Genomic DNA, 57,671 nt, shown 5'->3' on the forward strand with positions numbered 1-57,671 from the left:
GCTCGTCAACAATGCCGGCGTCGCGACTCGTGCGAACCTCCTGACCGGCGACCTCGACACGATCCGGCTCGAGCTCGACACGCACGTGTTCGGAACCCTCGGCGTGATCCGCGCGTTCGCGCCGGTTCTCGCGTCGAACGGCGGGGGAGCGATCGTGAATATCCTGTCGGTGCTGTCGTGGTTCGCCTCCGGCGGATCGAGCGCCTATGCCGTGGCCAAGGCCGCCGAGTGGAACATGACCAACGCCCTGCGCATCGAGCTCGCCGGCCAGAAGACCCTGGTGCAGGGTGTGCATCTTGGAGCCGCCGACACCGACATGATGGCCGGTTACGACGTTCCGAAGATCGACCCGGCGGAGGTCGCCCGAGCCGGCCTCGATGGTGTGGAGTCCGGTGCGATCGAGGTGCTGGTCGATGACGCGAGCCGCTACGTGAAGGCTTCGCTCGCGGCAGACCCCGCGCGGTTCTACGCCCAGTTGCCGGCGAATTGACCCGGAACCCGCCACGCCGACGTGACAGGGTCGGTCGCCGACGCGCATCCGACCCCCACCTCGGTGATAGAGAGCTACGAGCCCTGAGCGTCAGCGGTTTTCTGACTGATCCGGCGGGCGGCCTCGACAACTGCTGAGCGGTGCAGGGCCAGTCGCTCTGGCGACCAGGACTGGCCGACCTGTCCGGGATCGACGTCCTCGGCGGCCCAGAACCACGCCTGGGCCATGGCGAGGACCATGGTCAGGAGATCGTCCGGCTGTATCTCCGGGGCGAGATCGCCACGCTGCTGCGCGTCGGCCACTTCCGCGACTTTGCGCCGGAAGGTGTCCGGTTCGAGTCCGGTGGCGGAGGGGCGTTCCAGTAGCCTCCACAGTCGCAGGCGCATCAGGTCCGGCCGGGCGACGAGGTGGTCGAAGATCGCGCCGGCGTATCCGGGCAGGTCCTCGACGTCGAACGGGACCGACTCGGCGCCCTCTGTCATCGCCCGGTGCAGCACCTCGTCGAACAGCTGCTCCTTGTTGCCGAAGTAGACGTAGATCAGCCGCTTGTTCGCACCTGCCGCCTCGGCGATCCGGTCCACTCGGGCGCCTGCGATGCCGTAGGCGGCGAATTCAGCGAAGGCGGCGTCGAGCAGCCTGGCCTTGGTGGCGCTGGAGTTTCGTGGCATGTCCGCCACCGTAGCAAGTAACTATCTAGTTATTGACACCCGCAGGCAGTCGCCCTATCGTATGTATCTATCTAGTTAGATATTTATCGGAGGAACCTCCATGGAACACCGCGCACTGGGCCGCCAGGGGCTGACCGTCAGCGTGCAGGGTCTCGGCTGCATGGGCATGAGCGTCTTCTACGGCGCCACCGACGAGACCGAGTCGCTGGCCACCATCGACCGCGCCCTGGAGCTGGGCATCACCCTGCTGGACACCGCCGAGAGCTACGGCCCCTTCGCCAACGAGCAACTTCTTGGCCAGGCGCTGGCAGGGCGCCGGGATGCCGCCGTCCTTGCTACCAAGACCGGCGTGGAGATCACCGACGACGGCCGGCTACTCGACCTGAACGGCCGGCCCGAGTACGTGCGCCGGGCACTCGAACGTTCGCTGCGGCACTTGGGCACCGACCACGTCGACCTGTACTACCTGCACCGCATCGACCCCAAGGTGCCGATCGAGGAGACCGTCGGCGCGCTGGCCGAGCTGGTTGCCGAGGGCAAGGTACGCCACATCGGCGTGTGCGAGGCGTCCGCCCAGACGATCCGGCGTGCCCACGCCGTGCACCCGCTCACCGCTGTCCAGACCGAGTACTCGCTCTTCGAGCGCGACATCGAACACAACGGCGTGCTCGACACCCTACGGGAACTGCAGATCGGACTGGTCGCCTACTCCCCGCTGGGGCGCGGCTTCCTCTCTGGCGCCATCACCAGCCCTGACGACTTCGCCGAGGACGACTGGCGCCGGACGGACCCCCGCTTCCAGAGCGAGAACTTCGACCGCAACCTCGACGTCGTCCGCGAGGTGCGCCGCATCGCCTCCGCCAAGGACGTCACGCCCTCCCAGCTGGCCCTCGCCTGGGTCCAGCACCAGGGCGCGGTCGCCATCCCGGGCACCAAGCGGCGCCGCTACCTGGAGGAGAACATCGCTGCGACCGAGGTGACCCTCTCCGCCGAGGACCTCGCCGCGATCGAGGCGGTCGCCCCGCACGGCGTGGTCACCGGCGACCGCTACGCACCAGAGTTCATGGGCACGCTCAACGGCTGAGGCCCGACCAGCGGCAGCAGCCGGCGCGGGTGCGGCTGGCCCGGCAGGTCAACACCCAGGAAAGCGCGGTACGCGCCGCGCTGCTGGGCGGCGTCGTCCCGATCGATGTCGCCTTCGACCGCGTTGGCGCCCCACGCCCGGCCCGCCGGACCGCCACAGGAGCCCCTGACCGCGACGCATCGGGTAGCGGTGTTGTCGGGACGGGTGAGTAGGTCGCGGGCGCGGCGGATCTGCTCGGGTGTCATCGCCGAGGGCCGGCCGAGGCGCTGTCCGCGAGTGTGGGCGGCGGCCAGGCCCTCGTTGGTGCCTTCCACGATCGATTAACCGACAAGATCAACAAGATGGGGTCGTATCCAGAGCGGGTAGCCGCTCTCCCACTTACGATGGCCTGCCATCTTGATCACCGACGGATGCCCGAACAGGTCAGCTGAAACGACTGCTCTGCCTGCTGCTCGTAGGTCAATCGTCTGCCGACCGCTTGGTGCCGCCGCGCAGGTTGGCAGAGCCGGCCAAGTACGGGATGAGCGCGGATGCCTCGCAGATCCGCCGCCACCGCGACGGTCGCCGGTTGGCGACGCTGCTGGCCACGGTCGCGTTCCTGGAGGCCAAGTCGGTCGATGACCCCCTGGGACTGCTGGATCTGCTGATGACGACCGAGCTGCTGAACAAGGCGCAGACGGCTGCGGACAAGGAGAAGGTTCGCAAGCACCCGAAACCGGCCAGGGCCTCGGCCCGCCTGGCCGTGGCAGTGGAGGCGTTGTTCGACTCCGACTCCTGGGGCGGCCCGGAGGAGGAGCCGCGGGTCGCGGAGGTCTGGGAGGCGATCGAGGCGGTCGTGTCGCGGGCGGAGCTGCGGGCCGCGCTGGTGTTGGTGAATGAGACCGTCACCCTGGCGGGCGGGCTTCGATCACCCGGTCTGGTTCCTCTGACCAGGCGATGTCTCCAGACAGGGTGTGCCCTTCACAGTGCTCGCGGCGACATCTGTCACCCGGGTTCGGTGCGGCTCCGCCGCCCCGGTGGGCGGAGGGGCCGTGACCTGCTGGGAACCGATCTATCCGAGCACCGGGTAGTTCGCGCGGAACACGTTGTGCGGGTCACGGGCCCGCTTGATCTCCCGCAGCCGCGCGAGTGCGCTGCCGGAGAAGGACTTCGCCGCCGTGTCACCGGGGGACAGCACGGTGTACGGCTTGCGCCCGCTGATGTAGGCCTCCAGGTCGGCCACAACCTCGGCCTGCTTGGCGCGCGTCGCATCGGCCGCGTGCGGCAGGCCGAGACCCAGCAGGCCGAGCAGGTACGGCTCAGCCACCGCGCCGCTCGCACCGGCCCCGCCGCCCGGCTCGGCGAGCGCCCCGCCCAGGTGCCTGATCTGCAGGTTGATGAGCGGTTCGACCGGCTTGGCCAGCAGGAGCTCCACCGCGTCCGCGTCCAGGCCGGTGAGCAGCTCCGCACGAGCGATGGATGGGACCGGATCGGTGGGCTCGGCGGTGATGTCACCCAGGTTGGCAACCGGGACGACGCCGCGGCTGTCGGAGATCGCGCCCTCGATCTTGTCGATGCGCGCCAGCAGGTCCTCCCCCTGAGCCGCCTCACCCAGGTAGGCCAGATCCAGCGTCACCATCGGCGGCGCGCCGGGTGGCTGGAGCCGGTTGATCCAGACACTGAGTTCACGCGGCGCCTCGGCGGTGATCTCCAGGAACGCGTCGTACACCTCCCTGGTCCGGTGCTCCGGCCAGATCACGCGCCCGCCGTACAGGACTGGCGCGGGATACAGCTCGAGTTCGAGGGCGGTCACCACCGCGAAGTCCCCGCCACCGCCGCGCAGCGCCCAGAACAGCTCGGGATCGGACTCGGCGGTCACCCGGCCCGGCTCGCCATCGGCGTCCACGATGTCGATAGCCCGCACGCTGTCGGAGGCGAAGCCGTACTTGCGGCCGAACCAGCCGACCCCACCGCCCAGGGTGTAGCCGGTCACGCTGACCCCCGGCGCGCTGCCGGCCAGGCCGGTCAGACCCAGCGGACCGGCCGCCGCCAGCACCTGCCCCCACTTCACGCCCGCGCCCACCCGGACCACGCGCTCCTGCGCGCGTACCTCCACCTCGTTCAGCAGGCCGGTACGCAACAGGATCAGGCCTTCCACATCACCCGAGGCGCCATGCCCGCTCGGCTGCGCGGTCACCGTCATACCCGCCCGCCGCGCATAACGCACGAGCGCCGCCACGTCATCGGCATCCGCGGCCTCCACCACGGCCGCCACCGGCTGCCTGACGGTCAGATTCCACGCGGTGGCCGCCTGTTCGAAGCCGTCGTCATCGGCCAGGAGCACGCGCCCCTTGAGGACACCGCGCAGATCGTTGATCGTCATCCTCGTCTCCCTTTTTCGAGTTCTCAAAAATGCGAAGGAACACCGTGCTGCACTACGGGAAGGACGGCGCCCTGACCGGCCCCGGGCAAGGATCACGCCGAAACCTCGATGCTGGCCCTGCGCCTGCGGCGGTCCGCGCTGGTGCACGTCGACACGCTGCTGCTTCAGCAGGTTCTCGCCGAGCCGAGGACCGGCGCGGCCTGACCGCGCTGTTCCGGTCCGACGTCGACCGGCTGCTGGATCGCTGGTGCGGCGATGGCGGGACGTGTCGAAGGGCTCCGGCCGCCGGACCACGTGGTTTACGCGATGAGCAGGAGCGCGCCGATCGCCAGCATCACCACGGCGGTGGCGCCGTGGATGCCGTAGGCGGCCGCCTTGGGCCCGTTGCTGCGCAGCACGATCAGCGCGTCGCCGATGGGTATGAAGCCGGCGGCCAGCATGAACCAGCCCAGCAGCTGGGTTGTCCCGCCGACCAGCACGATGAGGATGAAAAGTCCTGAGGCTATGTCGCGCACGCCCTTGACGGACAACCAGGCCTGGAAGCTGCGGTCCTCGGTCGGCGTGTCGGGGATGCCGAAGCCGACCGCGGCCTGCGGCGCCCAGAAGGCGCGGGCGCCCATGACGATGACGCCCGCGCCGATCAGTCCGGCGAGCACAGTGGCGATGGTGCTGAGCATGAGATGTCCCCCTCGATAGCAGCGCCCTCTCTAGCGGCGCTAGATATGGTAGCGACCATATTCCTATCGTAGACATCTTGTCTAGCGTTGCTATGATGCTGCCATGTCCGCCATCACCAAACGCCGCGAACGTGAACGCGCCCAACGCCATCAGCTGATCATCACGGCCGCCCGCGAACTGGCCGAGGCCGAAGGGTGGGAGGCAGTGACAACGCGAAGGCTGGCTGAGCGCGTCGAGTACAGCCAGCCCGTGCTCTACAGCCACTTCAACGGCAAGGACGCCATCCTGCGCGCCGTTGCCATCGAAGGCTTCGCTGAACTCGCCGCCCGCCTGCGCCGTGCCCGGCTGGCCACTCCCGAGCCGCCTCAGGCACTGCACGCCGTCTGCCGCGCCTACCTGGAGTTCGCGACCGAGCAGCCCGCCCTCTACCAGGCCATGTTCGTCCTGCCGACCGATGTGAAGTTCGCGCACGCCGAGACGCCGCCCCCACTGCGCGCTGCTTTCGACGAGTTCGTGAGCTGCTTCCGCTCGGACAACCTGCGACGCGAACTGTTCGCCGAAGTCACCTGGAGCGCGTTGCACGGCATGGCCGCCCTGTCGGACAGCGGCCGCATCCCCCCGAACGGCCAAACGGAGCGGCTCGACTTCCTCGTCACCCAGATCGCCGGCACGCCAAGTGGACCGGCCACGTTGTGAGGGGCAATTGAAAGGCCAAGGATCCGAGCCGAGCCACTAGCTGTTCCGTAAGGGGATCCCTCGGCGGAACACCGCGCAACCGGAACAGCCCCCCAGGTCAGGGTGTTCCGTATAGGTGTTCCGCGAACCGTTCCGGTGAAGGTCCCCTATCCGGAACGCTTCAGAGCGTGAACGGGACCAGGGGCGGTTACGCGCACTGCAGCACCGATGAACAAGACGTCGTGATCCAGACCGAGCAGCTCCTCGCGCTCGGCGCCCCCGAGAACCGCATCTACATCGACCGCGGCTTCTCCGGCACCACCCGCCGCAACCGCGCCGGCCTCGACCAGGCCCTGGCCGCCGTCTGGGACGGCACGGTCTTCACCGTCACCAAGTTCGACCGGTTCGCCCGCAACATGGCTGAGGCCAACGACCTCCTCACCGACCTGTCCGGCCGGGGCGTCCACTTCGGGCTGGGCGCATCCGTCTACGACTGGAACGACCCCTTCGGCCGGCTCTTCCTGCAGACCCTCGCCATGGTCGCCGAGTTCGAGGCCAACCTCGGGAACCTGCGCACCCGCGAGGGCATGGCGCTGGCCAAGAAGAACGGCAAGCTCAAGGGCAAGCAGCCCAAACTGCCCGAACCGGCGCGGCGTTCCATCCGCCGCCGCTACGCCGAGGGCGAGGTCTCCCTGGCCGACCTGGCCGTCGAGTACAGCGTCGGGCGCTCCACCATCCACCACATCATCCACGGAGCCCCAGAAACCGCCAGGTAGAAAGCGGATCATCGCCTGCCCTGCCCCTCGCCGTGGCTATGAGGGCTCCGGGCCACCTGGTCAGGATCAATCGGACGGCCTGTGACCTACGCCCATGAGTGGTCGCATCAGAACGGCCGGTGGCGATAGCCCGAGTCCCAACGGCTCGCTAACGCCACCGGCCGATCGGTTGCTGCTCAAGGCCCGGATCCAACTGGGTCCAGGTGGGTCCGTGTCCGTCAAGCGGTGGCACGGAAGGCGTGCGTATGCGGGCCCGGTCAGCCCGTGAACGGTGTCGGCGTGCCCGTCCCCGGTGCGGGCCCGCTCGTGCACGAGGGACACGGCGGCCTGGCCATTGGCGGTTGTCAGCCCCGTGCGTCGGCGAGTATCCCGCGCTCGGCGTCAACGTGCCGTAACGCCGCCCGCACGCTGCCGGAACCGGGCGGCAGGAGTGGCAGCCGTACCGCGGCGGTCGGGATGCGCCCCTGTGCGTGCAGGACCGCCTTGATGACGGTGGGGTTGGGCTCGGCGAACATCGCGCTCGACATGGCGGCGAGGCGGTGACCGAGTGTTCTGGCCCGAAAGGTGGCGCCGGCGTGCCACGCGTCGACCAGCTCGACGAATCGTGCCGTGGCGAAGTGCGCCGAGGCCAGAATGCCGCCGTGTGCGCCAAGGGCCAGCAGAGGCGAGATGAAGGCGTCGTCGCCGCCCAGCACCGCGAAGCCGGCCGGCGGGTCTGCCAGCAGCTCGATGGCGTCGGCGTCGATTCCGCCGACGGCGTACTTGATGCCGGCCACACCGGCAAGATCGGCCAGCCGCCGGACGGCATCGGCGGACAGGTGCTGCCCAGTCCGGTACGGGACGTGGTAGACGACGAGCGGGACAGGGCTGGCCACGGCCAGAGCCGCGAAGTGCGCGATGATCCCCGCCTCGCCGGGCCGCAGGAACGGCGGCACCACACTGAGTGCGGCGACCACCTCTGAGCGCCCACGCAATGCCTTCACCGCCTCCACCGTGCCGGCGCCGACCACAAGCCGGGCCGAGCGCTCACGGCACACCCGAGCGATCACATCGACGACGCCACGCTGCTCCGCGGCGGTCAACGACGTCGGTTCCGCGGTGGTGCCCAGCGCCACGACGCCTGACGCACCGGCGTCCAGCACCTCGTGCGCCAGGGCCTCCAGCGCGGTGAGGGCCACGGCACCGGTGGCGTCGAACGGGGTGATCAGCGGTACGTACACACCGGTAAGCGTCATGGTCTCAGCATCCGGCAGGTAAACCGGTAAGGTCCAGTTCACATTCCTGAACAGAACCGTAAGCTGGACTGATGCTCGACGTGCGCCGCCTACGCCTGCTGTGCGATCTTTCCCGCCTCGGCACGATCGCCGCCGTCGCGCAAGCGCACACCTACACCCCCTCGGCGGTCTCCCAGCAGTTGTCCGCATTGGAACGAGAGGCGGGCGTACCACTGCTGGAACGCACCGGCCGGCGGGTCACCTTCACCACGGCCGGCCGGATTCTCGTACAGCACGCCGAGACGGTCCTCACCGCGCTGGAACAGACGACGGCCGCGCTGGCCGCGCTGGCCACCGGACCGTCCGGCCCACTGCGCATCGGCGCCTTCCCGACCGCGGTTCGTACGTTCCTCCCGGCGGCGCTGGTCGCACTGGGTCGACGGCACCCCGAGTTAGAGCTGACCGTGACCGAACTGGACCCGGTCACGGTGCCGGACGCCCTGCGCGAGCGGCGACTCGACGTCGGGCTGCTGCACGACTACGACGTCGTGCCGGTCGAGCCGGATCCCGTTTTGGACGCGGTACCGCTGCTGGACGAGACGGTGTTCCTCGCCGTGCCCGGCACCGCACCCGCAGCCGAGGACACCGGCCCGCTACGAGACGTGCGAGACGCCGCCTGGATCATGGCCAGCCCCGGCACCCTCTGCCACACCGTTACGCTGCACGTCTGCCGCAGCGCGGGCTTCACGCCCCGGGCGCGTCACCACGCCGACGACTTCGCCGCCGTGCTCGCACTGGTCGCGGCCGAGCAAGGCGTCTCGCTGGTACCGCAGCTGGCCGCCGCGCAGCCACCCCCCGGCGTCCGCCTCATTCCGCTGTCCATCCGCAGACGGACCCACATCGCCTACCGGCAAGGCGCCGCCACCCACCCGGCCATAGCCGCGTTCGTATCCGCGATCCGCGCCTCCACCAGCGACTTCCTCAACCGCTGAACACACCGAGTCCGTCCTGGCTGTCACATGTCGTTTTCCGTCCCCGGCTCGACGTCGGCAGGCGATGCGGCTGCCCCAGCCTGTCAGCCGACCTTGATCTCAAAGAGAAGCCGACCATCCGGGACGAAGAACATCCGTGCGTCGGAGAGCTTGGGCAGGCGGTATGTGACGACCGGGATGACGCAGCCGTCCGCGTCGGCGCAGTCCTTGGGGCCGACCTCCCGCACGCTGGGCTTCGACCTCAGCCATTGACGTGCGCTCTCGGCCGCCGGGTCGATAGGGCATGAGGTGGAGCACGCGGTGAACGTTTTTCGCACCACCCCGTCTCCGGCGTCGGTTTCGGAGATCTGGGTGAAGCCGGTGGGCGCTCCCAGGTCCCGAGCGGTGCGCAAGTTGGCCTTGTACGTGGCGTCCGCTCCCCCGAGCACCGCATATCCGATCATCGCCGCGGCCACCGCAAGAACGGACACGGCCGCGACGGTCAGCGTGATGAGGGCGGCTCGCCTGCGCGGCGCGGGACGCTTTCCAGGGGGCGGTGGTTGGGCGCGGACGGGAAAAGCCGGTTCCCGGACAGGCGCCTGCCCTTCCGGCGCGAGCCGGGCCAGCAGCGTGTGGAGCTGATCGGCGGTTGGTCGCTCGGCCGGATTCTTGCGAAGCAGGCTACCGAGCACCGATTCGAGAGGACCGGCGTGCACGGCCGGGGCGGGGTCCTCCGTCATGATGGCGACGAGGACTTCCCCGGGACTCGCGTCGCCGAACGGGGGACGGCCTTCCACGGCGGTGTACAGGGTCGCGCCCAACGACCACAGATCGGAGGCGGCGGTGGCCGCAAGCCCCCGCACCTGCTCGGGAGCCATGAAGGCGGGTGTCCCCATCAGCACACCCGAATGGGTCAAGGCCGCCTCGCCGTCGACGGCCGCGATCCCGAAGTCGGTCAGGACGATGCGATCGCCTTCCAACAGTACGTTGGCGGGCTTGATGTCCCGGTGGGTGATGCCCGCCTGATGTGCCGCACGCAGCGCGGACACCATCTGCGATCCGATGTGGACGACCCGGGCGGGCGGCAGCGGCCCCTCGGCCCGCAGCAGGTCGGTCAGGGACCGGCCGTGCACCAGCTCCATGACGATCCAGGGACGCCCGTCCTCGCCGGTGATCCGATCGTGGACGGTAACGACGCCGGGATGCTTCAGCCGGGCGGCGGCGCGTGCCTCCCGATCCAGGCGCGCGATCCAGATCTGCCGCTGGGCGGCGTCCAGGTGCTCGGGCAGCCGGAGCTCTTTGACGGCCACCTCCCGGCCCAGCCGCTCATCGTGGGCACGCCAGACGACCCCCATGCCGCCCTGCCCCAGCAGCCCGGTCAACCGGTACCGGCCGACCAGGATCCGATTGAGATCCTCCACGCCCTGACTCTAAAGGCCGTCTCCCAACGTCGCCCCTGCCGCATCTTGCCGGCCCGGTTTCGCCGCCACCTGTTCGGCGACGTGTGCGCGCCTGCCTGTGAGCTTTGACCTCAACCGCGGTTGAGATTGCAGGATGAGCGACCAGGGACTGTTCGGCATCTGACCATGAGGAGCATGTAGGTGAGCACGGACACCGGCTTTTACTCGATCATCGACTACACCGTCGACGGCTTTGATACCCAACGGGAGTTCGTGGCGGCCTTCGCGGAGATCCAGGAGCGGTGGGTGCGTTTCTATCCCGGATACCGGTCGGCTCGCTTTCACGTGAGCACCGACGGCACCCGTGTGTACAACATCGTGCACTGGGCCAGCGAGGCGGACTACCGCAACTTCGTGGAGACCTCGGACACCGAAGGCCGGATAGCCGCCATCGGCAAGGCCCTGGAGGGTCTGTCCGGCAAGGCCGAAGCGCGCATGAGCGGGATTCCCACCTACACCGTCGCCTGGGAGGTCGATCCCGGGCCGCAGCGCCTCGACTCCTGATCGAGCCGGAGCCCCGCTCAGCGGGCACCTTGACCGGCCTGAGCGCCAGGCCGATGGCAAGGGCGACGCGGCGGCGAGACGAACACCTGTGGCCCAACAGTCACCGATCATCAAAGGACGTCCATGAAGGTAGAGATATACGCCGATGTGCTATGTCCGTGGTGCTACATCGGCAAGAGACGACTGACGGCGGCACTGGACGATATCGCCGACCGCGCCAGGGTGGAGATCATCTGGCGCAGTTACGAGCTCGCCCCGGAGGAAGGCCGGATCCCCGGCACAACGGCCGCCGAGGCCATGGCCGGATGGTGGGGTGACCAGGCGCCGATCCGCGTCGCCCGGATTCAGGCCCTGGGCGCCGCGGAAGGCCTGGAGCTCAACCTGCATCTGGCACGGCCGGTCAATACCTTCGACGCGCACCGGCTGTGCCATCTGGCGGCCGGCCACGGGCTGGCCGACCAGATGATGGAGCGCCTGCTTCGCGCCTATCACACCGAGGGGCTGAACGTGGCCGACTCGCGGGTTCTGCAGCGCCTGGGTGCCGAGGCCTGCCTCGATGCCGACCAGGTGCGCGCCGTCCTTGCCGGTGACGACTACGCCGAGGAGGTGCGGGCCGATCGATGTCGTGCGGCCGAGCACGGCGTCACCGGCGTCCCCTCGCTGGTGATCGACGGCAGGCCACCGATCTCCGGTGTCCAGCCCGCCGCCGAGCTACGTCGGCTGCTGGAGCACGGCTCGCCCCGCCCGCACGGTGTCCCGGCCACGCCTGATCGGACCGGCTGACGCCCACCCGCATCGGCTTCCGCGTACGACTTCTCTGAAGGGAATGGCACCGATGTATAAGCTTCGCTTTTAACCCGGTAGCGGATGGTGCTCGACGCGGGACGACCACCGCGCGATGCTCCGAGTACGACCAAGTGCCCAAAGGTGCGTGGTGGCCGTCGTTTCCAGTTTCCTCCCGCCAGACCTGTCCCGCCACGGGCCAGCCGATTTAGCGGCATTCCGGCAGCAGCTGATGAGCTGCTTCACCCGCCGCCGAGATGCGCTGTTCGAACTCACCGATGCCGTATTGGCCGCCGGGCCGGTGCTCTCGCTGCCGCACCTGTCGCTGGATCCTGGGCACCGGCGCGGGCACGGCAGTGTGTATGCCGCGCTCGCCAAGGGACGAATCAACACCGACGCGCTGCGGGATCTGCCGGCCAGTCGGTTGCGTCAGCGGCCTGCGGTGTTCGCTGTCGACGTCAGCCGCCGGCCGCGCAGCGATGCCGAATGCTCACCCGGCCGCGGGTTCTACTACCATCCCACGCGGCACTCGGCAGGCAAACCGATCATCGCCGGGTGGGCGTTTTCCTGGCCGGCCTGGAGCTGACGACCAACTCCTGGACCGCCCCGCTGGACGTGATGCGCCGCCGCCCGGCACGAACGTCAACGACGCCGCGGCCGCTCAGATCCTCGCCCTGCTGCCGCACCTGCCCAAGTCCGCCGGGTCACCCGGTGGGAATGGCCGACCGGCATCACCGACGAGGAACGCGAGCAGCTGCGCCGCCAGCTCGACGACGAGTTCTGACCGCCACCCGCGCCCGCTGTCGGCACTCTCACTCCGCGTCGAGGCGGACCAGCCGCGTGGCCGTGGTCCGCGCGGCCGCCTTGCTCGCCTCGCTCCCTTGGCCGCGCATCGGCGTGCCGGTGGCGAGCAGGCGGGTGTCGGCGGCCGCGGTGAAGGCCGGTGCGTGCGACGGGCTGGCCGACTCCACTGTCCAGGTGACGGGGCTTGAGGAACATTCGTTCCGGATCGTGCGCTGGCTCGTTACCGCAGATAACGGGGTCGCTTCACGCGGACGACGCTGGGCGGGACCGTAGCCCACCATGACTGCTACCACAGATATCGGGCTGTTGTCCGTGGTAGGCCGTCACGGAGCGTACAAGCGCCAGTTTCCGGTCCGATGCTCCTCGCCCCCCTTTCCGGCCCGCGTTTCAGGGAGCGCGGTCGAAGCCCGCGGGGGCGTCGGCGCCGACCGGAGTGGTGGCGGTGGGGCGGTTGGACTGGCAGCGCTGCTTCTCGGAGCCGGTCATCGGACCGGTGCGCTGGTAGAGGCGGTCGGACAGCTCGGTGGCGGGGTAGTCCAGGACGGTGTGCAGGCGCCACTCGGTGTGGGGGTCGGCGGGAGCCGGGCTGGTGGTGAACCAGCCCTCGGTACGGCGGCGCCCGGCCTGGGTCTCCACCCATGAGGCCTCGGCGGGCTGGACGACCTCGGTGACGTTGTGGGTGATGGAGGTGGCCCAGCTGGGAGCCGTTCCGGACCCGGCGGCGAACTGCTGGGCCATGGAGCTGGCCGCGCCCGCGCTGCCCGGTAGCCCGGCCTTGGCGGGCAGGTCGCCGTAGGAGCGCCCCGCGACGGTGACGGGCCGGTTGCGGGTCAGGGCGTTGCGGGTGCAGTTGATGTAGGTGTCGCCGTTGGTCTTCGCGGGCTCGTAGTAGGTGTAGGAGTAGTCCTCCTGCGGGGTGAAGGAGCAGGTGCCGGACGCGCTCGCGCAGTGGTTGACGGCGTCGGCGACCGGCCTGCGGTCGTTGCCGTAGAAGGCCTGGGAGGCCGGCAGCGCGGTCTTCGGGATGGTCTTGTCCACCGGCGGCGGGATCTGGACCGCCCGCACATTGGCGATCAGGGGACCGCAGTCGCCTCTGGCGTTGTCGGTGGCGGGCACTTGGGAGGTGAAGGTGAGCAGTGGCTCGTGCTCGCCGGCGGTGAAGGTGTAGGTCTGGCCGGTGCGCCAAACACCGGTGCCGAGGGTCCTGGGTTTCTTGTTCGGGTCCGGGGCGGTGGTCTGGGTGCTGGCCTGGCCGCCGTCGCCCTCGACGGTGTAGGTCTGGCCTTGGGCGAGGGCCTCTGGGGTGCAGACGGCGGCCACGCTGGGGCTGTCGTCGAAGGTGACGGTGACCTGGGCGCCCGCGCGCACACCGCGCAGCCGCTGCTTGAAGGAGTGGGTGGCGGCGTTCGGCAGGCGAAGCATGACGGCCGTCTTGCCGTCGGGATGGCCCGAGACGGTGTCGGCATAGCGGGCGACGCCGGAGGATGTGCCGGATCCGTTGGTCGAGCCGACGGACCAGCCCTGGACAGCCGCCCAGTTCGGGCCGGTGCCGGTGAAGGCGGGCAGGGCGAAGTCGCCGTTGATGACGGCGACCGGCTTGGTATCGGGCCCTGCGGTCTGCGCGGATGCTGTGGCAGGGGCAGGCTGGGTGGCGTGTGCGGGCTGTGCCGCCAGGCCCAGGCCCAGCAGTAGTGCGCCGGCGACGGCGGCCCTGGCGGGAGTGTGCGGTGACGTCATGATGATCTCCACGAAAAAAAGGGGTGCTCGGGCGGGGCGGTCAGGAACGCTCGGCGGTGAGCACGGTGCGTTGCCTCAGCCGCGCGCCTTCCGGCAGCGCGGGAAGGATCGTCGAGCGATCAGCCCTGCGGAATCCGCGGTTGACGGTGTCTTCCACGGCGGTCTTGCTCGCGGGCCGCAACCGGTCGCAGGTGTCGCCCGGCACGGTGAAGGTGTCGGCGACGAAGGTGCTGGTGTTCACGGTCGAGGGGCCGTCGACCGTGACGTTGCGCACCTGCAGGGCGCCGATGGTGATCTTTCCCGCGACCCGTTGCATGGCGGAGCTGGCCCCAAAAACCAGGGCGTCGCCTGAGCGGACGGTGGTGGTGTAGGAGGTTGTCTCGGTGTTCTCGGTGGTCCAGCTGCGCTGGTAGTGGAGCTTGAAGGCGCCCTGGAAGGCGCCCTTGGCGCCGAGCGAGCCCGCCAGTTTGCCGCTGCCGTTCGCCCCTCCTTTGGCATTGAACGCGGCGTATGGCCCCTGCTGGGTGTTGGGGGTGGTGAAGGTTCCGCTGCCTTCTCCCGACACCCCTGCGGAGGCCTCGCCGGAGGCGTTGACCTGCCCCTCGATCGAGATGTTGCCGGTTATCTCACCGCCGAGGTTGTCGGTGCTGCCGGTACGCAAGGTGACCTGGCGTGCCACGCTGATCGGGTCCTTGGTGCAGTTGATGACCGCGTTGCCCAGGGACTTGACGGCGCTGTAGTACTCGCGGGAGGCCTGCGGGTCGATGCGGAAGCGGCAGGCGCCGGGGTTTTCCGCGCACCGCCTGACCGCCTCGTCCACTGATGGCAGCGGCTTGTCGCCGTCGAAGGCCCGGGCGACAGGAACGTCGGGCACGTCGGGCACGCCGGGCATGGGGGTGGCCAAGGCGGTCGCCGGAACGAGCGCGACCAGGACGGCGGCGAAAACCAGCGGTGTCCAACGAAGAGGAGAGTTCACGGCGGTCATGGGTTCATCAGCTCGCAGACACCGGTCAGCTGGGAGAAGTCAGGGGAGTTACGCAGTGCGGCGGGCAGGCCCGCGGCGAACTCGTCACACGTTTCGGCGATGGCGGATGCGGCGTTGTCTGAGGGTGCGGGCCGGAAGTTGGCCAGGGCCTGCCGGGTGTCGTCGAGGTCCTTGCGCTGCTGGCCACCGTCGCCGATGAGGTTTTCCATGCACTGCTTCGAGGTCGGAGGGCATTCCTCCACCTTCTTTTTGGCCTCGGCGATGTCCTCCTTGGCCTTGGCCGTGTCCTTCTTGGTCTCTTCTCGGTCGGCGTCGACGCCGCCGCGTTCCTCCTGGGCGCCGCACGGTTTCGGCTGCCCGTTGGGGCAGGTTTCCTCCTCGGGAGGGTCAGCGTGGAGTGTGGTGTGGGAGGTGGCGGCCATGGCCGCGGGGAAAGGAGCGCAGGCGATCGCCAATGCCGAGGTGAGCATGACGAGGAAGCCAGAAATGCGGATGGGATGCATGGTCCTCTTTCGACGGGACGAGTGAGTCAGGTTTCGCTCATCAACGAGATGCATGCATAAAGTAGCGACTCAAACACACAAAGTAAGATCACTGTGTCTGGCGTGTCTCTGATTCAAGGGGGTCGCGCACCGTGCTGGGCTCCGTGCGCGACGTCGACCGCTGGGGCCACAACGTCGCTTCTTCCTCTACCCGTTCGCCGACGTCTACGGACCCGGCCGCGCGGGCGACCGCGAGGCGATGGGCCTGATCCCCGAGCCCAGCACCGCGGAGAACGGCGAGGACCCCAGTGCTCGCGGCAGGACCTACCCCGAGCTGTACCACCCCGACCACGCCGACGACCGGGCCTGCCGGGCCGCCGCCAGGTCCTTGTCGTCCAAGCCGCGTATCCCGTCGAAGTGCTCCAGCACCCACGCCGCCCCCGGACCGAGCACCTACGTCAGCCCCGCGACCAGGACCACGCCCAGCACCGCGAGCACGAACGGGAAAAACCTGGCCACCACCCCATACCTCCAGGCTGATCGGTCCGCGCGGCCTGCAGGGCGTACTGGCCGTCAGCGATGGCCAATCGTGACCGGGCGCTCGGGTGCCCCTCGACCGGCCGTGTCAGGTGCGGGGCGGGTCGCCGAGCTGAGCGTGGGCGACGGCGGGCGAACCCGCGTGCGCGCGGTTGTTCACTGCTCGCCGTGGTCGGCGCTGACAGTGGCGCGGCGGATCTTCATCACACCCAGTGGGTGACCTTCATTACCCACTGAGACCCGCTACCAGCTCAGTGGATAACGACGTCCCTGAGTGCCCGGAATCCGGAACGGAACTCGGCAGATAAGAAGCGCGCTCCGCTTGGCGACGTTGCCGCGCGGAGGAGCGCCGCTCTGGTGGCCGCTTTGGCCGAGCGCCTCGAAGCGCCGGGCGCGGGCGGCCAGGGCCGAGTGCGGCGCCGACAGATCGCCTGCTCTGGTCGGCCTAAGCCCCACGCGGCCACGTTCGCACCCGCACATTGGCCAGCGGTGAGGTGCTCGCCGCGCATCCTGACGTGGGCTTACCAACTGGTCCCCCTCGCTCCGTGTAGAGGTGTGCTGGTCGGCCCACTGGTGCAGGGCGGGCAGCGCCCTGGAGGTTTCATCCTGATGGTGCCCTCGCGGCGAGGCCGTCGCCGCGGTGGCTTCGTGCTGCCATGGCGCATCACCTCGAACCAGACGCGCAGTTCTGCCAGCGTCGTGCCGGTCATGCTCGACCTGCCTGACGACGAGGCTGATGAGCCGCTGGTGAGCTACGCCCTATACCTCGGCACGGTCGCCTCCCCCGGCGGGCCGCTGCCCACCCTCCTGCTGGTCCCCGAGACCCCCGGTGCCGGAGTCGACCTCAATCCGCTGCAGGGCCCGGTCTGCCGCTGTGCCGGCTCCTCCAGCAACGCCCCCACCGCCTCCCATCGGAGAAATCAGCAACCCGATCAACCACCCCAGACCACAAACCTCCAGCTCATGCAGTCACTACGGAAGAACTACACCCAGCTGGGGGTGACAGTTGCACAGGCCGACCCAACCTACGTCCGCCATCTGTCGTTCACAGTCGCCAACTACAGATCACAGGCACACTTCAAGAAGGCCCAGTGCGTCTGCTCAGCGGCTACTGCCAGGTCATGACCAGTTGGGTGTGCCGCTTGCGGAAGATCCGGCCGACCGCCGGGGCAGGCGGGAGAGTATCGGCGGGGTAGAGGGTGAACGTCGGGGCGGGGTGGGTTCGCCAGTCGCGGTCCCACGTCCGAATGTGATCATGGAGGTGGCGGGCGAGTTCGGCGCCGGCGGGCCCGTATCCGCAGACGCCGAACTCCCATCGGTGCTCCGCCGTCTCCTCTGCCCGGGGCAGTTCGCGGATCGTGAGGTAGGCGAAACTGTCGGCGGTGATGAGCACGGGGCAATACCAGCGCGTCGCCACCTTGACCATGCCGCAGTCGCGGTCTGGGTCCTGCCAGATCATGCCGAACCGATCATCTGTGGTCGCGATCCACAGGTGCATCGAGTCGAACGGCTCACCCCGGCCAGCCGTGACGCCGGTCCACAGCTCGGTGCGGGCGCCGGTCAGGGCTTGGTCGAGCGCGGTGACGTCGAGGGCGGGGCCCTCTTCGAGCGTCAGCCTCACCGCACCGTCGGCTAGGATCGCCTCTTGATCCGGGAGCGCCCCGGCTCCCTGCGCCGCGACGAATCCGCACACCGTGGGGTTCAAGCCGACGAAATGGTCGCCGTGCCGGATGAGGGTGAAGGACCGGCTGATCGTGGAGAACCGCAGCGGCACCACCATCCGGCCGACCGGGGCAAGCAAAGGCCCCCACGGGATGTCCCAGACCCCGACAGTGACGATGATGGCGTCAAAGCCGCCCTCGGGCGCGTGTTCGGCGGCGGCATGCTCGGCATCGCCCAGCACGACCTGCACGTGCGGGTAGCCGGTCGCAGCGAGGAACCGGGCCGCTCGCCCGGTGACGAACGGGTCGATGTCCACGGTGACCACCAGCCCGTCCGGGCCCACGATCTCGGCGATGAGCGCCGCGTTGTAACCGCCGCTGCTTCTCTGGTCTCTTCGCGACTGTTGCTCGACAGCGGACAGGGCCCTCCACTCGGGTCCGTGTCACCAGCCGCCAAGTAGAGCGTTCGCGCAGGTCGTGAGCGTTTCAGAACCATTTCTCAGAACGTTCCGGCTCTGAGAGGAGTTCTGCGAGTGGCGACCTGGGCGAACGTCTCGCCGAACGAAGGTGCCGCCGACCTCGCACAATCGACCATTTCTGCGAGAGCACGAAGAGTGGCCCCCGTTACTCGAAGCTGTTTGAGGCTGGTCGAGCAGGCCAGGGATTTCCGCGATCGAAAAGTTTTTGCAACGAGGGCGCCGGCCTATGCGTCCCTGGAGAGTGGAGTTCGAGGAGTTCGTCCGTGCCAGAAGCCATGCGCTGCTGCGCTACGGCCTGGTGCTGACCGGCAGCGCCGATGATGCGGCTGATCTGGTCCAGGAGGCGCTGCTCAAGCTGAGCTCCTCGTGGCGGCGTGTGCATAACAAGGACGACCCCGAGGGCTACGTGCGAACGATCATGGCCCGGCAGCATGTGAGCTGGTGGCGCCGGCGACGAAGGGAGCATCTCACCGCTGAGGTTCCCTCGCCGGTCCACGAGGACGAACACGAACTCGGCGAGATCTGGCAGCGTCTGCGGGCCCTGCCGACCAGACAGCGCGCGGTGCTGGTGTTGCGCTACTACGAGGATCTCGCCGACGGGGAGATCGCGGCAAGGCTCGGCATTTCGCAGGCGACCGTTCGCAGCCAGGCCTCGCGCGCGCTGGCCACACTCCGCGTCCGCGCGGACGCACTCACCGGGAGGTGGAGATGACAACCGAGGAGAAGCTGGCCCAGGCGCTGCGCACGATCGCCGATCGGGCTGAGAACCTCGATGTGCTGACCGGCGTGATGGCCAAGCGGCGTCGCCGGATGCGCAGGAGGGCGAGAGGGACGCTCGCGGCAGTCTGCGCGGCGATTCTGGGATGGGGTGTGCTGGTCGCCTGGCCTGCACCACGTGTTGTGGTAGAACCGGCCGGGCCGAAGGCGAACTCGGTTGAGCGGGTATGGCCGCAGGCCGTGTTCACCATGCCGAAGGGCTTCAGGCCGCTGGCGGCGATCAGCGCCACGCAGGTGCTGGTCTGGACCGAACGGGGAACGATCGAGGTCTACGACGCCGCCGCCCAACGGTCGCGAGTGGTCGCCGCCCTTTCCCTTGCTCCCCAGTACACGGCCGTCGACGGCGATCGGGTGCTCTGGCTGACCGACGGCTACGCCTGGGTCGCCCCCTTGAGAACCAGCGGGAAGGCGAGGAAGGTCGGGCCGATCACCGGGGAGAACGTCGATCGGATCGCGCTCGCCGGGCAGTACGTCGTCTGGTCGGCACCGCTGGATGGCGTGTGGCGGATGCGCATCGACAGGGGGCCAGCCGAGCGGGTGCCCAAGTCCAAGGGCCTACAGCTCGTGGAGTGGCCGTGGGCCACTGACGAGCCGCTCGACGTGCGTACGAACCCGACGAAGCTGGTCAACCTGCAGATGGGGCGAGCCCTCAAGATCCGTCCCGCGCCGGGGGTGGAGGGGCTTCGCTGTGGGCCAACGTGGTGCACCGGGACGCGGGGGGAGGATGCCATCGTGCAGCGCAGCGACGGCAGCTGGAACCGGGTTCACCAGGGGCTGCACGGCTACCCGTTTCAGGATCGGTTCTTCACGGGCTTCGGAGAAATCTACGACGCCCGCACCGATACGACCGTGACCTTCGAGGGTGCCAAATTCGAGGTGACGGGCAGGCAGTGGTCGACAGGCAGCGGCGTCATCTTCTGGACACAGGGCGACGCAGTACGCGTGGTGAACCTGGCAGCCGTTCCTCAGCGGTAGAAGGTGTAGGCCGAATCGTTCAGCGACATCACACAGAGTTACTTTGCGGCTTGTGACGCGGACCCGAGTGGGGGGCCGACAGATGAGCACCCGAGCGCAGGGGATGGACGGTCAGCGTCTCAAGGGGATGATGCTGGCTTTGCCCTGCTGACAGTGGATGGACAGCTCGTTTATGACCATTGCATAGAGCTTGAGTTGTTGTTCAAGCTCGCGCTTTTCCTCGCGGGTCTTTCGCAGTTCCGCTTGAAGGCGGACGTTCTCCGTTTCCAGAGTTTGAAAGGCCGGTGGGAGTTTGGCGTGTTCCTTCGCGCGTTGCTGGAATTCGGCCATCAGGTCCTGGTGCTTGTGGGTGAGCACCCATCGCTTGACGCCAGCTTCGACGGCGAGCTGGGTGACGTTCAGCGCGCCGGTGGAGCGGACGGGCTCACCAGCGAGTAGCCGCCGGGCGGCAGCCGTGATCGCCTCCCGGTCAGCATCGTTGGTCTCACGTTTGGGCATGGATGCTCTTCCAGAGTGTGGTGGATCGGGACGTCCAGCCTCGGTCGTCCCGTGGTCTGAGTCCGTAGCGGGGCCTATTCGGTTGGGGTGCGCTGTCGGCTTTGCTCGTGGTCGATGACGAGGCGTTCCAGCCGCTTCAGCTCGTGTTGTTCTCGTTGGTGGCGGATGGTGGGTGCGAGTGCATCGGCGACGATCACCCGGAGTTCGGTGATCTTCTGCTTGATCTCGTCGATGTCGCCGTCCGTCCGGGCGATGTTGCCGCAGCGAGGACGGCAGTCGTCAAGATCAGGAGTGAAACGGGCGTTGTCTTCTTCGAACTTCATCTGGCAGAGCGCCTTGTCCGGGTCGGGAACACATGTCATGCCCAAGCCTTGGACGACCTGGATGTCGGGGTTGCCCAGCAGGTCCCGTGCCTCGCGGGACGTGCGCAGCACGCGGCCGCTGAACTTGGTAGCGCCCAGCTGAACCCGCTGTTTGTAGGCGTCCGCGGCCGGGCCGCTGACGTGTTCTCCGGCCTGGAGTCTCCGGTCAGCCTCGACTAGTTGCTCGATGCGGTGGAGCCATTGCTCGAAGGCAAGTTCGTCGGGGAACCCGGAATCGTAGGTGCCGCTGTAGCCGAGGGTCATCTTGACGTGGACGTGCCCATATTGGATCGCGGCGGCGACCAGGCCGCGGGGCTTGCGCGCGATAAACCAGGCCAGGGTGCGGCGGAACCGGCCGATGGTGATGGGACGGTTGTCGCGGTCAGCAGGTATGGCCTCGGGCAGGCCATATTGAGCGCAGTAGTCGTTGACCCAGGCGATCAGCTGGGCGATGTCCATCTTGATCATGGCGCCGTCGCGAGCCAGGCCGGTTCTCTGTCCGAGGACCGTTTCGCCGACGTTGCCTTCGGTGTTGAGAGTCGTAGGGAAGAGGATGTCGTAGTCGTGGAGCTGCTCCAGCACGCCAATGGCGGTGGCGACCGGGTCGATGACGGTCCAGGGATCGGGGCGGATCTCGCCTTCGGCCTTGGTGTTGCCGTCTTGGTCCACCACGCCTTTGCTGTGGTGTCCGGTGATCAACCACAGGTCGTTGCTCGCGTCGAACGTGGCGCATCCGCGGCGCAGGTTCAGCATCTCGCCGGTGCGCATCCCGGATAGGTAGGCGATGACGACGAAGCACGCGGCCGACAGCAGACGCGCCAGAACCGGCGCTTCGTGATAGCTGATCAAGGTGGAACGCCAGGGCCGCCCCTGCAGCGTCCCGGTGACCGGCTGATAGAGGTAGGTCGCCTCGCCGATCGGAAGGCCACTGGCTTCGATGATGCGGTGGTAGCCCTCGACATAGCGCATGTTCGCGGCGGTGTTGAGCAGGCGGCCCAGGTGCGGATAGTTCACGCTGAGGCCTCCGTCGGGCTGACGGCGGCCAGGCAGCGGGAAGCCCTTGGCCTTGAGCTGGGAGAGCAACTCTTCCAACTGCTGCTTCACCAGTTCGTGCTGCTGCTGGGTGCTGCCGTAACGGGCTGGAGAGGTGCCTCGCGCGCGGCGGGCTCTGGGGGTGCGGGCACTCAGCGTGACGAACTCGTGGTAGGCGCGGGTGATGTCGTCGGCGAAGCACTCGACGAACCGCAGTGACCACAACAGCAACGCTTCCATCGTGTCCGGGCTGATGCGGTGCGTCCGGTTGGTCATGTGCAGGGTGCGGCGGCCGACCAGGTCCTGAACCTTCTCACCATGCCAAGGCGGCCACTCGGGAAGGCGCGCCTCGGCCAGGAGCGCATCGCGCCGCGACCAATACCAGCGAACGCCGCTCAGCAGGTCCATCCGCTGATCCAGGTTGAACTCCTCGTTCGCGTTGACGTGCTCCAAGTAGTGGTCCAGGTCCTCCTGCGTGACATCGACGAACCGCTCAACGCCGCGGACCTGCAGCCAGATCGCGAACTCGCGGACGTGGCGGACGATGGACACCACGGTGCGGATCGCAGGCCGATCGACTGACATCCTGAAAGCTCGGCGCTGCGGCCCCCGATCGTTGATCAACAACCAGGCGAAGTGCTTGATGTGCAGGCGAAAGCGCTCCGGAACCTTGTCGAAGGTCACCGCGCTGACTTTGGCGTTCAGGTCATGCAACGCGGGCGTGAGGTTCCAGCGGTCATCAGCGAAGACCGACAGATGGCGTTCCTGAACTTCCGGCCGAAGCGGGCGGTTGACCAGCACCGCAGTGTCTGGGCCAGGCAGGCCGGCAGCGCGCCGACGCGGTTGGGGAGAGGTCATCGAACGTCCAGTTCCCTGTTCAGGAGCCGCTGGGCCAAAGCCCGATGGTCCGGCGTGATCGAGGCGCGGGCCTGCTCGATCATCGCGTCCGGGTAGTGGCGCAGGAGATCATCCAGTTGCGCGAGGGGGCCGGCGAACCTTTCGGCCCAGCGCAGCGGGGTCATCGTCGGCTTGCGCACCAGCATCTCGTCGCGGACCGTGACTTGGATCGGCAGATGGGTGGGCAGGGCGCGGGCGCAGCGGCAGCTCAGACACAGCATGAACGAGGCCTCGCAGGGCCTTCCCGGAGCGGTGAAGGAACTGTTCAGGTTGTCAACGCAGGCGCCGAGCACGGTGTCCAGCTCGCCGGCCAGGACACGCCGCAAAGTCACCAAGTCCATGTCGAAGCGCTTGGCGATCAGCTCGGGATCCTCGACGGCAGCGCGAACATCGCCGGTGCTCAGCAACCTCATCCGCTCCAGCGTCCGGGCTTTGCGGACCTGCTCGCGCAGGGTCTTGGCCACTACCTTCCTGTACTCGACAAGATCGCCTCTGCTGCGGACCAGATACTCGTTGGCCAAGGTGGCCTCGGTATGCGCGACCGGCCGCTGGTGGCGTTCCAGCCAGGTCAACCGCAGCCGGTCGCAGTCGACCGGCAGGCCCAGGCTGCGCCCCCAATCGAACGTGGCGTTCTTCGGCAACCCCGTGCGCCAGCCGCGGCTGCGGCCCTTGCCGCCGCTAGAGGCCCAAGGGACAAACAAGCGATCCGTCCCCGCCTGGCCCCGGCCGAAGTCCATGAGCTCGACCAGCAGCATGTAGAGCCCAAACGGGGTGGTCAGCTCGCCTCGGCGCCGAGCAGGCGTCGTGGTCGGCGGGCCCGCGATCCAGGGAGGCAGGTCACTCCAGGGCGCGGTCATGCTCGACTTGCGTGCTCCGCGCCGGGGCTTGACCAGATCCACCAGCACCGAAGCGGTCCGCCCGGCATACCCGTCCGGCCGGTGAAACACCGCGGGTGCGGTCGCGATGGTCGTCAGGTTCTCCCCCGTCAAGCAGATCAACAGCACGGCCGCCGCGGCGGCCTCATGGACAGTCATGCCAAGCTGGGCCATCACCACCCGAGGACCGCCATGGCGGCCGACCACGGTCTTCGTTCTAGTCCACTGCAGCTTCGCGGTCGGCCCCGGGATGCGGCGTGGAACATCACCGTGCTGGTCGACGTAGTCCAGTAGCCAGCCGCGCTCCCAGGCCAGAACGTCATCTTTGCCGATCTTGCCCTCGCGCCATCGATGGAGAAAGGCGCGGCCCTCGCGCAGCCGCGCCGCCGCGGCGCGAACCTCCGCTCGGGCCGCCTCCTGGATCTTCTTCAACTCCTGCTTGGTGTAGATAACTGTGGGATCGTCACGCTTGCGGGGAGTTCTCATCCCGTCCAGGTGGATCAGGAACTCTGCCGGGGTGCCCTCACCGGCTCGCAGGGCGCTGCGGACACAGCCCAACTCGCGTGACCACCCCTTGGTGTCGCGGCGGCCGAGCGCATAGCCGTCCAGGTGGACCGGCCGCAACCACGCCGATGTCTTGGGCGGGTGCCGTAGCTGGCCCAGGTAGCGGGCGAAACGTCGTATCCCCTGGAAGGTCGCCTCCGCTGAGGCCATGCGCCGCTTGGACCCGCCAGGGCCGGTGGCTTTCAAGAATGCCTCGGCGAACCACAGCCGCAACTGTGGCGCGACGGGGAAGGTAGCGAAGTCGAAGTCTCGGTGCGTGCCGTCGATCTCCGAGAAGAACCGCACCACCATCGCCTCACCGTCTGCGTCGTGAAACAGACGCTGCGGCGGGTGGTAGTCGGCCGGCGGCAGCGAGGCGCTGCGGCCCCGGCCGCTCATCCCTCGCCCCGTCGCGGATCGGTGCGGACATAGGGATGGTGAACGAACATCTCCCCCAGCAGATCCGCCACCGCGCTCCCCCGAGTGTGCTCCAGAAGCAAGATGACATCCAACGCCCGAAATGGCTCCAAATATGTGTTCTTGGTCGTGGTGACGTCGACGTGCCCCAGCATGGTCTGCACCAGATGCCACACGTCGCCGAACTGCTCACGAAAGTCGCGCAGCTCCTCATCACCGAGGTGGGCGTAGCGCAGCTCGTAGGACAGGCGGCCAGCCGAATACCAGCGCAGCGCGAACGAGTGCCGCAGCATATGCGGGGTGGCCACCAATCCTTCCAGTCCTGCGCGTCCCAGCCGATCGTTGGCGCGCTCGAAGGTCTTCTCCCAAGCATCAGCTGGTCGCGCCAGCCCGTCCTCGTTCAACCACACCGCCAACGGCTCCAGGCCACCAGGCGTGCGCCGAAACAACCGCAGACGCGCCCGCGGGTCCAGCTCATCCAGCCGAATCAGATGGTGCTCTCCGCTTGAGGCGTCCACCAGCTCCAGCTCGCCCGCATGGGTCACCCCTTCCAAGACGCGCACCCCAGTCAGCCGCTCGTAGCGGCCGCTGCGCCGGGCTCGCCGTATCGCGGCCGCGCGGGCGCCCTCCATGTAGGACAGCACGTCGACCAGCACCGTCCGGGGCATCCAGTAGAGCCGCCCGCGGTTGCCCTTGGCGCATTTGCTGGCCAGGTAACACGTGGAGTAGCTGCGATCAGCGTCGTCGGTGGGTAGTTCGACGTCCAGTACGCTGGCCCACTCGCTCAGACGCAGGCCGGTCCCGTAAAGGCCGTCGGCGAACGCCGAATCCCGCTGGGTGTTGCGGCCTCGCCACTTCGGGTCCTCCAACCCGTCGATGTCGAACCCGCGCAGTCCCATATCGCGCCAGCGCTGGTAGCCGCTGGGATCCAGCCACTTGACGTCCTTGTCGCGGATGATGTGCGGGCCGGCTTGGATCCGCCGTACCTCGTGGTCGAACTTCCTGCCCCTGACCAGCTCCGTGGACACCGGGTTGTCCACCCCGTATCGGGGCTCGGCCCACGCGTAGAACACGTGCATCGCGATCAGATTGCCGTGAACGGTGCCGCCGGTGACGCGTCGTTCGTTCGCCGGGTCGGTCAAGCGCCAGAACACGAACTCTTCGACGTCGTCCTCGATCGCTTCCCACCAGGGGCGGCCGATCCGATCAAGGAACGTCAGCCACACGCCCAGAGCCGTGATGTACTTCTTGGCCGTCGCGTCGGCCCGGTTTCTTATCTTCGCCGAGCTGAAGAAGGCATTCACACGCGCATCTGGACGGCCGCTTGGATCAAGCAGGAACCATTTCCCATTCCGTGACCTGTTCGCTGCCGCAAGGCTTGAAAGTGACGGGAGCCCTCGTAACACGGGGTCGTCAGCGAAGCGGGACCAGTCCCTCTCGACATCTAACCGATGCGTTGTCCAACGCCCGGTTCCTCGCAGGCGTAGCGAGTCCATCACGGATAGTGATTTTAGCGAGCCAGTTCGTCAGCCGTCCTTGCAACAGCTGAACTGACCAGAGAACGCTGCCCACCTCGAGCACTTTCGCGCCGGGGGTGAGCTGTGCGGTTTCGAGCATCTCGGCTTGGAGCCAGGGCGCGCTGATCGAACTCGTCGCCCTGCCGTTTGGGCCGCGTTTGGTGACGACCACGTCTTGGGCGGAGTAGGCGGCCTCCAGCGACGCCTCGGGCGCGAACCTCTCACGCGGTACCGCGGCGAAGGCCGCTTCGACCTGCGGGGAGCGGATCGAGCCCCGTTCCTTGAGTGTTGCGACCATGTCGGCGCGCAGCAGATCAGGGGTGGCGGAAGGCAGGGTGTCGGTGCTCACCGGCCGACTGTAGTCCCTGCGCGCGACAGTTTCCGCGCGGTGGCGGTCCCATGCCTGCGTGTTCACTTCAGGAAGCGCAGGAGTTACCGGGGTAGCTGCGCCTCTCGGCTGAGTCCGGGCGCGAGGTCGGCCATCTTCTGTTGGAATGTGGTGACGATCGTCGCCCGCGGATAGGTGTGCTCCAACACGGTGCCGAGGGTGGTGCTCCGGTTGATGATAGCTGCGGCGTATCGCGGAGCGGCGATCGCTGTGATGCCGTATGCAACGGCCCGTTCGGGATCGCCCAGCCGGGCGCAGGCGATTCCCAGATCCAGGGCGGTGATCGCCCGTCGGGTCGGGGACAGGTGTGGGGCCTGCTCGTAGATCTCCAGTGCCTGTTCGGCATAGGCGCGGGCCTGATCGTCGTGGCCGAGCCACAAGCTGGAGGTGGCGGCCACCGACCAGGCTCGTACTGCATCGGCGCCAAACAGCCCCGATACGTGCGCCGGCAGCCGCTCGGTATCCTCGCGCAGGGCCGCCAGTGCCTGGTGAGCGGGGGCGGTGTGGCCAAGCCGGGCGTGGATGCGAGCCAGTTGCCCGATCAGGCGTGTGCACGCTGCGGTCGCGGCTGGTGCGATCGCTGCTCCTTGTTCGGCGGCGTGCAGCGCGTCGCGGGGCCGGTCGTCGTACAGCAGGGTCGTGGCTTCGACGTCCCAGGCCCATGCGGTGATCTCGTCGTGGCCGGCTTCCTCGTCGTGATGGCGTGCATCGGCGGCGTAGGCGAGTGAGGTGCGTACCTGGCCGCGGTCTTGAGCGGCCCATGCCAGGATCACCGACAGCCACGCGGCGGCGATGTACAGCTCACGGCGTTGGGCGAGCGTCATGCGCAGGTGCAGGAGTTCGACGACATGGCGGCGATCGGCGAGCACACTGTGCCACAGCTCTTCTGCGCTGTGGCGGGGATAGGCGTGCCCGTAGTCGCTGATGATCTGGTGAAAACGCTCGATGCTGCGGGGCCCGATCTCGGTCCGCTCACTGTGGCGGGTGAGCTCATAAGCTTCACGCTCGGTGTCAGCCAGCGCGCCGGAGACGACGATGGTCGCGTTGAGCCCCAGGAGGAGGGCGTCACGACGCTTCACAGGATCATCCCCCGGCGGGTGTGGTGTGTAGTCGGTGGCGAATCCGAGCTGGACCGGCCCCGTGCTGAACAGTCGGCTGATCCGGTCTTGGTAGTCACTATCAGGGTGGTGCCCGCATCGCCGACAGGAGCACCCCATGACCGCACCCCGTGCCCGGCGCGCTCTGCCGCTGCTGACATCCGCGCAGATCGCGGACCTCAGGCCCGAACTCGCCGACGTCATCGAGTACCGCAAGTCTGGCCTGTCACTCAACCACGTGGTGGGATGCCCGTTGGACTGCGGATACTGCGTACGCCACCTGTTTGCGAACTTCGAGATGAAGACGCCCCACGCGTTGATGAGCGACGAAGCCGCGGTTGAACTGCTGACCGGCCACCGCTACTTCCAGCCGCACACGACACCCGTCCAGGTGTTCAACCGGGCCACCGACCCCATGTTGCCCGTCGTCAAACCCCACACCTTCAACGCGCTGCGACTCCTGGATGAGCACGGCCTGAACAATCACGTCCTGATCATCACCCGCTGGAGAGTCGCCCCCGCGGACTGTGCCGTCCTCAACAGCTTCCGCAACATCAAACTCACGATCCTGGTGACTCACTCGGGCATCGACCATGCCGGTATCGAGCCGGTGGACTCCGCCATCGCCGCAGCCAGCCTGCGCACCCTGTATGAGCACGCCACCCGGTACCGCGCCGTTTTGTACTGGCGCCCGATCGTGCCTGGCCTCAACGACTCCGACGACCACATCCAGAAAGCTCTGGAGCTGTCGAAGCACGCGCACGCCACGGTCTTCACCGGCCTGTTCTTCCGGCAGCAGATCGCCGCCTACTACCGCGACCACGGCCTGCCGGAACCATACGAGGACACCGCCCGCCGCAAGATCATGCCCGAGGAAACCGAACAGCGGATCTTGCGGGCGTTCCACCGCCCCGCCGACCAGCAGCTGCCATGGGGTCCGCTGTTTCGCAAGACGAGCTGCGGCGTCGCCTACGCCCACCACGAGGCCGACTACAACGGCCACTACGGCATCCGCGAGCTCTGCGACATCTGCCCCCTGGCTCAGCTCAACCTGTGCCGAGACGCCTGGAAGACTCCCGACCTCGCTCACGTCACCGGCCAAGCCCACGCCCTCGGCGCGGTCGGCGAGGTGACGATCACCGACCGCGCCATCATGGTTAAGGGCCTTGACGAGCCACCGCGCTACTACCTGCAACACACCCACGGCTACCAAGTCCACGACCACAGCAAGCCCCACCACTACCGCCGGCACGGCCGAGCAGACATCGGCTGGCCGACCACCTAGGAGAGAGCGTGAACTTCGGCACCTGGCCGCGCCTGCTCGTCGTCGATGTGGAAGGCAACGGGGCCAGCCCGCCCGACCTCGTAGAAGTCGCGACCATCCCCATCACCGCAGGCCGGCCAGTGCCTCAATCAGCACGCTCCACCCTGATCCGGCCCCCGCGGCCCATCACCGCGTTCGCCACCCGCATCCACCACATCACCAACCACGACGTCGACAGCGCTCCCTGCTGGGAGTCGATCGCCCGGGCGGTCCAGGCGAACCTCGACGGCGTGTGGATCGCCGCCCACAACGCTCACGTGGACTACACCGTGCTGCGCCGCCACCTGCCGGACTGGCAGCCGGACGGGGTCATCGACACTCTGCGGCTGGCTCGCGCCACCCTGCCCGACGCCCCCGGCCACAGCCTCGATGCGCTCCTGGCCCACACCGCTATCTGCCTGAGTGGCATCAGCGGGCAACGCCACCGCGCCGGGTTCGACGCCCACGCCACCGCGCTGCTCCTGGTCAACCTCGCCGCCCACTACCCCACCTGGGACGTCCTCACCGCAGCGGCCATCCCCCCGGGCATGCCCGGCCACGCCACCCCTGACCACGAGGAACAAACCCTATGGTGAGCACCCCCATCCACCTTGGCATCGCCGGAACCCGCGGCACGAACACCACACCCCTGGCTCGCCGCATCGAGATGGAGTTACGCGGCACGGGCTTGAGCGTGGCACGCATCGGCGGTCTCGCCAAACAAGCCGCTGAGCGTGGATTTCCCAAGATGACCCGACACACCACCGCCTCCACCGAATGGATCATCACCTTCGGAGCTGCGGCCGCCACCCGGCTGTGGTCAGTCAGTCGGCCGCCGCCGGTTCTACGTCCAGGACCACCTTGCCCGCGATGCGCCGGTCCAGCAGCGCTTGGGCGGCCTCGGTGACGCGTTCCCAGGAACCGCGCCAGTCGACCTCCGGGGAAAGCCTCCCGCTCGCCACGAACCCCAGCAGGGTGGCCAGATCCGGGCCGACCTCATGGACGTCGCCGAACGTGCTCATCGTCTTGGACGGGCCGACGGAGAACAGTGAATACGGTGCGAACACCGCCGGCTCGTCTGACGCCCAGCCGATGTTCTGCACACCCCCGCCCGGCGCGAGGAGTTCCCAGGCTGCGGCCAGCTGCGGTCCGCCCACATTGTCGAGGATGAGGTCGACTGGCCGATCGATGCCCTGCAGACCGACCACCACCTCGTGGGCGCCCAGGTCGGTCAAGCCGTCGGCGCGGGCCGCCGATCCCACCGAGGCGATGACATGGGCACCGCCCAAGGCCGCCAATTGGACCGCGTAACGGCCGACGCCGCCGGCCGCTCCGGTGATCAGTACCCGTCGGCCCAGGATGGAACGGGAACGCAACGTGCGTAGCGCCGTGATGCCGGCCATCGGCAGCGCGGCGGCGTCGGCGAGGTCGACCTGGGCGGGGACTTCGGCCACCGCGGTGGTGTCCACGGCCATCCGCTGTGCCCACGCTCCGGCGCCGAACGCCGCGACTCTGGCGCCTACGGCGGGGCCGGTGCCGTCGGCCGCGGCGCGTACGACGACACCGGCGGCATCGTAGCCGTGCACGGTTCCGGCCGGACGCCGGCCGGCGAACGCCACCTCGCCGCGGTTGAGCGAGATGTGCCGGACATCGAGCACCAGTTGGTTGGGCGCGGGCCGGGGTTCTGCGGCCGTCCCCAGACGCAGGGATCCCGGGGCGTCGGGATCAACGACGAGCGCGCGTATGTCCATGGAGTACTCCTTCGTGGACAGGCAACAATCCGGACTAATAGTCCGTTTCGCATACGATAGCATATACGGACCGACAGTCCGCCTCGAGGTGATACCGATGGCCCAACAACGTGCCGAGCGCGTCGACGCGACCCGCAACCGTCGCGCGGTGCTCCACGCGACTGAGCAGCTTCTGGCCGAAGGTGGCGGAGACCACGTGTCGCTCGACCGCGTTGCCGCCCTTGCCGGAGTCGGGAAGGGCACCGTGTTCCGTCGCTTCGGTAACCGCGCCGGACTGCTGCAGGCGCTGCTGGAGGAAAGGTCTCGCGAGCTACGCGACGCGGTCAAGAATGGCCCCCCACCTTTGGGGCCCGGAGCACCCGCCCGGGACCGGATGCTCGCCTTCCTCGACGGACTCGGCGCGATCGCCGAAGGCAACGCCGTCCTGCTGTCCGCGCACGAGCAAGCGTGCGCCGAGGACAAGTACGACGACCCCAGCTACCGGTTCTGGCACCGCCACCTCAGCGCCCTGCTCGCCGACGGACGTCCCGATCTCGACGCCGACTTCCTGGCCCACGCCCTGCTCGCTGTCTTCGACGGCGATCTGGTCCGCCAGATGACATCGGCCGACGATCCCCGCCGCTTCACCCGCTCGGTCCAGCAGATGGCCACGGCACTGCTCGGTCGTGATGATCGCCAAGGTGTCCATCTACGACCGATTCCTGAACAGGATCAGTGACCGGCGATTCGTGTCCTGTCTTGTCGATCATGAGGCATGGCATGCTCCGTACCCGCGGTGCCTCAAGCTGGAGGAGGCCGGATCCGGCCGAGATACGGGGAAAACTGGACATGGGTCGATCTTGAGTGCGGTTTTCGCAGGTAGAACCCGCGATTAGCGGTCGATCGTGATCAGTTTGAGGGTGTCTTCCTTCTCCTTGTCGACGGACTGACGATCAGTGCGTCGCGTTGCGCGGAGCTCAGGCGGTCAGGCCTCGGGGTGATGGCGTACGCGCCGCGCCCTACCTGCTCCACGGTGAGCGGGTCGGAGAGCATGGGACGACGACTGATCGCGCCCAGGGCGTCGGCCGCTCGCTGGATGGGCCAGTCCAGTGCCGTGGCGAGTTCGTCCACGGTGAGTGGCCGAGCGGCGTGCACCAGCGCGGCCAGCACTGTCAGCGCGTCGTGCACGACGGCGTCGGTGAGGCCGCTGTCGTTCATCTGCTCGCTGATCCAGGTGAAGAACTGAGCCATCTGGCCCAGCCGGGTGCCGGTGGGCGTGCCGGCGCCGAAGATCTCGATCCCGTGCCGCGCGGCCGCCGAGACCTCGGCGTGTGCCCCGGTGTCGGCTTTGAACGCCCGGAGCCAGACGTCGTCGTCGATGACGTATCGCTCGCGGCGGCCGGAATCCTGTGTGCGCCCGACCAGTTCGATCGCCTCGAGGTAGCCGATGGCCTTGGACACCGACGCCGGGCTGACCTGTAGCCGGCGTACGAGCTCGGCGGACGTCAGGCCCCCGGAGTCGGAGGTGAGCAGGCAGACGAACACGCGAGCGGGCATCCGGGGAAGGCCGGTCCCGACCAGCAGCGTCGCGAACTGCTCCACGAAACCGCGCACGGACTCGGCCGGCCGCCCGTCGGCTGGTGGCTCCGTGGCCTGAACCGGTCTGCGGCGGCGGGCGCGCTGCCCGGCGGCCTGCTGGGCGCGGTCGGCCAGGTAGCCGATGGGCGCGCTGTTGCGTGCCACTTCGCGGCTGATCGTGGATGTGGGTCTGCCCAGCCGCCTGGCGATCTCGGCGTATCCCAGCCCTTCGGCCAGCCAGATCGCGATCTGCCGGCGATCCTCGTGGCTCAGCCTGCCTCCGGGCATCGGCTCACCCCCTGTCGGTTCGGGTTCACGGGTGCGTTCACCAACAGTACATTGCAACGACTGGTTGCTGCGGATTGCATTTATCGACAATGCTGTTGCAACGATCAGCATGAAAGCCCAGCATTAAAGCACATCATTGGAAGTTCCTCGTTGACGAGACTTGAAATGCAACGTAGCCTTTTCTCGCTTGGAAAGAATCGGACAGGACGAGGACCCCTTTATGGCAAGAGCGTTGGATGTGGCGCGGATGCGAGCTCGCGTCTCCGAGCTGCTCGCCGAGTACCGGATTCCGAGTGCCACGATCGGCGTCCTCGGCGACGGGGAGATCACCGACTTCGCGGTCGGCGTCAAGAACATCTCCACGCGGGAGCCCGCGACGACCGACACCATCTACCAGTGCGGCTCCGTATCCAAGACATGGACCGCCCTCGCCTTCATGCAGCTCGTCGACGAGGGGAAAGTCGCCCTGGACGAGCCGGTGCGGACCTACCTTCCTGATTTCCGGGTCGCCGACCCCGACGTCAGCGCCAAGGTCACACCCCGCCATCTCCTCAACCACACCAACGGCATCGAGGAGAACTACGGAGATCCGGGCGAGGGCGACGACGTGTACAAGCGCATGGTGGAGAACATCGCCGGCGCATGCCAGGTCCACCCCTTGGGCCACACTCACGGCTACAGCGCGGCCCTGGGCTACGCGATCCTCGCCCGCATCATGGAGGTGAGCGACGGCAAGCGGTGGGACGACATCATGAAGGATCGCCTGTTCGACCCCTTGGGACTGACCTCGACGAGCAGCCGGCGTGAGCACGTGGACCGGAACCGGGCCGCGACCGGATACCTGATCCGATCCCTCGAAGAGGGACCCATCCTCTCACCGCTGGGTCACCTGCCGCGCTCCTTCGGCCCCGGAGGCAACGTCAACACGACAGCCCGGGAATTGCTCATGATGGCGTACGTCCTCCTCAACGAAGGAAAGGCGCCGAACGGGACCAGAATCGTCTCACCCGGCATCATCCGCGAGATGACGGAGTCGCGGGTCCCCATACCTGACCCGTACATGTTCGGGCCGGAATGGGCACTCGGCCTCATCGTGTGCGATTGGCACGGCCAAACCGTCTACGCCCACGACGGCAGCGCAGTCAGCCAGAGCGCCCGCCTGCGGATCCTGCCGGAATCGAACATCGCCGTCTCGATGCTGGCGAACGCCGGGCCGCGCGACAGCTTCTACCGGAAGGTGTTCAACGAAATCCTGGCCGACCTCGGCGCGGTCACGATCCCCGACCTGCCGGAGCCCGACCCGGCCCTGGCCATCGACCTGTCCAGGTACGAAGGCTCCTACGAGCGCCCCGGCACCCGCTACGAAGTGGCGGCCGACCACGGAAAACTCCACCTCAAATTCACCCTGAACCCCATGGAGGCGCAACTCCTCAATAAATCAGAACAGCTCGACTACGAGCTGTTTCCGATCAGCGAGACCCACTTCTTGATGCCTTCGGACGATTCACTCGAGGACCCTCAGACCGTCGCGATCTACGACTTCAAGAATGGTGCCGCACAGTATCTTCACATCAATTGCCGAGCGAATCCGAGAGTCAATGGGGATGGTGCCACAGTGCATGTCATGGTTGTTTCCACGATTTCCGACAACGACGGTTTCTGGGATTCCCTGAAGAATGCGTACGGCCGGCTTCCCAAGGGCGCCAAGTGGACGCTGGCGGTGGCGAGCACCGACGGGACCAAGGCGGTGAACGTCATCGTCCATGACTCGATCGACGGCGTCAGGAGCTTCTTCGAGGATCACGCCGGCCCCTTCGCCACGACGGAGTACTTCGAGGCCGACGCGTCCAACGCGGTCGGCCTCCCGACGACGTAGCCGCTCCTTGCACCGCCGTCCACCCAAGCCGCGATGGCGGCGCACCATCCGGATCCATGCGACCGTTGTGCTGCTTAGGGGTACGTGCGGTCCTCGACCACTACGTTCAGGCCACCCGCGACCCGGGCCGTCGGGGACCGACATCGGCGACCGGCTGGGCATCTCCAAGCGTGCCGATCTCGGCGTCGACGCCGCCCTGTTCAGCCACTTCATCCCGTGCGGGGTCTGGGAGGCGGTCTACATCATCGAGGGGCTGCTGAAGAACACCTCCGAGGTCCAGCCCGACACCATCCATGCGGACACCCAAGGCCAGTCGCTGCCGGTCTTCGGCCTGGCCGCGCTCCTGGGAATCGACTTGCTCCCTCGCATCCGCAACTGGCACGACCTGATCTTCTACCGGCCCGCCCTCAACACGCACTACCAGAACATCCATCACACGCGCCCCGCCCCCGGCCCCAAGCCGTACGGCGGGGCATGCCGCGTCCGGACGGGGTTTCGCGCGACAAGGCATTCAGTTTGGCGCGCGTCATCCGAGATCGTCATAGCGCAGGCCGCTACTGCTCTCGCCGCGTCCCGGCCGGGTCCGCCAGCCGGTCCATAGGTGGGCCGCGCCGTCCTCGCCGCGGGCGTGGCGCGCGTGCCGGGTGGTACGACGGCCCTCTCTGGGCAGTTCGAGCGCCTCCAGGACGTGCTCACCCGACGGGCTCTCCAAGGTGCCCGACTGGGTGGGCAGCAGCGGCTGCCAGGCCGGTGGGATCGGCGTGGACAGCCGGTAGCGCAGGACGGAGTCGGGCGGCGGTGATGCGGGCGGTGGCTCGGTGGACGCGCGGTCGACGGCCCAGGCCAGGTTGGCCATCTCATCACGGGTGAACAGGATGTCCGCGGTCGCGGGGCCGTCCAGGACGTCGACTGAGCACGGCGGCAGCACCAACACACCGGGCTCGCCGTCGAACTGGAACATCGCCCATCCCATCCGGCCCTTCTTCTTGTCGTGCACCGCGGCCGGAGGGATTGAGACCACTTCGCCGTATGTGGTGTGCACCTCCAGCTCGGTGATCCGGCAGACGCTGCCCGCACGCAGGGTGAGTGGCACGAAGAAGAAGTCATTGCCGTAGATGAGGCAGAATTCCGCGAGCAGGAGACGGCCGAGATCGTCGGGGGCGGCCTCCAGGCGGCCAAGGTCCACCGTCCCGTGTTCGAACTGCCACCACCGGGCGAACGGCATACCCGGGAACGAGAGCTGGGTGGGCAGTACGGTCAGGCCGCCCTCGACCGGGGGCGGGCCGCCGGCGGCCAGGGTGCCCTCGATCACGTCGAAGGTGTACCAGTCGACCCTGCCGCCCCGGTGGTCGGGTGCGCCCAGCGTCATGTCGCCCGCGCCGACGGTGAACGGGGCCGCCAGCCGACGGGGCTGCCAGGCGCCGACGGCGGTGGGGTGGTGACGGTCCCACCACGTGGCGAACGCCTCCGCCGCCGCGTCGAAGCCGCCGGCGTCGTTGGTGGTGACATCGAGCCTGGCGCGAACCTCCTCCGGGCCGACCAGGGCGAGCTGGGCGCGTACCTCAGCCCCGTCCACTGCTCGGCCGGACAGGACGTCCCCGGAATCCAGCCGGAACTCGCGGCGCAGGGCCGCGCCGTACCGGTCGGACAGGGTGGGGCCGAGCAGGGTGAGCAGGCGGCGGCCGCCGTGGGCGCGGTCTCGCGGGCGGACCGGCTCGGGGACCCGATCGACCAGCGCCTCGATGGGCGTGCCTTCCGGACGGGGCAGGCCGGCGTCGCCGGGCTGGGCGATGTCGGGCCGCCAGTGGGTGATGGGCGCGATCTCGTACCTGAGGTGGACGGCCAGCGGCGACGCGGTGTCGGAGCCGGTCAGCTCGCCCAGCTGGCCCTGGCGGCCGATCATCCAGAGCGGGTCGGCGACACGCGCCGCCAGACCGGGCAGGGTTGCGCTCCTGGTTCGGGGCTCCAGGCGGTTCCAGGTGGTCAGCGATCCCATGGGTCAGCCTCGCAGCGGGGTCGACACCGTGTCGCCGGCCGGATGGCCGCCGACGTTCTGCGCCAGCAGCAGCGCGGGCAGCAGGTGCCCCATGGCGGGCACCAGATCCGGGTCCACCATCCGGACCTCGGCCAGTTCGGCCGTCTCCCTGACCACCTCGGCGAGCGTGTCGTCCTCCCACGGCGCGAGCGGGTCGGGTGACACCGCCAGCAGTAGCGCCTGTGGCGCGCAGGCGTCGGGGGCGTCGAAGTGGAAGGCCACGGCCGTGTTCTCCGTCTTGGCGGGGACGACCTCCACCCAGGCGTCCACCACCAGCATCGCCAGCGGCGCGGTGGAGTCAGGCGCCCCGGCGCACACGATGGACACCGATCCGGCGGTGGCGGGTCCTGGCAGCGCCGCCCAGCGGGGGCTGCTGCCCTGCTGGCCGACGTGCCACGTCACGGGCGCGCCGCCGCAGGTCTCCGACAGCAGGACCAGGTCGGCGAGGCGCCCGACGGGTTCGCGGACCCGCGCCATGTCCGCGATCCAGTCCTCGATCGCGTCCGCCGTGGCCCCCTCGGGGGGGCCGTCCGGCGGTTCGGCGGTGAACAGGGGCAAGGCGCGGAAACCCGGCCCGAAGACGGCCTCGATGGCGCTTAGCGGATCCTCGGCCGCGGCCGCGTCCCGCAGCCGTTCCTCCGCCTCCTCGGCGTCGGCGACGCCGAAACAGGCCAGCGGCCCGTCGTCGCCGGTGTCGCGGAACCGGTTGAGCGCGTCCCGCAGGGCGTCGGCGGCGTCCGCCGCACGGCCGCGCGCCTCCGCGTCGTTCGTGCCCGGAGCGCTCGCACGGCTCAGGTCCTGGGCGGTCGCCGCCCGGCCGGCGCCGATGACCGACCGTACGCTCGCCGCGATCTCCAGCAATTCCGGTACGGACAGCACCTCCGCGGGCCAGTGGTCCGCCCGGTCGAACGTGACCTCGGCCCCGGCCGCGTACCGCCGCAGCCGGGCCACCACTCCGGTCCCCGGGGCCACCACGTCCAGCGGGCAGAGGCCGACCTCGGCGAGCGTCAGTTCGCGCCCATCCGCCCGCCATCTGACCCTGGCGGGGTCGCCGAGCAGCTGAGCCGCCCAGGCGTTCAGCCGGGGTTCGGCGGCGGCGCGGTGGTGCAGCGCGCGCTGCGCCTCGGTGGCGGACCAGGTGGCGGTGGCGGGAGGCGTGACGACGAGCACCCGGTGCGCCACGCCGATCCCGGTACGCGGCGAGCGCACCACCTCCGGTTCCGGGGGCGGCACCTCACCACGTGACAGCGCGTCCAGGCTGCCGCCGGCTCGCATCGGGTTGCGTTGCGACGTCTGATGCACGCTCTCGGCCATGCCGATGTCGGCGATCGCGTCGGCCCTGTCCCGGAGCCGGGCCAGCAGCGCGGTGAGCTCCCTGTGCGGGCCGCTGCCGGGTTGGGGCAGCTCCGTCCCCCAGGGCAGCTCGGTTTCGCGCAGCAGCAGGGCCAGCCCGTCCACCGTAACGAACGCGGCCGCGGCGGTGACCGGGACCTCGTCCGGCATGGGGGTGAGCACGCCCACCTCCAGCGGCGCGAACCGCCGGAACACGGGCAGGTGGGCGGCGAGCCCGGCCTGGTGCAGATCACGCTCGAACCGGGCGCCGAGCACAGCGCCGAGCGGCCGCCCTTCCCGGACCGCGTCGAGCGTCTCCAGGGCGGCCCGCACCCGGGCCGCGGACAGGTCGACGGCGAGCGTGGTGTCCCTGTGGCTGAGGAATCCCGACCGCAGGACCCCGGCGGTGACGGCGTGCGCGGGTGAGGGCGCGTGGATGTAGCCGGTGGAGGCCGTTCCGTCCGACGGCGCGAGGTCCCGGACGAAGCCGTAGCCGCCAACGTGTACCCCGGCCGGGGTGGCGGCCCGCAGCGCGCCGAGCCGGTCGGTGGCGACCGCCGTGATCCAGGCGTCGAGGCGATGGGACGCGGCGTCCAGGACGCCGGCGGCGAGCCGGGCCACCTCCCCGGCGGGCCGGTCGGCCAGCCGGGACAACGCGGCCAGGCAGTCGGCCACGCCGAGCACCTCGGGTGGCGGCTGTTCGCGGTGCGCGGCCCGGTAGATCAGGTCGGTGACCGGTTGACCGCCGAGGGTCGCGGTCGAAAGATGCCGCCACGAGGTCGGCGTTGTCGATTCGATCGGGTCGGGCTGCGTGATGTCCACTAGGTCTACGAGTTCGGGTTCGGGCAGCGGCGGCGGATCCGCGGGTACCGGCACCAGGGCGAGCGCGGCGTCGGCGTACGCCTGAAGGAGGCTGTGCCGCACGAGGGCCGCGAGCAGCGGCGTGTCCGGATCCGACCAGCCCTCGTGTAGTTCGGCGGGGGTGGCGCGGGCCATTTCCCTGAGCCAGGGTAGGGGGTGCTCCGCCCAGCCGGGCGCCGGCTCGACCACGAACGGGCGGTCCACGTTAAGCGCGCCCTCGGCGAAGCCGCCGCGGCCCAGCAGCGGGATCCGCGGCGCGCGGAGCCCCAGCCGTTCGTGCAGCGGCTGGAGCGACTCCCACGCGTCGGCGGCGGTGGACGGCTGTCTGGCTACGGTGTGCAGCACGTTCCGGACCATCGGCCCGATGAACGGCCTGACCTGGTAGGAAGCGGACACGTCGTCGGTGGCCAGCAGGTCGAGCACCGTCCGGCCCGGGTTGCGATCGCCCGGCCGGACCTGGGCGACCCGGGGCAGCGCGGCACGCCACTCGGTGGTCAGCGCACGCAGCAGGTTCACCCATCCGGCGGGGGTGTTCGGCCCGACGGCGTGGGACCGGCTCGGCAGGCGCCGCGCGAAGGCGGTGGCCGCGCCGATGAACACCCCGCCGTCCTCGCCTGCGGAGGCGTTGAACGGCCCGATCCAGCGCGCCGGGACGCCGTCGGCCAGTTCGTGGCCGACGTGGTATTGGCCCGTGCCGGCCGTGAGGCCGTCGAATGTCCAGAACTGACTCACGTGCAGCCGTCCCAGGCCGAACGCCGCCGACGCGGCGGTGAGCCGCGCGTTCTCACCCTCCAGGGAGCCGACGGCGCGCCGCTCCGACCAGGTTCCCCCGATGCCATGGGTGACCCGGTAGTTGAGCGGAACGGGCCGCCCGGAGATCGGATCGACGGACACCGGCCCGCCGGCGGTGAGGACGACGAGGTGGTCGCTGGCCGACTCGGCGCCCAGGATCCGCTCGCCGGGCGCGAAGACCGAGGTGACGTCCACCGGAGGGTCCCAGCCGTTGACGGTTCCGTCCGGCCTGGCCGACCGCCCGACATGGATCCGCACCGCACCGGGCGTCTGCACGACGGCCACCAGATCCTCGCCGTGGAAGGCGAGGCCGAGCCCGGTCGGCGGCGGTGTCGGCGGCGCCGCGAGGGCGCCCACCTGGTCGGCGCCGTCCGCCCGCAGGCGGTAGATCGGCCAGCTCAGCGTGCCCGCGAAACCGACCAGCAGGTTCTCCCCGCGGACCAGGGCGGCCACGCCCGTCGCGTCGGCCGGGGCGGCCAGGTCGTGGGCCAGGGTCTTGCGGTAGGTCCAGCCCGAGCCCTTGTCGAGGTCTCCCAGCACCCGTATGGCCAGCTTCGGCTCGCTCACCGGGTCGGGCCGGTAAAGCTCGACCTCCACCAGGTTGCCCCGGTCCGACAGCGGGCGCCACCGCCTCAGCGAGGTGACCGGGAGCGTCCCGTACGGCTGGTCGCCCACCCGTAGCGCCGGCAGCGGGCCGCAGGGACGGACATGGTCGAGCGCCCAGCGGCGCCAGCGCGGCCCGGCATGGTCGAAATCGTCCAGCCGCAGCAACTGCGTCAGGTAGTACCCCCAGGTGCCGGGCCAGAGCACGGCCGCGAGGTCGGCCTGACCTTCGACGTCGTACCCGCCCAGGGGCAGGCCGTCGAGCGGCAGGCCGAACGCGGCCGCGAGGGCGTCGGCGTCCCTTCCCGGCGCGTCCGGCGTGTGCCCGGCCCGCCTTTCCTCGGTGTTGTTGGTCGGGGTGCCGTGCGGGACCAGGCTCAGGCCGGTGTGGTAGCGGTGCGCGGTCAGCAGCGTGCCGAGCGCCGAGGCGTCCTCGGCCGCCGTCATCGTCCCGCGTACGCCCGTGACCAGAAGCAGGTCCACCCGTTCCCGGTCGGGCAGCGGCAGGAGCAGGCCCATGCCCATCCGTACGGCAGTCTCGAAATCGCGCATCCACTGCATATTGTCCGGGCCGTCCGGGCGGGCGGCGGGGTCGGGGCCCAGGTCGAGCGGTCGGCTGATCAGGTTGCCGCGCGCGGTGGCGATCCTGGTCCCGCCCCGGTAGGCGTGCGCCACCCACCGGTCGGGCAGCAGCACCGCCCGGCGTGGCCGCGTCCACCGGCCGTCCTGGGTCGGCGGGTCGGGGAAGACACCGTTCACGGGGGTCAGCTTGAGTTTCACCCATTCGGCACGGAGTTCACCGACCTGGGTGACGAGCCTGCCCCACGCGGCGTCCGTCGGGTCCCGCCAGTAGGCCAGGCCGGCCTCGACCTCGGCGGGGGCCAACGGATGCTCGTGCTCATCGAAATCCACATCCGGAAATATCCGGATCTTAAGGAGGTTGTCCTGGTAGCGGGTCTCCAGGCGTACCGGCAGCAGGAGCAGCGGCACGCCCGGATCGAGCGCGCCGATCGTGGCGTCCATCGCCTTCTCCAGCTCCGCCTGCGCCCGGTCCGCCGCGGTCTGCGCCTGCCCAACCAGCAGCAACTGCCTGACCAGCGGTACCCCGGTCACTCCCCGCTGCCGCATCGCGAGGTACTGGGCGAACACCCCCGCGGCGGTCCGGCGCGCGGTCTCGGCGGTGGCGCGCAACTCGACCAGGCGTTCATAGGGGGTCACCGCGACACCTCCAGCAGATCGCTGGAGTGCAGGCACACCCGCAGCGGCCGCCGCTCGCACCGTGCGGCGACCTGCGCGGCGCTCTGGCCCCGCTCCGCCCCCAGATCCACATGTCCCGAGGCGGTACGGCCCGACATGGTCGCGGGCGGTCCGAACCGGGACTCACCGGACGGCTGCTGCAGCACGAAGAACCACCCCAGCGGGTCGGCGGGCAGGTCGAACCCCAGGAAAGTCAGGTCGGGCGGGATCCGCCCCGCGAAAACGGGCAGGCGCTCCTCCCCCGGCACCGGCTCGCGCCTGCCGTCGACCAGGCGGACCGGGGCGGCGTAAACGCGGGTGCGTGGGTAACGTCTCAGCAGCTCGCCCCGGATGACCAGGACGATCTGCTCGCCCGCGCCGAACAGATGTTCACCGAGATCGCCGTCCCAGGTGTGATCGATCGCGGGGATGTCGTCGTCCACCGGCCGGTCCCAGAATCTGCGCAGTGAGGTGCCACGCTGGTCGGTCGGATAACCACGCCACAGCAGTTCGCGGACGAACTCGTGGTTGGCCCCCACCATGAGGCTCTCGACGAACCGCTCGTTGACCGGCAGCGCGGTGACCGACTCGGGCGGCAACTCCTCGATGCCCGGCAGCAGCAGCCCGGGAGACAGCGCGATCAGGTCGCGCGAGAGCGGCCGGTCGAGCACCGGCGCGGCCAGGATCGGCGCGAGCGGGTCCGCCGGCGCCCAGCCCTCCGGCGGCGTCAGCCGTACGGCGACGCGGGCGGGAATCGTGTCATCGGGCCGGGTGGCGGCGAGCAGGACCTTCTTGATCCGGGCGAGCGGGATCGCGGGACGGCCGGGCGGCGGCTCCGCGGGGGCGCACGGCGGCATTCCTCTCTGCTGTTCGACGGCGGCGCGCAGCAAGGCGTCCCAGGCACTTTCCGATACGTGCGCGGGACGCTGTTCGCGATGCTCGTCCAGCAGGTCGCCGGTGATCTCGCACCAGCCGGGCAGGGTGACCGTGCCGTCCGGCACCGGCCGTTCCCCCACCGCCGGCAGACCGTCGTCGACCTGCCGCAGCAACTCGGCCGCGGTCAGGCCCGTCCGCCTCGCCAGCGGGCCGCGCGGGCGAAGCGCCCGCCGGAACGCGGGCGAGAGCAGGCCGCGCGGCACCCGGCTCGACTCGATCTCCGCTGCCAGCGTCAGTCGCTCGCCGCGCACCCGTGTGAGCAGCGGTCCGCACATCAGCACGAGTTCGGCGGCCTCCAGCTCGGCCAGCCTGGCATACGGGACCTGGCTCGCCGCGCGGGCGAGCTGGGCCTGGCGCAGCAGCGCGTTGGCTGCCTCCACCTCGCCGATCTGGCGCCAGGCGTCGGCCATCAGCTCCTCCTGGCCTTCCTGGACGAGCCGCGCGCCCAGCGCCGCCGCCGCGCGATAGCGGGGATCGAGGTTGAGCCGCCGCAGCCACGGCTTCGCCGCCCCGGCCAAGGATCCCTCGGCCGCATGCCATCTGCCGTAGCAGGGCGGGCCGAAGGGGCCGTCGACCAGAGCGGTGAGCGCGGCGGCGTGCTCGGGCGGCGGCAACGGATCGTCTGTGGACCCGAGGGCGCCGGGGAAGACCCACGGGCCGAGCTCGGGCACCTCGGCCGTCCGGCCCACGGCGGTCTCCGGGCGCAGCGGGTGGCGGCGCAGCCGCGAGGCGAGCGTGGCGAAGTCACCGCCGGGGCCGGTCGTGAACCGCCACGAGGCGTACACCGGCAGCTCCCGTGGCTCGGCGTGGGAAACCTCCCAGGCGGGATCCGTCGTGGCCGTGTCAGGCACCGGGCGCCGCAGCCCGGCCAGCCGTCCCGACTCGAACGCGGGCACCACCGCCGCGATGTAGGACGTGCCATCCGCCAGCACCCGGGGGCAGAGCAGGCGGGACCGGCCGCCCTGCGCGTGGGCCCAGGCGTGCGACTGTCCCAGATCGGGCAGCTCCGCCTGGACGTCGGGCACCAAGAGCACCGGCAACCGTCGCTCGTCCCCCGGATCCAGCTCGCAGATGTCGGCGGCCACCACAATCAGGACGATCCAGGGCCGCAGCCGGTCGCCGTTCGGCGCGGCCGGAGTGAACATCCACGGCAGGTCGGGGATCGCGAACTCCACGCAGCAGAAGAAGGTGGGCTCGGCCGTGTCGGCCCCGTCCGCGGGGTCGGTGCGGATCATGGTGCCCCCCCGGCCCGGGGCCAGGACGTCGCCCGGCCCCGCCAGCCGCACGTCGAGCGAGCCCGCGCCACCGCCGACCGCGGCGTGAACAGTGAACGCCGCCCGCGACGGCAGCGGCCCCTCCAGCGGGTCCACCGAGGTCACCGCCCCGGCCAGCCCGGCCCGTATCCACGGCACGAATTCGGTCACGGCCGCACCGCCTCGTGCGCGGCCACGACCTGCGCCCCCGGCAGCGTACGCGCCATCGCCGCCGCCTCCACCCAGCTCGGGAACGGCCCGGCCAGCAGGGCGAGGGTGGTCGTGGACGCCACCGCGAAGGACGGCCCCGCGAGTGTGACGGCCGGTCCCCGGGCCGGGGCATGCACGGGTTCCGGCGGTGCAACACCCGGGTCGATCGGGCGCGGCTTCGGGTCGTCCTCGTCGATCACCCAGGTCTCGTACTCCTCCTGGCCGGCCTGGACCGGAGTGCCCGAGCGTGCGGGGGGCGTGCCGATGCCGCTGCTGCCGGAGATGAGCGAATCGAACGCGGGCCAGGACAGCTTCTCGTCGTCGGTGAGCGTGAACAGGTCGCCGGGGGCCCAGGAGTCGCGCACCGGTTCGCCGGGGCTGACCGGTTGGCCGCCGACGGTGTAGGTGAGCGTGTACGCGCGCGGACCGCCCGGCAAGGGGGCGCCCCCGTACCGCTGGATGGTCACGCCGAGCGGGACCACCCGCTGGCGTACCGAGAGGCTGCCCCCAGGGGGGGCGAGCAGCGCGGTGCCGATCGTCTCGCGCAGCACCACGACGGCCTCCCCGCCGGGGGGCAGCGCCGACCATGAATCGGGGTCGGTGATCGCGGTCACCAGGTCGTCGACGGGGTCCTCGGCGAAGATGGCGGTCTGCTCCGGCTCCGCTCCGATGGACACGTCGATCGGGATCCTGTGCCTGCCGAAGAAGTGCACCTCGGCGTAGCCGGTGGCGCGCAGCGGCTGCGGGCCGTACAGGGTGAGCACGAGTTCCGCTCCGATGAAGGGGTCGCCGCCGCGCTTGATGACGATGCCGCCGCCGAAGTCCACGATGAACTGGAACGGGGACAGGGTGATGAGCGCGTCGAACCCCAGGTAGACGTCGGCGCTGAACAGCCCGAGCACTCCGGCCTTCAGTTCGGCGTGCGCGTCCAGCCGGGCCCCGACCTGCAGGGTGTTGGACGTGGTCGCCAGGTAGGTCTCCAGCCGCACCCGTGGGTTGTCACCGGAGGCCAGGGCGATCGTCAGGCGGCGCAGCGCGGGGAAGCCCGGCGGTGGGGTGAAACGCGGGTTGAAGCCGCCAACCGAGATGGCGAAAGCCGGGGTGGCGCCCCAGCCGATGCGCAGCGCCATATCGCCGTAGACGTCGAAGACCGCGACGCGTGAGTCCCGCAAGGTGGCGTCCACCGACAGCTCACCACGGCCGAGATCAAGGATCCCGACCACATCCAGCCGCAGGACGACGATCGCCGCGTCCGGATCAGGCAAGACCACGCCGAGGCGGCCCAGCAACGCTATCTTCAGCGGCAGCGGCAACTCCAGCACGAGGCCGAGATCGCATTCGACGATCTGCGGGCTGCCCCAGCTGAGCCGCGCCATCAGCCCGATGGTGAACCGCCCGGGCGCGGTGGGGAACACCGACTCGACGTCCGCGATCACCTGGGCGGCGCGGGCGACCGGATCGCGGGGGAACAGGATCGAGTCGAGCACGCCGGTCCGGGCGCCATCGCGCAACGTGTCCACGTTCATCGTCCGGTTCAGCCCGAGGATGCCGCCCAGCCCCGACAGCGTGAAACCGAACCCGAGCTGGATCGGCGGGAACTCGGCCGTCAGGATCACCAGCAGGCTGAACCCGTCGTCCCCCGTGGAGATCAGCCCGATCGCGGTGACCGCCACGACGTCGCCGATCGCCAACTCCAGGATCCCCTGGTATCTGCCTTTCTCCGGCTCGTTGCGGACGAATCCCCCACCCGTGACGGCGGCCGCCTTGATGGTGAGCCCCACCCCGCGCGGCGGCAGGAACCTCGGCACGACGTCCAGCGGCCCGAGGTTGCCGCCGCCCTCCGGGAACGTCGCCCGGCCCTGGAATCCGATCTCCTGGACGGTCGCGCTCACCGGTCCGAGCCGCAGCGTCGTGGTCACGCCGACGCGCGTTTCGATGTGGTCGGCGTCCGCGCGCAGGCCGAGGTGGAGCACCTCGACGGTCAGCACGCCGAGCAGGTCGACGTGGAGCGGCAGTTCGGCGGCCAGCCCGGCGGCCCCGGCGAAGAAGACCCCGCGCCGGTTGGACCAGCCGATCCCGAGGTCGAAGTCGAAGGCCAGGCCGTCGGCAGGCAGCACCGAGGCCAGGAACCCGTCGCCCTCGGCGGGCGCCAGGGTGAAGCGGGCCCGCTCCACCGCCGCCTGGACTTCCAGGTCGAGTTGGGCCCCCAGGCGCGCGGTCACGCCCGCCGTGAAGCCCTCGACGGTCAGCCGGGCGCTGTCCGAACCCACCTTGAACGCCTGACCGTCCGTGGTGGCCCGGGTGTAGGTGAGCCGGAGCGTGACGCCGTCCGGGCCGTCCACGACGGGAGCGCCGCCCGCCGGAAAGAAGACCGAGACGATGTCGCCGCTCACCTCAAGGGCCAGCTCTTCCCCGGCGATCCGCAGTTCCCCGTACGGCGTGAGCCGCATCCCGGGACCGTCGCCCACACCGGTGGGCACCAGTTCGACGATCGCCCCCAGCCACCCCATGATGAACGTCGCCCGGCGGCGGGCCGCGTCGTCCTCCGGGGTGGGCGCCTCAGGCTCGACGCCGCCGAGCCCGACGACCCCCCGGCCACCCGCCATGACCACCAGGTTGAGAAGCGGCCGGAACACCTCGTCCAGCACCCGCCGCGCCGCCTCCTCGTCAGCGAGCGGACGCACGCCCAGCCGATTCCGCAGATGCCCGATCGGGTCGCGCAGCAACTCGCCGACCACCTCCGGCGCGAACACGGGCCGGAGCACCGGCAACCGGCTCAGCGGCGCCCCGGGCGCGACGGGCGCGGCGGGCCGCCGCTCGATCAGGCCGATCAGCTCGAACGCGCTGTAGAGCGCGGGCTCCCGGCCGATGTAGAGCACGGTCAGATGGTTCACCAGGTCGGCAGCGAACGCTTCGACGACCTCGGCGGAAACCTGCCCCGCCGCGGCGGCGAACTCGTCGGCGAAGCTCACGAGGGCGCCCACCGTGTCCGCGAGTGAGCCCAGGGTCTTGGCGAGGGCGTCGATCGACCCGAAGTCCAGCCCGGACCGCAGCGCCTCGACCGTGTCGAGCAGCCTGGTGACCGAGTCCTCGACGTCGAGGTCGGGGGCCGACCAGCCCATCTGGTTGAGCAATGTGATCATCGACTGCTCGTCACCGGCCGCCAGCACCAGCGGAGCCACGAAGTCGAGCGCGATGTCCACGATACCGTCGAGTGCGTTCCGCTCGGTCATAGGAAGAACGGCTCCGGTCGCTCGTCGGGACCTGGGGGGTACAGCGGGGCCAGATGCAGCGTGAACGTTTGCGCGGACTCCTCGGGTTTGCCGCCCGTCATCCAGTGCAGCCGGTGCGCGAGGAACGGCCGCCCGCCCACGGTGCGGAACAGGATCTGGCCGATGTTGGGTTCGCCGACGACCGCCCGGTGCGCGTTGCGGATCTCGTCGACCGCCATCTCCGGCGGCGTACGCGGGTCGGCCTGCGCCGCGTCGCCGAGCCGCCGGTCGCCCGGGCGCCGGTCGGTGAGGAAGCTCACCTGGTAACTCCAGTCGGCGGCCTTGGCCAGCTGGCTGACCCGGAGCAGCGCGATAGGGTCGCCCCACGGCCCGGTGGGGACGAGCGCGGGTGTGCCGAGCAGGTCACACGCCTTGGTCCGGCGGATCAGGATCTGCTGGAGCGGCTCGATCAAGTCGTGCACCTGGGGCCGCTCCAGCGCCACGGTCAGCAGGACCCGGTCCACCGCCGACAGGCCGTCGGCGAAACCCAGCCAGCCTTCGCCCTGGTCGCCCAGATAGCCGATGAACTGGATCGCCCGGGTTTTGCCCTCCGCGTTCTTGGCCGAACTGGAGCACAGTTGCAGAATGCGCGCCGGGTTCTGGCCGCCCGGGCCGAAGTAGGCGATCTGCATCGTGAACGCGTAGTGCACGTCGCCGGACAACAACACAACCCGGCCGAACTCGGCCAACTCCCTGAGCAGCCTCTGGTACGTGACCTGGTTGATGGCCCAGTTCTCCTGGTCGGCGCGTCGGTTACCGCCAAACAGCCCGCCCAGCGCGAGCAGCGGCTGCACCACCCGCTCGACCAGCGGATGGCCGAACACGGGCGCGGGGGCGATCACCAGGCACAGCCGATCACCCGGCGGCTTGGGCCGCCGCGCGATGAGCTGCCGCTCCACCTCCTCCGCCCGCAACAGCCCCGGGCGTTTCGGCCCTTTGGAGACGTAGTCGCGGCGGGTACGCGAGTCCAGGGCGATCACGCGATGCTCCTCGCCGTCGATCGACCAGTCCCAGGTCATCCGCTCCCCCTCCTTGACAGTGAGGTCGAGCAGGATGTCGGCAGCCCCCGGATCCCCCGCGATCGGCGCCGCCCCACCGGCCGGGACCGTCACCAACTGAAGCAGCTTCGCCGGAGCACCAGCCGCGAACCTGGCCGGTTCGTTCCCCCACGCCTGGAAGACGCCGAACGCCAGCAGGCCGTTGCGGACGATCTGACGCAGCACCTCGTCGGACCGGGTGTTGTCGAACCACTCCCGGTCGATGTTCCAGTCGTCGCTGATCTCGTGGTCGTCGAACATCATCATTGTCGGCGCGTTCGCCAGCGCCCGGCGCGCCCGGCGCAGCGTACGGACGAAATCGCTCAGATCACGCCGGACGCATCTCTGCTCGCCCGCGACCCCGCCGAGCGAGGGGCGGCCGGCGGAGTCGCGCGGCCACAGCTCGTCCGACCAGACCATGACGTACATCGCGCAGAACTCGGCGAAGAACATCAGATGGTTGACGCTCTCGCTGCTGGACAATATGGGCTTCTTCGTGGACTTCGTCTTGAGGTACGCCTCGCGTGGCCCGCCCGGCTTGACTTGATCGGAGGTCACCCGCACCGAACCAGGGAACTCTTCGGCCGGCTGCACCCCGAGCAGCCCGGCGGCCTCCTGCAAGGTGTGCAGCATGGTGAGCGCCACATCGTCGGCGTAGATCTGGTCGCCGGTGAGCAGCAGTTGGTGGGGCCGCTCGTTGGCCGCGTCCCTGGAGCGCTCGATGAGCAGATCCACCATGACGAGCGCGTCCTGGCCGCCGCCGTGCGGCTTGCGGCAGGAACTGTGCACGATGTTCAGGCTGGCCAGCCCGGGGGCCAGCGCGAACGAGGGCAGCGAGTCGGGCAGGTAGCCGAGCGGATACTCCCCGGAGAGCAGGCCGGGCTGGTCGGCCAGGGTCTCGGTGTCGCCGGTGCCGGTGGGGGTCAAATGCAGGTCGTAGGCGTAGACGACACCGGGTTGGAGCCGGTTGCCGGTCACGGTCAGGTGGCAGACCGCGACATGGAGCGCGGCGCCCAGGGCGCGGGTCTGCACCGGGGTCGCCTGCTGGCTGGGATTGTTCTTTCCCGGCTCGTAGACGACGAGCCGGATGGAACACGACCGTTTCGTCGCGACGAAGACCGCGACCTCGTCTTTGGTGACCCTCCGCATGATCGGCCCGCAGATCAGTAGGGGCCAATCCTCCACCGGCCGGACCAGCGTCACACCGTCGCGCCTCCCCCGTTCGTCCCGGCAGAGGAGCCAATCGTAAGCTGGGACGTGCGGGCAGACCATGACCCGGCGACTTGACCGGATTCAGGGCATCAGTCCAGTGCCGCGTAGCGCCACCTCGTGCGGGGAGCCCGCCGCGTTGCTCGTGAAACGCAGCAGCGCGGTCCGCTCACCGGCGGCGCTCGGCACGAACCTGACCCGAATGGTGGTGTGCGAGCCGGCCGCCACCACCGCGCCGTCGCCGCTCACGGGCAGGGTGAAGTCGGCCGCGCCGGGACCGGTCACCACCGGATCGTGCAGGGTGAGGGGCCAGGCACCGGTGTTCGAGACAACCACCTCGCCCTCGGCGCCGCTGAGGTCGGCGGTTCCCAGGTCCATCGTGGACGGCTGGATCGCCGCCACTGGCATACCGCCGATGCCGCGCAGCACGGTCCTGTGCACGCCGCCGTGAAGGTCGCTGACGACGATGGCTCCGGTACGAATCCCCACACCGGAAGGCCGGAACCGCACCCGGACCGCACAGGAGCGCCCCGGCCCGAGCGGCAGCCCGGCGCAACCGTCCCGGCCGAAGAAGTCCCCCTCGATGACCAGGCTGCCGAGGTCCGCCACGACGTTGCCCGTGTTGGTGAGGGTCACCTCCTTCAACTCGCTGTTCGCCCCCACCAGCCAGAGCCCGAAGTCCGTCTCAGGCAGGTCGAAGACGAGGCTCGCCCCTGTTCCGGTGCCCCGCAGCGTCACCGTCGCCGTGTCCCCGGCGGCCGACCTGAACACCAGTTCCGCGCTGTGGTCGCCGACCGACCGTGGGGCGTACCCGACATCGAACGCCTGCCGGCCGCCGATGGGAACCACGACGGGAAGCACGCCGGAGGGTGCCGCGAAGTCGTCCGCGCCGACGATCTGGATGTCGACGAGCTCGATCTGCGCGGCCCCGTTGTTGACGACGGTGACCGAAAGCCCGGTGTGGTGTTCGCCGGCGGGCGTCGCGGCGAAGTCGAGCGCGGTCGGGGTCACCGTGAGGGCGGGTGCCGGGATGCCGTGCCCGGTCAACGGGACGACATGGGGGCTGCCGAAGGCGTCGGACGTCACCACTAGTTCCGCCGACCTGCTGCCGGTCGCGGTGGGCAGGAACAGCACCCCAAGGACCTGCCATGCCTCCGGCGCGAGCGGCAGGCCCGCCACTGGCTGTGCCACGGCGAAGTCGCCGGGATGCGCCCCGGCCAGGTGCACCGACACCACGTGAAGATCGGCTACGCCGTCGTTGGCCAGGCGCACCCTGTGGATCGCACCGACGGTGCCCACCGGCTGTGTGCCGAAGTCCGCGTCGGGCGGGTCGAGCACCAGCAGCGGTTCCGCCAGACCGGTCCCGGTGCACGAGACGGCCGGCGGATCACCGATCGTGTTGCCGGTTAGCAGGACGGCGCCCGAACGCGGGCCCGGGCGGGTGGGGCGGAAACGGACGAGCAGGGTCCGGGATCGCCCGGGAGCGAGGGGCGAGGTGTCCGTCAGCATGGCCTCGAAGTCGCCGGCGAAGGTGAGGTCGCCGAACCGCAGCGCGGCCGTCCCTTGGTTGAAGATCTCGACGCCCTGCCACGAGCCGGCCCGGCGGATCGGCACGCCGGGAAAGACGAGCGTGTCGGGAACGACGACGGCGACCGGCGCGATGCCCATCCCGCCGAGCGTGACCTCCATCCGCCGGTGGCCGGGGCCACGGCGCAGGTAGAGGACGAGGTTCGCCCGGGTCGGCCCGGGGCGGGTGGGCGTATAGGTCACGGTCAGGTCGGCGGACTGCCCTGGCGGCACGATCGCGCCTTCAGGTCGCACTTCGAAGTCGCCCGGAGAGTCGGCAGTGATCGCGAGGCCACTGATCTGGGCCTCCCGGTCGCCGCTGTTGTGCAGGCGCAGTGTCCGGGCCCCGCTGCCGCCGACTTCGATCTCACCGAAGTCGAGGTGCGAATGATCGGCGGTGAGGTCCGGGCCGTGCCCCGACCCGCGCAGGCCGACGCGGAACCGGGGCGTGGCCGCGGCGCTCGCCGAAAGGATCACCTGCCCCGTCACGGGACCGACCAGGGACGGGGAGAACAGCAGAACCACCTTCGTGGTCTCGCCGGTGGCGGCGGGGCTGGACACATCCACGCGAATGTCCGCCGGCCCCCAGTCGCCTTCCAGCGCCGCCACGCCGACCTGCAGGTCGGCGGCGCCCACGTTGGCGAAGGAGAGCACGCCCATGCGCGACTCCCCGAGGTCGGTGTCCCCCAGGTCGACCTCGATGTTCCCGTACTCGTCCGGCGAGTACACCCGCTCCGAGCCGGCGCCGACTCCGGCGAAGGGACCGGTGGTGACGCGTATCCGCCCGACGGTGGCGGCGCGGGGAATGGCCGCGGGCTCCAGACCGCAGCGCCTGGTGAAGGCGTTGCTGAAGGTACGGGCGGTCCCGCTGACGCCGCGCAGTGCCTCGCGCCACCGTTCCAGGGTCGCCTCCGGATACAGTCGCCTCACCTCGTCGGCGGTCAGGTGATGTCCCTGACCCCAGTGCGGGCGCCCGCCGAACGTCTTCGCGGACCGTTCGGCGAACTCCATCCAGGCTTTGCTTTCCGGCAGTCCGGCCAAGCAGGCGACTTCGATCGACACCACGTACGGCGCGGCGAGGTTGTGCATCGAGAGCAGGGCACCCGACGGTGCGGAGAAGCGGAGAGAGATGTAGCCGGCCTGCTGGAACTTGTCGCCCGCGCTGATCAGCCTCGCGAGGTAGTCGAGATAGGCGCGGGTGTGGCCGGGGAAGATGAGCTCGGTGGACAGGCCGCGAAAGCAGTCGGGTTCCTCCCGGCCGCCGGTCATGATCAGGTGACTTGGTCCGCGCCGGCCCCCGTTCACGGACTTGTCGAGGCGGTCGGCGATGGACTTCTCGTTGATTTTGGGCACGATGATTCCCAGGCCCGACTCCCAGGCCGCAGTGACCGCACGTGCCGTGGCCTCGCCAGTGGTCGGATTATCCGCTATCGCCAGTTTCAGTTCGTTCGCCCGCATGAGCAGCTGGGCGGCCCAGACCACGCCGACCAGCGGGATTAGCGCCACCAGCCCGGCCTCCTGCTCCAGCGCGGTCGCGGCGCCGAGCAGGATGAAGGCCGACGCCACGTGGCCACACCATGGCCGGGGCAGCACGGGGTGCAGGTCCTCGGGATCGGCGGTCGGCCACCGCTGGGTGATCCAGCAGTCCGCCTGCCCCAGCGAGGTGAACGCGACCTGCAGGAACCGGGACGGCGCCGTGAGATCCGCGTTGAGCGCCACGGGCGGGTCGGGCAGCGAGTCCAGCAGCGGCGCCAGCCCGCTCCCGTCCTCCACTCCGGCCAGCAGCCTGGCCAGCATCGAGGAGACCGGCTGTCGGGTGGTGTGTTCGGCCAGCCGGTAGCGCGGCCGCACCTTGAGCACCACGGAATAGATGACGCCGAAACGGCCGCACGCGACCAGCGCCGCGTTGAACAGATCGTCGTCACGCCGTATCCGCGTCTGGCCGCACGGCAGGACGGGGCGCAGCCGCTCGTCCGTGGTGACGGGCGCCGAGGCCCGCTCGATCCACACCTCCTGGCCGCCCACGGTGACCAGGTGGATCGCCTGCACCAGGTCGGCGATCGGCGGTAGCCGCACATCGCCACCGTGCGTGGAGGTCGACAGGGCGCCGGCCAGGCTCTGCCCGTTCGCACCGCCCAAGGTGATCATGGCCAGGCCGGCCGCGTCGAGCGCCTCGTTCAGATCGACGATCTTGATCCCGGCTTCGACATGGAAGAGTTTCTCCTCGCCCGGACCGTCGTGGGCCGCGCGCCGGCCATCGGTCAGCGCGGCGTCCACCACGTTGGTCAAGGGTTTGTTCAGCTTGTCGAGGTTGACCATCCAGTCGCGGGACAGCGCCACGTCCTCAAATGCCCAGCCGCTGCCGAGCGCGTGCAGCTCGACTCCGGTCGCGGATGCCTGCCGTACGATGTCGACCAGGTCGGTGAGCGAGGCCGGGCACAGCCAGCGGGGGATGTTCAGCCGGATCGTCCGTGCCCAGTTACTCCAAGGGTGGTCCGCGAAGTCATCCCCGCCGCGGATGTAGCCGTCGGGTACACAGACCATGGTCGTCACCATCTCGCCGCCACCCGGTCGTGTCAAGGACAGGGTGCCGGGGCCGAGCCCCGGCACCCCTGGGTCCACTTGGACCACCCGCCCGTTCGGGACTGCCCAGCCCGCGTGACTGCTTCACACCTGCCTTCGCCGCCCGCGACACCGGGCTGTGCTGAACGTGGACCTGCTGCCGCGCATCAAGCAGATCAACCGGGTCAAGCTCCACCAGGCCGATCACGGAGACCTGGCCCGGTATACGAATCTGGCGCCGGCGATGACCTGGCCGGTCCGCTGGGAGATCATCGCCACCAACTACGACCAGGTCGTCAAGTACGCCACCGCGATCCGGACCCGCACCGCCTCTCCCCCGGCCTACCAGGCGATGCTGGAGATCGGCCGGGCGGCACGTACCACGTTCGTCGCCCGGTACTTAAGCGATCGCGACTTGCAGCGGGAGATCGAGGAAGGACTCAACGCGGTCATCTGCTACGGCCGCGGCGGCGAGATTTCCACCAACCGGCGCGATGAGGTGGAGATGGTCGACCGGCGCGGCCTGACCTCGCTGTTCTGGCTGCATGTCCGCCCGTACGGAGAAGTACGCCTCGATCTGAACGCCCGGCTCTCGACTCGCTCGGCAGTGCATGAGCGGGGACACGGACACGCTGAGTCCGTGGGCGTCATGAAGGCGGCCGAATCCGCTGGATGTTGGGTCAGGCCGCCTTCGTCAACCGTTTCACGGGTTCAGCACCTAGGCCGGGGTTGATACAGCCTCTTTGCGTGGCAGCAGGAAACTGACGGCGAAGGTGATGGCGAGCAGGAGGAGGCTGCCCCAGATGGTGGCGGTGAAGGCGGTTGCGCATCCGCCGGTCGGCTCGCCGGCGTGTGTGGACAGCTGAGCGAAGAAGACGGTGCCGAAGAGGGCTACTCCTACGGACGCGCCGAGCTGAGCAATGGTATTGAACAGGCCGGATCCGGAGGCGGCGTGCCTGGCGGGGACCTTCTCCAGCGTCAGTTGGGCCAGCGGCGCCACGGTCAGCCCCATCCCCAGCCCGCCGACGACGACACCAGGCAGGAAGCTGAGCCAGTTCGTGCCGGGAGTCGCGGAGCCTGCGGCCAGCGCGAGGAGAGTAAAGCCGACAGCCAGAACAACGAGCCCGATCTGCTCATGGACGAACTCGCCACCGACGCCGACATCGTCGACGAAGCAGGCGCCCTCGCCCTGTCCGCCCACACTCTGCGGCACACCCTGGCCACCGACCTGCTCCGCGCCGGCGTCGAAATCGTTGGCGTGGCCGAGCTACTCGACACCACCCGCCGCTATACCCTTTCCACTCACTTGCTGGAGTTCTACACGCGGTACGGCCGGTTTCCGCGAGGACGCTCTGAGGTGCCTGACGAGGCAGTCGAGCACGTGGCCAAGCAGGTCAAGGTGCCCGCCTCGGAGCTTGGGCTGTACAAGTGGTCCGGCTCGACGATCGAGTACCACCACAGCCAGATCCGCAAGCACCTGGGCTTTCGCATCTGTTCAACCGCCGACGCCACCAAGGTCGCGGTATGGCCGGCCAAGAACGTCGCGCGCGCCGAGCGGCGAGGCGCGCATCCCGGCGGGCGCGGCTTCCGGGATGAGGGGAAGACCGGAGCGAGGTATGACAAGGCCGCTCTCGTAGGCGAAGACGATCGCCTGAGCACGGTCCCGCAGATCGAGTTTGGTCAGGATGCGACCGATGTGCGTCTTGACGGTCTGTTCGGCGACGACGAGTGCGGCGGCGATCTCAGTGTTGGACAGACCCCGAGCGATGTGGAGGAGCACTTCGGCCTCGCGCTCGGTCAGCCTCCCCGTCCGGGAGGGCGAGCTGGGCAGCGCGGGCCGGCACCGGACGACCTCCTCGATGAGGCGCCGGGTCACCGAAGGCGCCAGCAGCGCGTCCCCCGCCGCCACCACCCGCACCGCCGAGATCAGGTCACCGGGTGGCGCCTCCTTGAGCAGGAAGCCGCTGGCGCCCGCGCGCAGCGCCTCGTACACGTAGTCGTCCACATCGAAGGTGGTGAGCATCAACACGCGCGGCCGGTGCTCTCTCGGAGGAGGGGTGAGGATCAGCCGGGCCGCCCGAAGTCCGTCCAGCCCAGGCATCCGGACGTCCATGAGGACAACGTCGGGGCACAGCCTTCGGGTCTGGGCTACGGCCTGCTCACCGTCGGCCGCGTCACCGACGACCTCGATGTCCCGCTCGGCGGCCAGTAACGCACCGAAGCCCGCTCGGACCATGGCGTGGTCGTCGGCGATGAGCACCCGAATCGTCACGTGTCACCGTCTTTCGGCTCGGCCGGCACCAGAGGGAGGGTCAGCTCGACCCGGAACCCACCCCCTGGTGCGGGCCCTGCCAGTAGGACACCGCCCAGCATGGCGGCCCGCTCTCGCATCCCGACCAGCCCGTGCCCGGTGGCGGTCGGCTCGATGGGCGTGCGTCTCCCGTCCGCCGGGAGCGCGTTCTCCACCACGACCCGCAGCCCGGTCCCGTTCCCCGTGATCGTCACAGCCGTGGCGGCGCCCGGTGCGTGCCGTATCACGTTGCTGAGCGCCTCCTGCACGATCCGATAGAGCGACAGCTCCACTCCCGGCGGCATGCGCGCGGGCAGGCCGCTCACCGTCAGGTCGACCGGGGTGCCGGCCCGCCTGGTGACCTCCGCAAGCTCGCTCACCTGGTTCAGCCCCGGCAACGGAGCGCGCCTCGGCACCGCGTCGTCGCTGCGCAGCACGCCCAGCAGCCGCCTCATCTCGGCCAGTGACTGCCGGGCCGCCGCCCCGATGGAGTCAAACTCCTGTTCAGCCCGGGCCGGCACCCCGCCGAGCCGACGCGCTGCGCTGGAGGCCTGTACGGCGATCACGGACATGTGGTGCGCCACCACGTCGTGCATCTCACGGGCGATTCGGGCACGCTCCTCCAACAGCTCGCGCCGGGCCCGTTCCACCGCGCTGACCTGTTCCTGCTCCGTGACCCGCGCCCGGGCTCGGCGGCGCCAGCGCAGGTTGTCACCGGCGATCAGCGGTACCGGCACGATGACCGCCGCCAGCTGCAGCACCACAGCCAGGCCCATGTCCGGCGGCCTCGACACCAACGACATGTCCACCAAGACGCCGAGCAGGGTCAGCACCCAGACGGCCGCCAGCATCCATCTCGGCCGGTGCTGCGCCAGCGCGAACAGCACGATCAGATAGGCCGCCAGGGGTATCGGAAGCCATGGCCAGGGGTTGTTCGCCTGCGGTGGTGAGACCAGCAGCGGGGTGATCAGCATCCCGAGGTAGATCATCCACCAGGCGGTCATCGGCCGGTGCCGGCAGATCACCACCGGGGCCGCGCAGGCCGCGCCGAGCACCACCGTCAGCTCGGTCGGCGCGTCGTAGACGGTGGCGAGCATCCCCACGTTCATCGCGAACATGAAGCAGGCCACCATCCAGGACGCGGCGGCCGGCACTCTCGTCAGCCAGGCGGCGGCCGGGGCCGCGGTGTCGGTCGCGTCCGGGGTGAGGTCGCGCAGCATCCCACCACGCTAGCCCGCGCTCCTCGCAGGGGGGATCCGCCCTGCAGCCGATCTTCGGCTTCCCTCCCCGGTATGACCTGCGGGTCGACTGGCCCCCAGGTATGAGGTCGTCAGCGGAGGGCGGCGAGCACGGCAGGCACACGAGCCGCCCGTTGACGACGGCTACCTCGGATCGGCCACCCGATCCGGGGTAGCCGATGATCGTTTCGTGATACCGGCGGCTCACCCCGAGGTTGGCTCCGTGGTGTGACGCCCGTCGCGGGAGCCACTGCCTAGCGTCGGATCCGTGAACGACAACGGAAACACGAAGAGCAGAAGAACCTTCGGGCGGCTGGCCGCCGTACTGACCGCGCTGGGCGTCGCCGTCGCCGGGCAGGCCGCGGCGACGGCCGAAGGCGCTGCCGCCTCGACGGGACGGAAATCGCTGGACGGGGTCTGGCGGGCCGACGGCTACAGCACGATCTTCAGGATCGACCAGGGGCAGCTCACCTCTTTCGACACAACGGCGATCAGTTGCCTTCAAGGGCTGCTCGCGGCGAAACAGACAGCGGAAACGCGTGACTCGGCGTCCTTCACCGCGGATAAGGGCTTCCGGCAGCTCACCATCCACGCGCAGGGGCCCGGCCGGGCGCGGCTGCGGTATCTGGGCGGCGCGGGAGCCATCGAACTGCGGAGACTCCCCGGCCTTCCCAGGGCCTGCGCCACATCCACCCCCAGCGACCCGGTGAAGGTGTTCGACATCTTCTGGGCGACC

General features: G+C 69.4%; 47 protein-coding genes and 2 pseudogenes (1 of these 49 running past the window's edge). 19 read left to right on the plus strand and 30 right to left on the minus strand.

The window, feature by feature from the left end:
• Positions 1–490: SDR family NAD(P)-dependent oxidoreductase (locus ABT061_RS43215; protein ID WP_350929294.1), on the plus strand; the 490-nt coding region annotated here is incomplete at its 5' end.
• A gap of 74 nt (positions 491–564) precedes the next feature.
• On the opposite strand, the gene ABT061_RS43220 is transcribed toward ABT061_RS43215, so the two are convergent.
• Positions 565–1,158, minus strand: coding sequence for a TetR/AcrR family transcriptional regulator (locus tag ABT061_RS43220; RefSeq protein WP_350929296.1), 594 nt, complete (start codon positions 1,156–1,158; stop codon positions 565–567).
• A gap of 100 nt (positions 1,159–1,258) precedes the next feature.
• Between ABT061_RS43220 and ABT061_RS43225 the strand changes: the two genes are divergently transcribed.
• Positions 1,259–2,242 carry an aldo/keto reductase gene (locus tag ABT061_RS43225; protein WP_350929298.1) on the plus strand — a complete coding sequence of 328 codons (984 nt, stop codon included), beginning with the start codon at positions 1,259–1,261 and terminating at the stop codon, positions 2,240–2,242.
• Here ABT061_RS43225 and ABT061_RS43230 read toward each other — a convergent pair.
• From ABT061_RS43230 to ABT061_RS43245, 4 genes are all read right to left on the minus strand, one after another.
• Positions 2,206–2,556: a hypothetical protein gene (locus ABT061_RS43230; protein ID WP_350929300.1), complete on the minus strand. Its 351-nt coding sequence runs from the start codon at positions 2,554–2,556 to the stop codon at positions 2,206–2,208. The genes ABT061_RS43225 and ABT061_RS43230 overlap by 37 nt on opposite strands.
• 145 nt (positions 2,557–2,701) lie before the next feature.
• The gene (locus tag ABT061_RS43235; protein WP_350929303.1) at positions 2,702–3,130 is read right to left on the minus strand and encodes a hypothetical protein; all 429 of its coding nucleotides are present in this window, start codon (positions 3,128–3,130) and stop codon (positions 2,702–2,704) included.
• Positions 3,131–3,293: 163 nt separating this feature from the next.
• Positions 3,294–4,604 (minus strand): FAD-binding oxidoreductase, encoded by a 1,311-nt coding sequence (locus ABT061_RS43240; protein WP_350929305.1) that lies wholly within the window; start codon positions 4,602–4,604, stop codon positions 3,294–3,296.
• A 299-nt stretch (positions 4,605–4,903) separates the two neighbouring features.
• On the minus strand, positions 4,904–5,281 hold the full coding sequence (locus tag ABT061_RS43245) for a DUF4267 domain-containing protein (RefSeq protein WP_350929307.1): 378 nt from the start codon (positions 5,279–5,281) through the stop codon (positions 4,904–4,906).
• A gap of 103 nt (positions 5,282–5,384) precedes the next feature.
• On the opposite strand from ABT061_RS43245, the gene ABT061_RS43250 reads away from it, so the two are divergent.
• Both ABT061_RS43250 and ABT061_RS43255 read left to right on the plus strand, forming a co-directional pair.
• Positions 5,385–5,978, plus strand: coding sequence for a TetR/AcrR family transcriptional regulator (locus ABT061_RS43250; protein WP_350929309.1), 594 nt, complete (start codon positions 5,385–5,387; stop codon positions 5,976–5,978).
• A gap of 167 nt (positions 5,979–6,145) precedes the next feature.
• The gene (locus ABT061_RS43255) at positions 6,146–6,733 is read left to right on the plus strand and encodes a recombinase family protein (RefSeq protein ID WP_350929311.1); all 588 of its coding nucleotides are present in this window, start codon (positions 6,146–6,148) and stop codon (positions 6,731–6,733) included.
• A 344-nt stretch (positions 6,734–7,077) separates the two neighbouring features.
• On the opposite strand, the gene ABT061_RS43260 is transcribed toward ABT061_RS43255, so the two are convergent.
• Entirely contained in the window at positions 7,078–7,968 is an 891-nt protein-coding gene (locus tag ABT061_RS43260) for a dihydrodipicolinate synthase family protein (RefSeq protein ID WP_350929313.1), read from the minus strand.
• A gap of 71 nt (positions 7,969–8,039) precedes the next feature.
• Here ABT061_RS43260 and ABT061_RS43265 point away from each other — a divergent pair, with 71 nt between their 5' ends.
• Positions 8,040–8,939, plus strand: a complete 900-nt coding sequence (locus ABT061_RS43265) for a LysR family transcriptional regulator (RefSeq protein ID WP_350929315.1) — start codon at positions 8,040–8,042, stop codon at positions 8,937–8,939.
• Positions 8,940–9,022: 83 nt separating this feature from the next.
• Here the strand turns inward: ABT061_RS43265 and ABT061_RS43270 are convergent, their stop codons facing one another.
• Positions 9,023–10,339, minus strand: a complete 1,317-nt coding sequence (locus tag ABT061_RS43270) for a serine/threonine-protein kinase (protein WP_350929317.1) — start codon at positions 10,337–10,339, stop codon at positions 9,023–9,025.
• 180 nt (positions 10,340–10,519) lie between these two features.
• Between ABT061_RS43270 and ABT061_RS43275 the strand changes: the two genes are divergently transcribed.
• The 3 genes from ABT061_RS43275 (at position 10,520) to ABT061_RS43285 (ending at position 12,251) form a co-directional block, all read left to right on the plus strand.
• Complete coding sequence (locus tag ABT061_RS43275; protein WP_350929319.1) at positions 10,520–10,882, plus strand: antibiotic biosynthesis monooxygenase family protein; 363 nt, start codon at positions 10,520–10,522, stop codon at positions 10,880–10,882.
• Between the two features lie 123 nt (positions 10,883–11,005).
• The gene (locus ABT061_RS43280; protein WP_350929322.1) at positions 11,006–11,665 is read left to right on the plus strand and encodes a DsbA family oxidoreductase; all 660 of its coding nucleotides are present in this window, start codon (positions 11,006–11,008) and stop codon (positions 11,663–11,665) included.
• 151 nt (positions 11,666–11,816) lie between these two features.
• Complete coding sequence (locus tag ABT061_RS43285; protein WP_350929324.1) at positions 11,817–12,251, plus strand: transposase; 435 nt, start codon at positions 11,817–11,819, stop codon at positions 12,249–12,251.
• 226 nt (positions 12,252–12,477) lie between these two features.
• Here ABT061_RS43285 and ABT061_RS43290 read toward each other — a convergent pair whose 3' ends face one another.
• The 5 genes from ABT061_RS43290 to ABT061_RS43310 form a co-directional block, all read right to left on the minus strand.
• A complete protein-coding gene (locus tag ABT061_RS43290) occupies positions 12,478–12,636 on the minus strand; it encodes a hypothetical protein (protein ID WP_350929326.1) in 159 nt (52 codons plus the stop codon).
• 220 nt (positions 12,637–12,856) lie between these two features.
• The gene (locus tag ABT061_RS43295) at positions 12,857–14,206 is read right to left on the minus strand and encodes a hypothetical protein (protein WP_350929328.1); all 1,350 of its coding nucleotides are present in this window, start codon (positions 14,204–14,206) and stop codon (positions 12,857–12,859) included.
• Positions 14,207–14,246: 40 nt separating this feature from the next.
• Positions 14,247–15,182: a hypothetical protein gene (locus ABT061_RS43300; protein WP_350929330.1), complete on the minus strand. Its 936-nt coding sequence runs from the start codon at positions 15,180–15,182 to the stop codon at positions 14,247–14,249.
• Between the two features lie 5 nt (positions 15,183–15,187).
• On the minus strand, positions 15,188–15,694 hold the full coding sequence (locus ABT061_RS43305; RefSeq protein ID WP_350929332.1) for a hypothetical protein: 507 nt from the start codon (positions 15,692–15,694) through the stop codon (positions 15,188–15,190).
• Between the two features lie 303 nt (positions 15,695–15,997).
• Positions 15,998–16,126, minus strand: coding sequence for a hypothetical protein (locus ABT061_RS43310; protein ID WP_350929334.1), 129 nt, complete (start codon positions 16,124–16,126; stop codon positions 15,998–16,000).
• Positions 16,127–16,765: 639 nt separating this feature from the next.
• Here ABT061_RS43310 and ABT061_RS43315 point away from each other — a divergent pair.
• Positions 16,766–17,335 carry a hypothetical protein gene (locus ABT061_RS43315; protein ID WP_350929336.1) on the plus strand — a complete coding sequence of 190 codons (570 nt, stop codon included), beginning with the start codon at positions 16,766–16,768 and terminating at the stop codon, positions 17,333–17,335.
• Here ABT061_RS43315 and ABT061_RS43320 read toward each other — a convergent pair.
• Positions 17,319–18,293, minus strand: a complete 975-nt coding sequence (locus ABT061_RS43320) for a class I SAM-dependent methyltransferase (protein ID WP_350929416.1) — start codon at positions 18,291–18,293, stop codon at positions 17,319–17,321. The genes ABT061_RS43315 and ABT061_RS43320 overlap by 17 nt on opposite strands.
• A gap of 283 nt (positions 18,294–18,576) precedes the next feature.
• Here ABT061_RS43320 and ABT061_RS43325 point away from each other — a divergent pair, with 283 nt between their 5' ends.
• Both ABT061_RS43325 and ABT061_RS43330 read left to right on the plus strand, forming a co-directional pair.
• Positions 18,577–19,062 (plus strand): SigE family RNA polymerase sigma factor, encoded by a 486-nt coding sequence (locus ABT061_RS43325; protein ID WP_350929339.1) that lies wholly within the window; start codon positions 18,577–18,579, stop codon positions 19,060–19,062.
• Positions 19,059–20,102, plus strand: coding sequence for a hypothetical protein (locus ABT061_RS43330; RefSeq protein ID WP_350929341.1), 1,044 nt, complete (start codon positions 19,059–19,061; stop codon positions 20,100–20,102). The genes ABT061_RS43325 and ABT061_RS43330 overlap by 4 nt, the downstream gene beginning before the upstream one ends.
• A 111-nt stretch (positions 20,103–20,213) precedes the next feature.
• Here the strand turns inward: ABT061_RS43330 and ABT061_RS43335 are convergent, their stop codons facing one another.
• The 6 genes from ABT061_RS43335 to ABT061_RS43360 all read right to left on the minus strand — a co-directional run bounded on the left by ABT061_RS43335 (position 20,214) and on the right by ABT061_RS43360 (position 27,932).
• Entirely contained in the window at positions 20,214–20,600 is a 387-nt protein-coding gene (locus ABT061_RS43335) for a hypothetical protein (RefSeq protein WP_350929343.1), read from the minus strand.
• A 74-nt stretch (positions 20,601–20,674) separates the two neighbouring features.
• Entirely contained in the window at positions 20,675–22,795 is a 2,121-nt protein-coding gene (locus tag ABT061_RS43340; RefSeq protein ID WP_350929345.1) for a hypothetical protein, read from the minus strand.
• Between the two features lie 53 nt (positions 22,796–22,848).
• The gene (locus ABT061_RS43345) at positions 22,849–24,708 is read right to left on the minus strand and encodes a hypothetical protein (RefSeq protein WP_350929347.1); all 1,860 of its coding nucleotides are present in this window, start codon (positions 24,706–24,708) and stop codon (positions 22,849–22,851) included.
• Positions 24,705–26,030: a site-specific integrase gene (locus ABT061_RS43350; protein WP_350929350.1), complete on the minus strand. Its 1,326-nt coding sequence runs from the start codon at positions 26,028–26,030 to the stop codon at positions 24,705–24,707. The genes ABT061_RS43345 and ABT061_RS43350 overlap by 4 nt, the downstream gene beginning before the upstream one ends.
• Before the next feature lie 109 nt (positions 26,031–26,139).
• Positions 26,140–26,592 (minus strand): class I SAM-dependent methyltransferase, encoded by a 453-nt coding sequence (locus ABT061_RS43355; protein ID WP_350929352.1) that lies wholly within the window; start codon positions 26,590–26,592, stop codon positions 26,140–26,142.
• 83 nt (positions 26,593–26,675) lie between these two features.
• Positions 26,676–27,932: an NsdA family TPR-like regulatory protein gene (locus tag ABT061_RS43360; RefSeq protein WP_502991609.1), complete on the minus strand. Its 1,257-nt coding sequence runs from the start codon at positions 27,930–27,932 to the stop codon at positions 26,676–26,678.
• Here ABT061_RS43360 and ABT061_RS43365 point away from each other — a divergent pair.
• Both ABT061_RS43365 and ABT061_RS43370 read left to right on the plus strand, forming a co-directional pair.
• Positions 27,847–29,013 (plus strand): hypothetical protein, encoded by a 1,167-nt coding sequence (locus ABT061_RS43365; protein ID WP_350929356.1) that lies wholly within the window; start codon positions 27,847–27,849, stop codon positions 29,011–29,013. The two genes, ABT061_RS43360 and ABT061_RS43365, sit on opposite strands and share 86 nt — an antisense overlap.
• An 8-nt stretch (positions 29,014–29,021) precedes the next feature.
• The gene (locus ABT061_RS43370) at positions 29,022–29,627 is read left to right on the plus strand and encodes a 3'-5' exonuclease (protein WP_350929358.1); all 606 of its coding nucleotides are present in this window, start codon (positions 29,022–29,024) and stop codon (positions 29,625–29,627) included.
• Between the two features lie 228 nt (positions 29,628–29,855).
• Here the strand turns inward: ABT061_RS43370 and ABT061_RS43375 are convergent, their stop codons facing one another.
• Positions 29,856–30,782 (minus strand): zinc-binding dehydrogenase, encoded by a 927-nt coding sequence (locus ABT061_RS43375; RefSeq protein ID WP_350929360.1) that lies wholly within the window; start codon positions 30,780–30,782, stop codon positions 29,856–29,858.
• A gap of 97 nt (positions 30,783–30,879) precedes the next feature.
• Here ABT061_RS43375 and ABT061_RS43380 point away from each other — a divergent pair, with 97 nt between their 5' ends.
• The gene (locus ABT061_RS43380) at positions 30,880–31,500 is read left to right on the plus strand and encodes a TetR/AcrR family transcriptional regulator (protein WP_350929362.1); all 621 of its coding nucleotides are present in this window, start codon (positions 30,880–30,882) and stop codon (positions 31,498–31,500) included.
• A gap of 170 nt (positions 31,501–31,670) precedes the next feature.
• Here ABT061_RS43380 and ABT061_RS43385 read toward each other — a convergent pair whose 3' ends face one another.
• Positions 31,671–32,627, minus strand: a complete 957-nt coding sequence (locus ABT061_RS43385; RefSeq protein WP_350929364.1) for a GbsR/MarR family transcriptional regulator — start codon at positions 32,625–32,627, stop codon at positions 31,671–31,673.
• Between the two features lie 247 nt (positions 32,628–32,874).
• On the opposite strand from ABT061_RS43385, the gene ABT061_RS43390 reads away from it, so the two are divergent.
• Both ABT061_RS43390 and ABT061_RS43395 read left to right on the plus strand, forming a co-directional pair.
• Positions 32,875–34,503 carry a serine hydrolase gene (locus tag ABT061_RS43390; protein ID WP_350929418.1) on the plus strand — a complete coding sequence of 543 codons (1,629 nt, stop codon included), beginning with the start codon at positions 32,875–32,877 and terminating at the stop codon, positions 34,501–34,503.
• A gap of 193 nt (positions 34,504–34,696) precedes the next feature.
• Positions 34,697–34,933 (plus strand): annotated as a pseudogene (locus ABT061_RS43395) (Tn3 family transposase); the annotation flags it as partial.
• 96 nt (positions 34,934–35,029) lie between these two features.
• On the opposite strand, the gene ABT061_RS43400 reads toward ABT061_RS43395, so the two are convergent.
• From ABT061_RS43400 to ABT061_RS43425, 6 genes are all read right to left on the minus strand, one after another.
• On the minus strand, positions 35,030–36,499 hold the full coding sequence (locus ABT061_RS43400) for a hypothetical protein (RefSeq protein ID WP_350929367.1): 1,470 nt from the start codon (positions 36,497–36,499) through the stop codon (positions 35,030–35,032).
• Positions 36,500–36,502: 3 nt separating this feature from the next.
• Complete coding sequence (locus ABT061_RS43405; RefSeq protein WP_350929369.1) at positions 36,503–41,344, minus strand: hypothetical protein; 4,842 nt, start codon at positions 41,342–41,344, stop codon at positions 36,503–36,505.
• Entirely contained in the window at positions 41,341–43,722 is a 2,382-nt protein-coding gene (locus tag ABT061_RS43410) for a hypothetical protein (RefSeq protein WP_350929371.1), read from the minus strand. Before ABT061_RS43410 ends, ABT061_RS43405 begins: the two co-directional genes overlap by 4 nt.
• Positions 43,719–46,994 carry a DUF6603 domain-containing protein gene (locus ABT061_RS43415; protein WP_350929373.1) on the minus strand — a complete coding sequence of 1,092 codons (3,276 nt, stop codon included), beginning with the start codon at positions 46,992–46,994 and terminating at the stop codon, positions 43,719–43,721. Before ABT061_RS43415 ends, ABT061_RS43410 begins: the two co-directional genes overlap by 4 nt.
• Positions 46,991–49,273: a metallophosphoesterase family protein gene (locus tag ABT061_RS43420; protein ID WP_350929375.1), complete on the minus strand. Its 2,283-nt coding sequence runs from the start codon at positions 49,271–49,273 to the stop codon at positions 46,991–46,993. Before ABT061_RS43420 ends, ABT061_RS43415 begins: the two co-directional genes overlap by 4 nt.
• A 90-nt stretch (positions 49,274–49,363) precedes the next feature.
• On the minus strand, positions 49,364–53,389 hold the full coding sequence (locus ABT061_RS43425; protein ID WP_350929377.1) for a choice-of-anchor D domain-containing protein: 4,026 nt from the start codon (positions 53,387–53,389) through the stop codon (positions 49,364–49,366).
• A gap of 166 nt (positions 53,390–53,555) precedes the next feature.
• On the opposite strand from ABT061_RS43425, the gene ABT061_RS43430 reads away from it, so the two are divergent.
• The gene (locus ABT061_RS43430) at positions 53,556–54,140 is read left to right on the plus strand and encodes a Tn3 family transposase (protein WP_350929379.1); all 585 of its coding nucleotides are present in this window, start codon (positions 53,556–53,558) and stop codon (positions 54,138–54,140) included.
• On the opposite strand, the gene ABT061_RS43435 is transcribed toward ABT061_RS43430, so the two are convergent.
• Positions 54,126–54,620, minus strand: coding sequence for an MFS transporter (locus ABT061_RS43435; protein WP_350929381.1), 495 nt, complete (start codon positions 54,618–54,620; stop codon positions 54,126–54,128). The genes ABT061_RS43430 and ABT061_RS43435 overlap by 15 nt on opposite strands.
• Here ABT061_RS43435 and ABT061_RS43440 point away from each other — a divergent pair.
• Positions 54,543–54,905 (plus strand): annotated as a pseudogene (locus tag ABT061_RS43440) (DUF4158 domain-containing protein); the annotation flags it as partial. The gene ABT061_RS43435 and the pseudogene ABT061_RS43440 sit on opposite strands and share 78 nt — an antisense overlap.
• On the opposite strand, the gene ABT061_RS43445 reads toward ABT061_RS43440, so the two are convergent.
• Both ABT061_RS43445 and ABT061_RS43450 read right to left on the minus strand, forming a co-directional pair.
• Positions 54,903–55,679, minus strand: coding sequence for a response regulator (locus ABT061_RS43445; RefSeq protein WP_350929384.1), 777 nt, complete (start codon positions 55,677–55,679; stop codon positions 54,903–54,905). The pseudogene ABT061_RS43440 and the gene ABT061_RS43445 overlap by 3 nt on opposite strands.
• On the minus strand, positions 55,676–56,917 hold the full coding sequence (locus ABT061_RS43450) for a sensor histidine kinase (RefSeq protein ID WP_350929386.1): 1,242 nt from the start codon (positions 56,915–56,917) through the stop codon (positions 55,676–55,678). Before ABT061_RS43450 ends, ABT061_RS43445 begins: the two co-directional genes overlap by 4 nt.
• Before the next feature lie 286 nt (positions 56,918–57,203).
• Here ABT061_RS43450 and ABT061_RS43455 point away from each other — a divergent pair, with 286 nt between their 5' ends.
• Positions 57,204–57,671 carry the beginning of a S41 family peptidase gene (locus ABT061_RS43455; protein ID WP_350929388.1) on the plus strand. The gene runs 1,038 nt beyond the window's last position, so only the first 468 of its 1,506 coding nucleotides appear in the window; it begins with the start codon at positions 57,204–57,206; its stop codon lies off the right edge, out of view.

It is taken from the genome of Streptosporangium sp. NPDC002544, from assembly GCF_040295965.1.
In the GTDB taxonomy this organism is placed as follows: domain Bacteria; phylum Actinomycetota; class Actinomycetes; order Streptosporangiales; family Streptosporangiaceae; genus Streptosporangium.

Bases quoted from the DNA above. Each gene is read 5' to 3' on its own strand.
- ABT061_RS43335 (WP_350929343.1), bottom strand. From the start codon at position 20,600: ATGCCCAAACGTGAGACCAACGATGCTGACCGGGAGGCGATCACGGCT.
- ABT061_RS43365 (WP_350929356.1), top strand. From the start codon at position 27,847: ATGACCGCACCCCGTGCCCGGCGCGCTCTGCCGCTGCTGACATCCGCG.
- ABT061_RS43305 (WP_350929332.1), bottom strand. From the start codon at position 15,694: ATGCATCCCATCCGCATTTCTGGCTTCCTCGTCATGCTCACCTCGGCA.
- ABT061_RS43325 (WP_350929339.1), top strand. From the start codon at position 18,577: ATGCGTCCCTGGAGAGTGGAGTTCGAGGAGTTCGTCCGTGCCAGAAGC.
- ABT061_RS43225 (WP_350929298.1), top strand. From the start codon at position 1,259: ATGGAACACCGCGCACTGGGCCGCCAGGGGCTGACCGTCAGCGTGCAG.
- ABT061_RS43380 (WP_350929362.1), top strand. From the start codon at position 30,880: ATGGCCCAACAACGTGCCGAGCGCGTCGACGCGACCCGCAACCGTCGC.
- ABT061_RS43280 (WP_350929322.1), top strand. From the start codon at position 11,006: ATGAAGGTAGAGATATACGCCGATGTGCTATGTCCGTGGTGCTACATC.
- ABT061_RS43250 (WP_350929309.1), top strand. From the start codon at position 5,385: ATGTCCGCCATCACCAAACGCCGCGAACGTGAACGCGCCCAACGCCAT.
- ABT061_RS43330 (WP_350929341.1), top strand. From the start codon at position 19,059: ATGACAACCGAGGAGAAGCTGGCCCAGGCGCTGCGCACGATCGCCGAT.
- ABT061_RS43385 (WP_350929364.1), bottom strand. From the start codon at position 32,627: ATGCCCGGAGGCAGGCTGAGCCACGAGGATCGCCGGCAGATCGCGATC.
- ABT061_RS43400 (WP_350929367.1), bottom strand. From the start codon at position 36,499: ATGGGATCGCTGACCACCTGGAACCGCCTGGAGCCCCGAACCAGGAGC.
- ABT061_RS43240 (WP_350929305.1), bottom strand. From the start codon at position 4,604: ATGACGATCAACGATCTGCGCGGTGTCCTCAAGGGGCGCGTGCTCCTG.
- ABT061_RS43345 (WP_350929347.1), bottom strand. From the start codon at position 24,708: ATGAGCGGCCGGGGCCGCAGCGCCTCGCTGCCGCCGGCCGACTACCAC.
- ABT061_RS43220 (WP_350929296.1), bottom strand. From the start codon at position 1,158: ATGCCACGAAACTCCAGCGCCACCAAGGCCAGGCTGCTCGACGCCGCC.
- ABT061_RS43295 (WP_350929328.1), bottom strand. From the start codon at position 14,206: ATGACGTCACCGCACACTCCCGCCAGGGCCGCCGTCGCCGGCGCACTA.
- ABT061_RS43375 (WP_350929360.1), bottom strand. From the start codon at position 30,782: ATGGACATACGCGCGCTCGTCGTTGATCCCGACGCCCCGGGATCCCTG.
- ABT061_RS43265 (WP_350929315.1), top strand. From the start codon at position 8,040: ATGCTCGACGTGCGCCGCCTACGCCTGCTGTGCGATCTTTCCCGCCTC.
- ABT061_RS43245 (WP_350929307.1), bottom strand. From the start codon at position 5,281: ATGCTCAGCACCATCGCCACTGTGCTCGCCGGACTGATCGGCGCGGGC.
- ABT061_RS43450 (WP_350929386.1), bottom strand. From the start codon at position 56,917: ATGCTGCGCGACCTCACCCCGGACGCGACCGACACCGCGGCCCCGGCC.
- ABT061_RS43390 (WP_350929418.1), top strand. From the start codon at position 32,875: ATGCGAGCTCGCGTCTCCGAGCTGCTCGCCGAGTACCGGATTCCGAGT.
- ABT061_RS43425 (WP_350929377.1), bottom strand. From the start codon at position 53,389: ATGGTCTGTGTACCCGACGGCTACATCCGCGGCGGGGATGACTTCGCG.
- ABT061_RS43415 (WP_350929373.1), bottom strand. From the start codon at position 46,994: ATGACCGAGCGGAACGCACTCGACGGTATCGTGGACATCGCGCTCGAC.
- ABT061_RS43360 (WP_502991609.1), bottom strand. From the start codon at position 27,932: ATGACGTCGGCGAGTTCGGGCCTGAGGTCCGCGATCTGCGCGGATGTC.
- ABT061_RS43260 (WP_350929313.1), bottom strand. From the start codon at position 7,968: ATGACGCTTACCGGTGTGTACGTACCGCTGATCACCCCGTTCGACGCC.